Source organism: Metapseudomonas cellulosilytica (genome assembly GCF_049334135.1).
In the GTDB taxonomy this organism is placed as follows: Bacteria; Pseudomonadota; Gammaproteobacteria; order Pseudomonadales; family Pseudomonadaceae; genus Metapseudomonas.
The window spans coordinates 221,525-277,492 of sequence record NZ_JBHZGN010000001.1 but is presented as its reverse complement, the minus strand read 5'-3'; the positions used below and the strand labels follow the sequence as shown (position 1 = coordinate 277,492).

Annotated in this window: 53 protein-coding genes, 2 tRNA genes and 5 pseudogenes (2 of these 60 only partly in view); 36 read left to right on the top strand and 24 right to left on the bottom strand. The window is 61.1% G+C overall.

The window, feature by feature from the left end; genetic code table 11:
- Positions 1-146: the beginning of a SulP family inorganic anion transporter gene (locus tag ACFW0H_RS01385; protein WP_422912100.1), read on the bottom strand. It extends 1,510 nt beyond the left edge of the window; the window shows 146 of its 1,656 coding nt (coding positions 1-146); its start codon is at positions 144-146; its stop codon lies beyond the left edge, outside the window.
- Between the two features lie 176 nt (positions 147-322).
- On the opposite strand from ACFW0H_RS01385, the gene ACFW0H_RS01380 reads away from it, so the two are divergent.
- Positions 323-553: a hypothetical protein gene (locus ACFW0H_RS01380; RefSeq protein WP_422912099.1), complete on the top strand. Its 231-nt coding sequence runs from the start codon at positions 323-325 to the stop codon at positions 551-553.
- A 215-nt stretch (positions 554-768) separates the two neighbouring features.
- Positions 769-1,125 (top strand): YkgJ family cysteine cluster protein, encoded by a 357-nt coding sequence (locus ACFW0H_RS01375; protein WP_422912267.1) that lies wholly within the window; start codon positions 769-771, stop codon positions 1,123-1,125.
- Positions 1,126-1,283: 158 nt separating this feature from the next.
- Here ACFW0H_RS01375 and ACFW0H_RS01370 read toward each other — a convergent pair whose 3' ends face one another.
- Entirely contained in the window at positions 1,284-2,177 is an 894-nt protein-coding gene (locus ACFW0H_RS01370) for a LysR family transcriptional regulator (RefSeq protein ID WP_422912266.1), read from the bottom strand.
- A gap of 152 nt (positions 2,178-2,329) precedes the next feature.
- The gene (gene aceE / locus ACFW0H_RS01365) at positions 2,330-4,975 is read right to left on the bottom strand and encodes a pyruvate dehydrogenase (acetyl-transferring), homodimeric type (protein ID WP_422912098.1); all 2,646 of its coding nucleotides are present in this window, start codon (positions 4,973-4,975) and stop codon (positions 2,330-2,332) included.
- A gap of 224 nt (positions 4,976-5,199) precedes the next feature.
- Here aceE and ACFW0H_RS01360 point away from each other — a divergent pair, with 224 nt between their 5' ends.
- The 9 genes from ACFW0H_RS01360 to ACFW0H_RS01320 all read left to right on the top strand — a co-directional run bounded on the left by ACFW0H_RS01360 (position 5,200) and on the right by ACFW0H_RS01320 (position 13,643).
- Positions 5,200-6,066: a pirin family protein gene (locus ACFW0H_RS01360; protein WP_422912097.1), complete on the top strand. Its 867-nt coding sequence runs from the start codon at positions 5,200-5,202 to the stop codon at positions 6,064-6,066.
- Positions 6,067-6,184: 118 nt separating this feature from the next.
- Positions 6,185-6,331 (top strand): hypothetical protein, encoded by a 147-nt coding sequence (locus ACFW0H_RS01355; protein WP_422912096.1) that lies wholly within the window; start codon positions 6,185-6,187, stop codon positions 6,329-6,331.
- A gap of 54 nt (positions 6,332-6,385) precedes the next feature.
- On the top strand, positions 6,386-7,012 hold the full coding sequence (ycaC, locus tag ACFW0H_RS01350) for an isochorismate family cysteine hydrolase YcaC (RefSeq protein WP_422912095.1): 627 nt from the start codon (positions 6,386-6,388) through the stop codon (positions 7,010-7,012).
- A gap of 122 nt (positions 7,013-7,134) precedes the next feature.
- A complete protein-coding gene (locus ACFW0H_RS01345; protein ID WP_422912094.1) occupies positions 7,135-7,698 on the top strand; it encodes an NADPH-dependent FMN reductase in 564 nt (187 codons plus the stop codon).
- Positions 7,699-7,984: 286 nt separating this feature from the next.
- Positions 7,985-9,349, top strand: a complete 1,365-nt coding sequence (locus ACFW0H_RS01340; RefSeq protein WP_422912265.1) for an OprD family outer membrane porin — start codon at positions 7,985-7,987, stop codon at positions 9,347-9,349.
- 8 nt (positions 9,350-9,357) lie between these two features.
- Positions 9,358-11,514, top strand: a complete 2,157-nt coding sequence (locus tag ACFW0H_RS01335; protein WP_422912093.1) for an FUSC family protein — start codon at positions 9,358-9,360, stop codon at positions 11,512-11,514.
- Positions 11,504-11,710, top strand: coding sequence for a DUF1656 domain-containing protein (locus ACFW0H_RS01330; protein WP_190833871.1), 207 nt, complete (start codon positions 11,504-11,506; stop codon positions 11,708-11,710). Before ACFW0H_RS01335 ends, ACFW0H_RS01330 begins: the two co-directional genes overlap by 11 nt.
- Before the next feature lie 10 nt (positions 11,711-11,720).
- Positions 11,721-12,662, top strand: a complete 942-nt coding sequence (locus ACFW0H_RS01325) for an efflux RND transporter periplasmic adaptor subunit (protein WP_422912264.1) — start codon at positions 11,721-11,723, stop codon at positions 12,660-12,662.
- Positions 12,663-12,704: 42 nt separating this feature from the next.
- The gene (locus tag ACFW0H_RS01320) at positions 12,705-13,643 is read left to right on the top strand and encodes a LysR substrate-binding domain-containing protein (protein WP_422912092.1); all 939 of its coding nucleotides are present in this window, start codon (positions 12,705-12,707) and stop codon (positions 13,641-13,643) included.
- A gap of 321 nt (positions 13,644-13,964) precedes the next feature.
- On the opposite strand, the gene ACFW0H_RS01315 is transcribed toward ACFW0H_RS01320, so the two are convergent.
- Positions 13,965-14,591: a cysteine hydrolase family protein gene (locus tag ACFW0H_RS01315; protein ID WP_422912091.1), complete on the bottom strand. Its 627-nt coding sequence runs from the start codon at positions 14,589-14,591 to the stop codon at positions 13,965-13,967.
- 103 nt (positions 14,592-14,694) lie between these two features.
- Between ACFW0H_RS01315 and ACFW0H_RS01310 the strand changes: the two genes are divergently transcribed.
- The 4 genes and pseudogenes from ACFW0H_RS01310 (at position 14,695) to ACFW0H_RS01295 (ending at position 17,997) form a co-directional block, all read left to right on the top strand.
- Complete coding sequence (locus ACFW0H_RS01310; protein ID WP_422912090.1) at positions 14,695-15,216, top strand: winged helix-turn-helix transcriptional regulator; 522 nt, start codon at positions 14,695-14,697, stop codon at positions 15,214-15,216.
- Between the two features lie 280 nt (positions 15,217-15,496).
- Positions 15,497-15,684, top strand: a pseudogene (locus ACFW0H_RS01305) (IS66 family transposase); the annotation flags it as partial.
- Positions 15,685-15,923: 239 nt separating this feature from the next.
- Positions 15,924-17,165, top strand: coding sequence for an NADH:flavin oxidoreductase (locus tag ACFW0H_RS01300; protein WP_422912089.1), 1,242 nt, complete (start codon positions 15,924-15,926; stop codon positions 17,163-17,165).
- A gap of 58 nt (positions 17,166-17,223) precedes the next feature.
- Complete coding sequence (locus ACFW0H_RS01295; RefSeq protein ID WP_422912088.1) at positions 17,224-17,997, top strand: SDR family oxidoreductase; 774 nt, start codon at positions 17,224-17,226, stop codon at positions 17,995-17,997.
- Between the two features lie 346 nt (positions 17,998-18,343).
- Here ACFW0H_RS01295 and ACFW0H_RS01290 read toward each other — a convergent pair whose 3' ends face one another.
- The 4 genes from ACFW0H_RS01290 to ACFW0H_RS01275 all read right to left on the bottom strand — a co-directional run bounded on the left by ACFW0H_RS01290 (position 18,344) and on the right by ACFW0H_RS01275 (position 22,315).
- A complete protein-coding gene (locus ACFW0H_RS01290; RefSeq protein ID WP_422912263.1) occupies positions 18,344-19,180 on the bottom strand; it encodes an alpha/beta fold hydrolase in 837 nt (278 codons plus the stop codon).
- A gap of 235 nt (positions 19,181-19,415) precedes the next feature.
- The gene (locus ACFW0H_RS01285) at positions 19,416-20,204 is read right to left on the bottom strand and encodes a cysteine hydrolase family protein (RefSeq protein ID WP_422912087.1); all 789 of its coding nucleotides are present in this window, start codon (positions 20,202-20,204) and stop codon (positions 19,416-19,418) included.
- A gap of 36 nt (positions 20,205-20,240) precedes the next feature.
- Positions 20,241-21,443, bottom strand: coding sequence for an NAD(P)/FAD-dependent oxidoreductase (locus ACFW0H_RS01280; RefSeq protein ID WP_422912086.1), 1,203 nt, complete (start codon positions 21,441-21,443; stop codon positions 20,241-20,243).
- 239 nt (positions 21,444-21,682) lie between these two features.
- Positions 21,683-22,315, bottom strand: a complete 633-nt coding sequence (locus tag ACFW0H_RS01275; protein ID WP_422912085.1) for a response regulator transcription factor — start codon at positions 22,313-22,315, stop codon at positions 21,683-21,685.
- Between the two features lie 301 nt (positions 22,316-22,616).
- Between ACFW0H_RS01275 and ACFW0H_RS01270 the strand changes: the two genes are divergently transcribed.
- Entirely contained in the window at positions 22,617-23,543 is a 927-nt protein-coding gene (locus ACFW0H_RS01270; RefSeq protein WP_422912084.1) for a LysR family transcriptional regulator, read from the top strand.
- Between the two features lie 28 nt (positions 23,544-23,571).
- On the opposite strand, the gene ACFW0H_RS01265 is transcribed toward ACFW0H_RS01270, so the two are convergent.
- The 4 genes and pseudogenes from ACFW0H_RS01265 to ACFW0H_RS01250 all read right to left on the bottom strand — a co-directional run bounded on the left by ACFW0H_RS01265 (position 23,572) and on the right by ACFW0H_RS01250 (position 26,587).
- A complete protein-coding gene (locus ACFW0H_RS01265) occupies positions 23,572-24,591 on the bottom strand; it encodes a GlxA family transcriptional regulator (protein WP_422912083.1) in 1,020 nt (339 codons plus the stop codon).
- Between the two features lie 143 nt (positions 24,592-24,734).
- Positions 24,735-25,298 (bottom strand): hypothetical protein, encoded by a 564-nt coding sequence (locus tag ACFW0H_RS01260; protein ID WP_422912082.1) that lies wholly within the window; start codon positions 25,296-25,298, stop codon positions 24,735-24,737.
- A gap of 106 nt (positions 25,299-25,404) precedes the next feature.
- Positions 25,405-25,755: pseudogene (locus ACFW0H_RS01255) on the bottom strand (catalase); the annotation flags it as partial.
- Positions 25,756-26,194: 439 nt separating this feature from the next.
- Complete coding sequence (locus tag ACFW0H_RS01250) at positions 26,195-26,587, bottom strand: response regulator transcription factor (protein ID WP_422912262.1); 393 nt, start codon at positions 26,585-26,587, stop codon at positions 26,195-26,197.
- A 484-nt stretch (positions 26,588-27,071) separates the two neighbouring features.
- On the opposite strand from ACFW0H_RS01250, the gene ACFW0H_RS01245 reads away from it, so the two are divergent.
- From ACFW0H_RS01245 to ACFW0H_RS01220, 6 genes are all read left to right on the top strand, one after another.
- Positions 27,072-27,746 carry a response regulator transcription factor gene (locus tag ACFW0H_RS01245; RefSeq protein ID WP_422912081.1) on the top strand — a complete coding sequence of 225 codons (675 nt, stop codon included), beginning with the start codon at positions 27,072-27,074 and terminating at the stop codon, positions 27,744-27,746.
- 167 nt (positions 27,747-27,913) lie between these two features.
- Positions 27,914-33,394, top strand: coding sequence for an AAA family ATPase (locus ACFW0H_RS01240; RefSeq protein WP_422912261.1), 5,481 nt, complete (start codon positions 27,914-27,916; stop codon positions 33,392-33,394).
- 308 nt (positions 33,395-33,702) lie between these two features.
- Complete coding sequence (locus ACFW0H_RS01235) at positions 33,703-33,996, top strand: hypothetical protein (RefSeq protein WP_422912080.1); 294 nt, start codon at positions 33,703-33,705, stop codon at positions 33,994-33,996.
- A 94-nt stretch (positions 33,997-34,090) separates the two neighbouring features.
- On the top strand, positions 34,091-34,519 hold the full coding sequence (locus ACFW0H_RS01230) for a hypothetical protein (RefSeq protein ID WP_422912079.1): 429 nt from the start codon (positions 34,091-34,093) through the stop codon (positions 34,517-34,519).
- The gene (gene osmE, locus ACFW0H_RS01225; protein ID WP_422912078.1) at positions 34,516-34,869 is read left to right on the top strand and encodes an osmotically-inducible lipoprotein OsmE; all 354 of its coding nucleotides are present in this window, start codon (positions 34,516-34,518) and stop codon (positions 34,867-34,869) included. Before ACFW0H_RS01230 ends, osmE begins: the two co-directional genes overlap by 4 nt.
- 332 nt (positions 34,870-35,201) lie before the next feature.
- Entirely contained in the window at positions 35,202-35,417 is a 216-nt protein-coding gene (locus ACFW0H_RS01220) for a hypothetical protein (RefSeq protein ID WP_422912077.1), read from the top strand.
- 33 nt (positions 35,418-35,450) lie between these two features.
- Here ACFW0H_RS01220 and ACFW0H_RS01215 read toward each other — a convergent pair whose 3' ends face one another.
- Positions 35,451-35,738: a hypothetical protein gene (locus ACFW0H_RS01215; protein WP_422912076.1), complete on the bottom strand. Its 288-nt coding sequence runs from the start codon at positions 35,736-35,738 to the stop codon at positions 35,451-35,453.
- Between the two features lie 299 nt (positions 35,739-36,037).
- Here ACFW0H_RS01215 and ACFW0H_RS01210 point away from each other — a divergent pair, with 299 nt between their 5' ends.
- The gene (locus ACFW0H_RS01210) at positions 36,038-36,241 is read left to right on the top strand and encodes a BPSL0761 family protein (protein WP_422912075.1); all 204 of its coding nucleotides are present in this window, start codon (positions 36,038-36,040) and stop codon (positions 36,239-36,241) included.
- A 270-nt stretch (positions 36,242-36,511) separates the two neighbouring features.
- On the opposite strand, the gene ACFW0H_RS01205 is transcribed toward ACFW0H_RS01210, so the two are convergent.
- The 4 genes from ACFW0H_RS01205 to ACFW0H_RS01190 form a co-directional block, all read right to left on the bottom strand.
- Entirely contained in the window at positions 36,512-37,471 is a 960-nt protein-coding gene (locus ACFW0H_RS01205; RefSeq protein ID WP_422912260.1) for a threo-3-hydroxy-L-aspartate ammonia-lyase, read from the bottom strand.
- A 184-nt stretch (positions 37,472-37,655) separates the two neighbouring features.
- A complete protein-coding gene (locus ACFW0H_RS01200) occupies positions 37,656-37,901 on the bottom strand; it encodes a hypothetical protein (RefSeq protein ID WP_422912074.1) in 246 nt (81 codons plus the stop codon).
- Between the two features lie 396 nt (positions 37,902-38,297).
- Positions 38,298-38,495, bottom strand: coding sequence for a hypothetical protein (locus tag ACFW0H_RS01195; protein ID WP_422912073.1), 198 nt, complete (start codon positions 38,493-38,495; stop codon positions 38,298-38,300).
- Positions 38,496-38,582: 87 nt separating this feature from the next.
- Complete coding sequence (locus tag ACFW0H_RS01190) at positions 38,583-38,858, bottom strand: hypothetical protein (protein ID WP_422912072.1); 276 nt, start codon at positions 38,856-38,858, stop codon at positions 38,583-38,585.
- A 160-nt stretch (positions 38,859-39,018) separates the two neighbouring features.
- On the opposite strand from ACFW0H_RS01190, the gene ACFW0H_RS01185 reads away from it, so the two are divergent.
- From ACFW0H_RS01185 to ACFW0H_RS01140, 10 genes and pseudogenes are all read left to right on the top strand, one after another.
- The gene (locus tag ACFW0H_RS01185) at positions 39,019-40,050 is read left to right on the top strand and encodes a hypothetical protein (RefSeq protein WP_422912071.1); all 1,032 of its coding nucleotides are present in this window, start codon (positions 39,019-39,021) and stop codon (positions 40,048-40,050) included.
- Positions 40,051-40,591: 541 nt separating this feature from the next.
- Positions 40,592-41,359, top strand: a complete 768-nt coding sequence (locus ACFW0H_RS01180) for a tetratricopeptide repeat protein (RefSeq protein ID WP_422912070.1) — start codon at positions 40,592-40,594, stop codon at positions 41,357-41,359.
- A gap of 96 nt (positions 41,360-41,455) precedes the next feature.
- Entirely contained in the window at positions 41,456-41,866 is a 411-nt protein-coding gene (locus tag ACFW0H_RS01175; RefSeq protein ID WP_422912069.1) for a hypothetical protein, read from the top strand.
- Between the two features lie 108 nt (positions 41,867-41,974).
- On the top strand, positions 41,975-43,762 hold the full coding sequence (locus ACFW0H_RS01170) for a multicopper oxidase family protein (protein ID WP_422912068.1): 1,788 nt from the start codon (positions 41,975-41,977) through the stop codon (positions 43,760-43,762).
- 39 nt (positions 43,763-43,801) lie between these two features.
- Positions 43,802-44,425, top strand: a complete 624-nt coding sequence (locus tag ACFW0H_RS01165; protein WP_422912067.1) for an SCO family protein — start codon at positions 43,802-43,804, stop codon at positions 44,423-44,425.
- A gap of 289 nt (positions 44,426-44,714) precedes the next feature.
- Positions 44,715-45,346: pseudogene (gene gacA / locus ACFW0H_RS01160) on the top strand (response regulator transcription factor GacA).
- Position 45,347: 1 nt separating this feature from the next.
- Positions 45,348-47,171 carry an excinuclease ABC subunit UvrC gene (gene uvrC, locus ACFW0H_RS01155; protein ID WP_422912066.1) on the top strand — a complete coding sequence of 608 codons (1,824 nt, stop codon included), beginning with the start codon at positions 45,348-45,350 and terminating at the stop codon, positions 47,169-47,171.
- Positions 47,172-47,203: 32 nt separating this feature from the next.
- Positions 47,204-47,764, top strand: a complete 561-nt coding sequence (gene pgsA / locus ACFW0H_RS01150; RefSeq protein ID WP_422912065.1) for a CDP-diacylglycerol--glycerol-3-phosphate 3-phosphatidyltransferase — start codon at positions 47,204-47,206, stop codon at positions 47,762-47,764.
- Between the two features lie 70 nt (positions 47,765-47,834).
- Positions 47,835-47,910: transfer RNA gene (locus ACFW0H_RS01145), tRNA-Gly, on the top strand.
- A gap of 41 nt (positions 47,911-47,951) precedes the next feature.
- Positions 47,952-48,025, top strand: a tRNA-Cys gene (locus tag ACFW0H_RS01140).
- Between the two features lie 136 nt (positions 48,026-48,161).
- Here ACFW0H_RS01140 and ACFW0H_RS01135 read toward each other — a convergent pair.
- Positions 48,162-48,398 (bottom strand): annotated as a pseudogene (locus tag ACFW0H_RS01135) (integrase); the annotation flags it as partial.
- Between ACFW0H_RS01135 and ACFW0H_RS01130 the strand changes: the two are divergent.
- The 3 genes and pseudogenes from ACFW0H_RS01130 (at position 48,306) to ACFW0H_RS01120 (ending at position 50,145) form a co-directional block, all read left to right on the top strand.
- A complete protein-coding gene (locus tag ACFW0H_RS01130) occupies positions 48,306-48,689 on the top strand; it encodes a hypothetical protein (protein WP_422912064.1) in 384 nt (127 codons plus the stop codon). The pseudogene ACFW0H_RS01135 and the gene ACFW0H_RS01130 sit on opposite strands and share 93 nt — an antisense overlap.
- 143 nt (positions 48,690-48,832) lie before the next feature.
- Positions 48,833-49,419 (top strand): annotated as a pseudogene (gene fliP / locus ACFW0H_RS01125) (flagellar type III secretion system pore protein FliP).
- Between the two features lie 15 nt (positions 49,420-49,434).
- Positions 49,435-50,145: a sigma-70 family RNA polymerase sigma factor gene (locus ACFW0H_RS01120; protein WP_422912063.1), complete on the top strand. Its 711-nt coding sequence runs from the start codon at positions 49,435-49,437 to the stop codon at positions 50,143-50,145.
- Positions 50,146-50,471: 326 nt separating this feature from the next.
- Here the strand turns inward: ACFW0H_RS01120 and ACFW0H_RS01115 are convergent, their stop codons facing one another.
- From ACFW0H_RS01115 to ACFW0H_RS01090, 6 genes are all read right to left on the bottom strand, one after another.
- Positions 50,472-51,032, bottom strand: coding sequence for an RNA 2'-phosphotransferase (locus ACFW0H_RS01115; RefSeq protein WP_422912062.1), 561 nt, complete (start codon positions 51,030-51,032; stop codon positions 50,472-50,474).
- Complete coding sequence (locus ACFW0H_RS01110; protein ID WP_422912060.1) at positions 51,029-51,481, bottom strand: hypothetical protein; 453 nt, start codon at positions 51,479-51,481, stop codon at positions 51,029-51,031. The genes ACFW0H_RS01115 and ACFW0H_RS01110 overlap by 4 nt, the downstream gene beginning before the upstream one ends.
- A gap of 602 nt (positions 51,482-52,083) precedes the next feature.
- Entirely contained in the window at positions 52,084-52,671 is a 588-nt protein-coding gene (locus ACFW0H_RS01105; protein WP_422912061.1) for an RNA 2'-phosphotransferase, read from the bottom strand.
- Positions 52,668-53,120, bottom strand: a complete 453-nt coding sequence (locus ACFW0H_RS01100; RefSeq protein ID WP_422912060.1) for a hypothetical protein — start codon at positions 53,118-53,120, stop codon at positions 52,668-52,670. Before ACFW0H_RS01100 ends, ACFW0H_RS01105 begins: the two co-directional genes overlap by 4 nt.
- 811 nt (positions 53,121-53,931) lie before the next feature.
- The gene (locus tag ACFW0H_RS01095) at positions 53,932-54,288 is read right to left on the bottom strand and encodes a hypothetical protein (protein ID WP_422912059.1); all 357 of its coding nucleotides are present in this window, start codon (positions 54,286-54,288) and stop codon (positions 53,932-53,934) included.
- A protein-coding gene (locus tag ACFW0H_RS01090; protein WP_422912058.1) for a LysM peptidoglycan-binding domain-containing protein crosses the window boundary here: on the bottom strand, positions 54,285-55,968 show its 3' portion. The gene runs 377 nt beyond the window's last position; only the last 1,684 of its 2,061 coding nucleotides appear in the window; its start codon lies off the right edge, out of view; its stop codon occupies positions 54,285-54,287. Before ACFW0H_RS01090 ends, ACFW0H_RS01095 begins: the two co-directional genes overlap by 4 nt.

The following is a 55,968-nucleotide window of genomic DNA, read 5'->3' as shown; positions in this document are numbered from 1 at the left end:
TGCTCCGGCTTGACCCCGGAGGCGATGGCAAAGGCCATGGCCAGGGGCAGCGCCACGACACCGACGATCACGCCGGACACCAGGTTGCGCACCCAGTGTTCCCGTCCGAACAACCCGGCCTTCCACGCTTCGCGTACTGCAATCATCGCAGGCTCCTCAACTGGTTCATGTGCATAGTATTATCATGCGGTGATAATAGTGAATGCCCCGTGCTGGCGGGTTCGACAGGAAGACCAGCCTCTGCTGAATCAGTGCCAAGGCGCCGAATCAGCCGGGCCCTTGAGTAGAAACGTGCGAGCGCGGACGTAGCGTGGTGATTTGAATGAAGCGAACTGATGTGAAGGCCCGGCATGCCGAAGGCGTATTTTTTGACACCCATGTGATCGTGAACCCGACCAACACCAAAGAGTGGATCGTGTTCTTCAAGAAGAACGCCGGAAGAAGCTTTTTCCTGGTGGATGAGAACGAGGAGGTCGAGTCGTTTGCGCACCTGGACGACTTGATCCACGAACTGCGCGACCTCGGAATCAAGAGCGCAGAAATCCATTTCTAACCCGCCGGTCAATCTGGAGACACTGCCATGTCAGTGAAAGTCGAGCATCTAACCAGTCAGAGTGAAGAGCTATGGACGGTACGCTTCGGTGCCCGCCGGGTGCAGTTTCGCCACGAGTGTTGCGCCAGGACGTTCGCGGCCAAGCTCAAGGAGCGGATCGAGGCGCCTCACAGCTATCCTCTAAGGGTGAGCAACAGCACGGGTTGGCCAAGCCGGTGAGCTGTACGACCAGTCGAAAGATCGACCAATTACGCCGGCAGATCCCGACGTTCGCCTGTGTGCCCGGCTGCCACGATTGCTGCGGGCCGGTGACCGCGTCGTCCGAGGAAATGTCACGACTACCCGCAAAAAGCGACGCCGAGCATGACGCAGCTCTGGCGCACTGGAACTGCGTGCATCTCGGTCCGCAGGGCTGCGAAGTGTACGAGCAGCGCCCGTTGATCTGCCGCCTGTTCGGGACGACTCCGAGCTTGCCATGCCCGCGCGGTCGTGGACCGGAAACTTCGACGGAGGCGCATGTTGAACGCCAGGTGCATGAGCTGATTGCCAGCACCCGCCAAGTGCTCGTTTAGCTGGCCAGCGCGAGGGGCATCGCCAAAAGCAATTTCAAGTAAAAATCCACCTTCGTAGAACGTGGACTTGCCTTTGCCCCCTGGAAGGGGCGGCACCCACCCTACGCACCTTTGCGCCACATCCCAGCACTTGACGCAGACATGGCCAACACCGATGGCTATTGCGTGATGTGCTCTGCCAGAAAGTCGATCAGCGTTCTCACCGACGGTAGCAAGCCCCGGCGGGACGGGAACACGACGTGGACAATACCGCTGCGGGGCACCCACTGCGGAATGATGTCCACCAGCCTCCCCTGTTCCAGGTCCTGATCGACCACCATCAGCGGTAGCTGCACGATGCCCACGCCGCGCAATGCGGCCTGACGCAAACCAGTCATGTCGTCGGTGATGTAGCGGGGCGTGTGTCGTACTTCGGCATTCGCGCCATTCGGGCCTTCCAGGAGCCACACATGATCGCGTGGCGGTCCCCAGTCCAGGCTGGGCAGCTTGCTGAGATCAGCCGGCACCAGCGGCAGGTCAAGGTCTCTCAGGAAGTCCGGACTCGCCACCAGGCGCTGCGGGCTGTCCGCCAGGGTGCGCATCACCAGGCCACTGTCTTCCAAGGGCGGAAAGCGCACACGCAATGCCAGATCCAGTCCTTCGCCGATCACGTCGACCCGTCGGTTGGTCGCGTCCAGATGCACCTGGACCTTCGGGTTCTCGGCCATGAACTGGCTGACCAGGTCGCCGATCCGATAGTGGAGCAGGGTCGTGGGGCAACTCATCCTGACGACGCCCTGAGGCTCGGCACGGTTGCGTTCGATCACCTGACGTGCCGCCTCGGCCTCCACCAGCATAGCCACGCAGTGCCGGTAATATTCCTGGCCCGTTTCGGTCACGGAGAAATGCCGGGTGGAGCGCTGTAGCAGGCGTACGCCCAGATGCTCTTCCAGCGTGGAGATCCGCCGGCTGAGCTTGGACTTGGGGGTGTTCAAGGCACGACCGGCCGGTGCAAAGCCGCCGTGTTCGACTACTTGGGCGAAGTAGTAGAGGTCGTTGAGGTCGTCCACGATCGTTCACCAAATAGAACTGTGCGGGCAATTTAGCAGTTCCAGTGCCTCTAGCGTTGCGATTCCATGGTGTCCGGCTATCGCTCGGACGACGCCACCGACCACCGCGGCGGCGCCGTGTCCGAGCTGCACTCACGACGCTCTTGAACCGATTCTCAACAGTCCAGCGGATTGCGTTTTTCAGGATCGATACCGAACTTGGCGATGGCCTGGGCCACGACCTTGGGTTCGATCTCGCCGCGGTCGGCCAGGGCTTCCAGGGTTGCCAGGACCACCCAGTAACGGTCCACTTCGAAGAAGTGGCGCAGTTTCTTGCGGGTGTCGCTGCGGCCGAAGCCGTCGGTGCCGAGGACCTTGTATTCCTTGCTCGGTACCCACTGGCGGATCTGGTCGGCGAACAGCTTCATGTAGTCGGTGGAGGCCACGACCGGGCCCTTGCGGCCGGCCAGGCACTGCTCGACGTAGGTCTGCTGCGGCTTCTGCTCCGGGTGCAGGCGGTTGTGACGCTCGACGGCCAGACCTTCACGGCGCAGTTCGTTGAAGCTGGTGACGCTCCAGACGTCGGCCGCGACGTTGAACTCATCGCGCAGGATCTTCGCCGCCTCGCGGACTTCGCGCAGGATGGTGCCCGAGCCCAGCAGCTGCACGTGGTGCGCCGCGTCTTTCTTGTCTTCTTCGAGCAGGTACATGCCCTTGATGATGCCTTCCTCGGCGCCTGCCGGCAGCGCGGGTTGCTGGTAGGCCTCGTTCATCACGGTGATGTAGTAGAAGACGTGTTGCTGTTCTTCGATCATCTGGCGGATGCCTTCGCGGATGATCACTGCCAGCTCGTAGCCGTAGGTGGGGTCGTAACTGCGGCAGTTCGGGATCACTGAGGCGAGGATATGGCTGTGGCCATCCTCGTGCTGCAGGCCTTCACCGTTCAGCGTGGTCCGACCGGAGGTGCCGCCGACCAGGAAGCCGCGGGCGCGGCTGTCACCGGCCGCCCAGGCCAGATCGCCGACGCGTTGCAGGCCGAACATCGAATAGAAGATGTAGAACGGCAGCATCGGCTGGTTGTGGTTGCTGTAGGAGGTGCCGGCGGCGATGAAGGAGGACATGGCACCCGCTTCGTTGATGCCTTCCTCGAGGATCTGGCCCTTCTTGTCCTCGCGGTAGAACATCACCTGGTCCTTGTCGACGGGCTCGTAGAGCTGGCCGACCGAGGAGTAGATGCCCAACTGGCGGAACATGCCTTCCATACCAAAGGTGCGGGCTTCGTCCGGGATGATCGGGACGATGCGCTGGCCGAGTTCCTTGTCCTTGACCAGCTGCGCGAGGATGCGCACGAAAGCCATGGTGGTGGAAATCTCGCGATCACCGCTGCCATCGAGGATGGCTTTCAGGGTGTCCAGCGGCGGGGTGGGGATGCTGAAACTGTTGGCGCGGCGCTTCGGCATGAAACCGCCCAGGGCGGCGCGGCGTGCCTGTAGGTACTTGAACTCGGGGCTGTCCTCGGCGAAGCGCACGAAGGGCAGTTGTTCCAGGTCGGTGTCGTTGACCGGGATATCGAAGCGGTCGCGGAATAGCTTCAGGCTTTCGACGTCGACCTTCTTGACGTTATGGGCGATGTTCTTCGCTTCGCCGGCACCGGTGCCATAGCCTTTAACGGTCTTGGCCAGGATGACAGTGGGCTGGCCCTGGTGGTTGACCGCCTGGTGATAAGCGGCATAGAGCTTGTAAGGGTCGTGGCCACCACGGTTGAGTCTCCAGATCTCATCGTCGGACAGGTCCTTGACCATCTCCTTGAGTTCCGGGGTGTTGAAGAAGTTTTCGCGGACGTACGCGCCGTCTTTCGCCTTGTAGTTCTGGTACTCGCCGTCGACGACTTCGTCCATGCGGCGCTGCAGGGCGCCGTTGGTATCCTTGGCGAACAGCGGGTCCCAGAAGCGGCCCCAGACCACCTTGTTGACGTTCCACTGGGCACCGCGGAAGACGCCTTCCAGTTCCTGGATGATCTTGCCGTTGCCCCGCACCGGGCCGTCCAGGCGCTGCAGGTTGCAGTTGATGACGAAGATCAGGTTATCCAGCTTCTCGCGACCGGCCAGGGAGATGGCGCCCAGCGCCTCGGGCTCGTCGCACTCCCCATCACCGAGGAAACACCAGACCCGCTGCTTGCCGGCGGGGATGAAGCCGCGGCTTTCCAGGTACTTCATGAAGCGCGCCTGGTAGATCGCCTGGATCGGACCGAGGCCCATGGACACGGTGGGGAACTGCCAGAAGTCCGGCATCAGCCAGGGGTGCGGGTAGGAGGACAGGCCCTTGCCGTCCACCTCCTGGCGGAAGTCATTCAACTGCGCTTCGCTGATGCGGCCTTCGAGGAAGGCGCGGGCGTAGATGCCGGGGGCGATCGGCCCCTGGATGAAGATCAGGTCGCCGCCGTGTTCATCGGTGGGGGCCTGGAAGAAATAGTTGAAACCCACATCGTAAAGGGTGGCCGAGGAGGCGAAGGTCGAGATGTGGCCGCCCAGGTCCGGATCCAGCCGGTTGGCACGCATCACCATGGCCACCGCGTTCCAGCGGATCAGCGAGCGGATGCGGCGTTCCATGAACAGGTCGCCGGTCATGCGCGCTTCGTGGGTCACCGGAATGGTGTTGCGGTACGGCGTGGTGATGGCGTAGGGCAGTTCGGTGCCGCTGCGGGTAGCCAGCTCACCCAGCCGCGTCAGCAGGTAGTGCGCGCGGTCTTCGCCTTCCTGGTCGAGTACGGACTCCAGGGAGTCCAGCCATTCTTGGGTTTCGACGGGATCGAGGTCTTGCATGACGAGCTCCACATGTTTGGCCCCACTGACGCAGGGCTGATGCCATCGTCTGTGCCCGAATCTGATCGAGCACCTTTAAGCCGGCGACTGAGGGACTACGTTTTTACCACCGATGTGGGAGCGTTCAGTGTTCAGAAAATAGAACTCTGAGGGCGAATCAATGGGGCTACCGAGGCCATCGTTGCGGAGATAACGTTGCTGCCATTGGCTTCAGGAGGTCGGCGATGAAGAAGATCCTCGGCGTATACACCAGTCCTCGGCCCCATTGGGTGGGTGACGGCTTCCCGGTTCGCACGCTGTTTTCCTACGACAGTATGGGCAAGCATGTGAGTCCCTTCCTGCTGCTCGATTTTGCGGGCCCCCACGATTTCCCGGCTACCTCCCAGCGCCGGGGTGTAGGTCAACATCCGCACCGCGGCTTCGAGACGGTGACCATCGTCTACCAGGGCGAACTTGCGCACCGCGATTCCACCGGTGCCGGCGGGCTGATCGGCCCCGGCGACGTGCAGTGGATGACGGCAGCCTCGGGCATCCTCCACGAAGAATTCCATTCCGAGTCCTTCGCCCGCAGCGGCGGCACCCTGGAAATGGTCCAGCTCTGGGTGAACCTGCCGGCCCGAGACAAGATGTCGGCACCGCGCTATCAGACCATCCTTGACCAATCGATTCCGGCTATTTCCCTTGCCGGCGGCGCCGGGACACTGCGGGTGATCGCCGGGGAATTCGAGGGTCGCCGAGGGCCGGCACAGACCTTCACACCGATCGATGTCTGGGACCTGCGGCTCAAGCGCGAAAAGCCGGTACCGTTGCCGCTGATCGAGGGGCGCACTTCTGCCCTGGTGGTGCTGCGCGGCACGGTGCAGGTGAATGGTTCCCAGGCGGTCCGTGAGGCGCAGACCGTGCTTTTCGATCGGGCAGGCGACGAGGTTCTGCTGGAGGCCAACGATGAGGCCGTGGTGCTGGTGCTCTCCGGCGAGCCCATCGATGAACCCATCATTGGCTACGGCCCTTTCGTGATGAACAGCGAAGCCGAGATACGCCAGGCAGTCGAGGACTTCCAGGCCGGCCGTTTCGGCCAGATGAGCGACTGACGGTCAGATTTCAGGCCGGGTCATTGCCTAGTCTGAATATTCCCCACTGTGGATTTGTGGGCCCGCGGTTCGACCGCCATGGCCAGGATGGCGTGTTCCCGAAAAAGAGGAGAGGACTATGAGCAGATTTGCCCAAGTCGCCAATTTCAACGGCAAGACTCCCACTAGTGACCGCGATGATGCAGCGATGCTGTTGATCGAGAGCGACAGGAAGGCCCGGCAGGTCGCCAAGGACAACGAAGTGCCGGATTCGCAACGCCAGTGATCCCCTGACTCGACCCACAAGGGCGAGTTCTCAACCGAAGCAAGGAGACTCACCATGTCTTTCCAATACAAGCGCCTGGACAAGAACGATGCCGCCGTACTGCTGGTCGACCACCAGGCCGGCCTGCTTTCGCTGGTGCGGGATATCGAACCCGACAAGTTCAAGAACAACGTGCTGGCCCTGGGTGCCCTGGCCAAGTACTTCAAGCTGCCGACCATCCTCACCACCAGCTTCGAAACCGGCCCCAACGGCCCGCTGGTGCCGGAGCTGAAGGAGCAGTTTCCCAACGCCCCCTACATTGCCCGCCCCGGCAACATCAACGCCTGGGACAACGAAGACTTCGTCAAGGCCGTGAAGGCCACCGGCAAGAAGCAACTGATCATCGCCGGCGTGGTGACCGAGGTCTGCGTGGCCTTCCCGGCACTTTCCGCGCTAGCGGAAGGCTACGACGTTTTCGTTGTTGCCGACGCTTCCGGGACCTTCAACGAAGTCACCCGTGACGCCGCCTGGCGCCGCATGGAGGCCGCCGGCGCCCAGCTGATGACCTGGTTCGGCGTGGCCTGCGAGCTGCACCGCGACTGGCGCAACGACATCGAAGGCCTGGCTGCGCTGTTCTCCAACCACATCCCCGATTACCGCAACCTCATCACCGCCTTCAACACCCTGACCGCGGGCAAGTAACCCTCAACCCCGATAGCCATGCCTCAGGGCATGGCTACCGGGCCTGCCACTTTTCCCATCCACAATGTACTGATCGGTGAGATCGTCATCACCAGCCAACTCATCGAGTGAGGAGAGCGGATATGGCCGATGCACCCCAGATCAAGGTATTGGGTATCTCCGGCAGTTTGCGGCGCGGCTCCTTCAATACCGCGGCGCTACGAGAGGCCACGCGCCTGGCGCCAGCGGGCATGGTCATCGAGCTCGCCGACATCAGCGAGATCCCGCTCTATAACGAAGATATCTACGCCCAGGGCTTTCCCCCCTCGGTCGAGCGCTTGCGCGAACAGATTCGCGCAGCCGATGCACTGCTGATCGCCACGCCGGAATACAACTATTCGGTATCAGGGGTGCTGAAGAACACCATCGACTGGGTTTCGCGTCCGCCCGAGCAACCCTTCGCCGGCAAGCCTGTCGCCCTGATGGGGGCCAGTGCCGGCCGCTTCGGCACAGCGAGGGCCCAGTACCACTTGCGCCAAAGCATGGTCTTCCTGGACATGCGGCCGCTGAACCGGCCCGAGATGATGATCGCCACCGCCCAGAAGCTGTTCGATGAACAGGGGAACCTGACCGACGAGGCGACCCGCGAGTACCTCCGTGGCCTGCTCGTGGCGCTGCATGAGTGGACCCTGAGTCACCGGAACTGAGCGGCGCCGGAGGATGGAGACCAAGCGATGAGTACCCACGAAACCCGATGCGAGCTGTCCTCTTCCTATGCCCAGCGTGACTGGGAGGAGGGGAGCGCCAGGTTCGCTGAGGTGAGCGGATTCGATGGGCCGCGCCTGGTTGCACCTGCGCTGCCCTGGCGCGTGTCGTAGCGGGGTGGCAGGCATGGGCACGTTCGATCAGGCAACTACCGTCCGAGGTCGCAAGATGATGACAGTCGTGGGCGAGCGCTATTTCTTACTGTTCCCGTTAGGCTTGAGCCTGCTGATGCCGCTGCCGGCCGAAGCCGACAACGCTCTGGGGCAGCGGGACACTATCTTCACCGGCGTCAACGACCGGCAGGCCGTCGAGCTGGGCATTCCGGCTGGGTTGGTCGAGGGGGCCCGACTCGATGGCTTGCTGAGGAACTATTACTTTCATCGTGACAATCACTCCGACCTGGTTCGCCGGGACCCAGAAGAGTGGGCGCAGGGTTTTCTGCTCTCGTTCCGTTCCGGATTCACCGACACCCCTATTGGCGTTGGCGTCGATGCACATGCCTTCCTTGGCCTGAAGCTGGACGGCGGGGGCGGCAGCGGTGGGGCAGGGCTGTTGCCGCTGGACTCATCCGGCAAGCCCGCTGATGACTTCTCCAGTGCGGGCGCCGCGGTCAAGTTCAGGTATCTCGATACCCTGCTCAAGGCGGGTGACCAACTGGTGGAAAACCCTCTGGTGGCAAGCGGCACGAGCCGGCTGTTTCCGCAAAGCTACCGAGGCGTGACGCTGAAGAACCACGGCCTGCAGGACCTCTGGCTGGACGGGGGTTTCCTGGAATCGACCCGGCTGCGCAACCAGAGTGGGCACAGCCACCTGGTCACCGCATACGGCGCGGGTAACAAGGCCGGCGTAGCGGCGGATCGGGAGAGCCCCCACATCGGCTGGCTGGGGGGCACCTACAGCCACCCGGAAGGCTTGCAGCTATCGCTTTACGGTGGCCAGCTCACCGATATCTGGAATCAGTACTACCTGAGCGTATCGGATGCCTTTCAAGCGGGCACATGGCTGGTGCTCAAGCCTTATCTGCACTACTTCAAGACCCGTGATCAAGGAGAAAGCCAGCTGGGCCGGATCGATAATGACACCTACAGCGGTGGGATCGCCGCGACGGCCTACGGCCAGACCTTGACCCTGGGACTGCAAAAGGTCGACGGCAGAACCCCCTTCGACTACCTCACACAGGACGACCGGATCTACCTCTATCTCGGCAACTCCCAACAGTTCGCGGACTTCAATGGCCCCGGTGAGAAGTCCTGGCGCTTGCAATACGAAACCAGCCTGGCCTTCCTCGATGCACCCACTCTGCAACTCACCGCCGCCTATACGCGAGGCGAGGCGGATCTGACTCGTGTGGACCCCAACAGCGTTGGCTACGGCTACATTTTCAATTCAGATGGGAAAAACGCGAAGCACTGGGAGCGCGATATCGCCATCAAATACCTGGTGCCCGCCGGGCCGGCGAAGGACCTGTCGCTGACACTGCGCTGGGCTACCCATCGGGAGGGCGACGGTTACACCGCGCCGGGCAATACCCGCGGCAATACCAGCGCCGATGAATACCGCTTGATCGTGGACTACCCGATCAGTCTGCTCTAAGGCCCTGCATGAACCCGCTGATCGCCTACTTCAAGATTGCCCTGCGTCCCGGTCGTGAGGTCCTGCTGTTTGCGTTGCGTACTGTGGCAGCCGGCTTGCTGTGCCTGTACCTGGCCTTCATCTTCGATCTGGATCAACCGAAGTGGGCCCTGATGACGGTGGTCATCATCAGCCTGCCGTTGGCCGGCATGACGCTCAAGCGCAGCTTCGCCCAAGTGCTGGGGACCGGCGCGGGCGCCGCCGTGGCGGTGGCGATCATGGCGGCGTTCCCGCAGGCGCCGGAGCCGTTCCTGATCTGTCTGGCGTTGTGGCTGGCATTCTGTACGGCGGGCGGCACGCTGCTGCGTTACACGGATTCCCATGCCTTCGTACTGAGCGGATTCACCGCCGTGATTGTCGCCTCACTGGCCATTCCAGAGCCGGACGGGACGCTTCTGCTGGCCATCACGAGGCTGACGGAAACCCTCCTGGCCGTGGCCTGTGTCGGTTTCGTCAGCCTGCTCACCGCTCGCCCGCAGGCCGTAGCCAATGGTTACTTCGCCAAGGTCGACAGCCTGGTCAAGCTCATCGCCGTTCACGCCGCCGCGGTGGTCCGAACCGATGAGGATGAGGCCGCCTTTCGCCAGCGGCAGGCACAATTGGTCACCGAGATCAGCGCGCTGGAAAGCTTGCGCCGCCATCTCTACTTTGACGCGCCGCACCTGCGCAGCGCCGATGGCCTGGTGCAACTGTTCGCCAATCAACTGGTCCTGCTGACGTCACGCCTGCTGGTCCTGCGGCAGCAGCGCGAACTGATCCGGCTGCACTGGCAAGGGCCGCTGCCAGCCGACATCCAGCTGCTGCGCCAGCGCGAACTGGCCAGCCTGGACGAGTTGGGGCGTGATGGCATGGCCCTGCCGCCGGCCAGCCGGGCCGCGCTTCGGAGTATTCACCAGGGTTTCGATGAATCTGCCGATCGGGCCGAGTTCCTCACCGAACCGCTGCCCACCCACCTGCGCTCCCTGGCCTGGGCGTTGCGCTGGGAGCAGGCCCGCCTGCTGCAGCAACTGGATGAGCTGATAGAGCTCAACGAGGCCATCCAGCAGGGTAGAGCGGCCAGTTGCCCCTATGGACGGGGTGGCCTGAATGCGCTCCACCTGGACTTCCGCCTGGCTGGCATGAATGCCGTGCGTGCCTTCCTGGCGCTTTCCCTCGCGGGCTACCTCTGGATCGAGACGGCCTGGGACGGGGCGCGGGCCGGTCTGATCCTGGTGGCGGTCATGTGCTCGCTGATGGCCACTTTCCCGCGCCCGTTGCTGGCCAGCCAGAACTACAACAGAGGGCTGGTGGTGGCCATCGGTCTGTCGGCGATCTATCAGTTTGCCTTGCTGCCGATCTTTGGTGACTTCGAGATGCTCGCGCTCTGTCTGGCGCCCTTGCTCTATCTGGTGGCGGTTGGATTGGCCAGCCCCATGACCGCCGGCATCGGCATGGGCATCGGTCTGGTCACCCTGTTGATGGTCGGTCCGCAGAATGTCCTGATCTATCACAACACCGCGATGCAGTGGTTCGAGTTCGCCGGGGCCTATCTGGCAGGCGGGCTTCTCTCGATGGTGGTGTTCGCACTGGTGTTTCCCTTCAATCCAGAGCAACGGATCGCCTGGCTATTCCGCGCTACCCGCGAGGAGGTCAGCCGGCAGGTCACCGGGACGACAAGCCCGGCCGGGCAATTCGATTTCGAGAGCCGCATGCTGGATCGACTCGCGATCATGATCAGTCTGCTGCCAGCAACCACTGACCCACGCTCGCGAGAGGTTTTCGAATGCAACCTGATGTGCGTCGGCCTGGCGGTGGCCCTGGTGCAAGCGAATGCACAACTGGCAAGCAGCAAGGCGCTGCCAACGGAGCTGCGCGCTGCGTTGCAACAGGGACTGCGGGATATGGCCGATTACATAGGCGGATTCCGGGTCGTCGACCTGAACGGACTGCTGCAGGAAATGCAGCAGATAGGCCAGTCGATGGACGCGCTTCATGAGGCGCACCTGAGCCATGGCCGTGAAGAGTTGCGAAAGCTGTTCATCATGCGCGTCGCGTTGTCGATCGCAGTGGCGTTGTTGCAGCGCTACCACCCTCTGATGGATTTGCCGGGGCCGTTGCCGCGAGAGGAGGGCGCCTATGCCCGCTGATTTCGAACTGGGCGGCGTCTACCTGCCGCCGATTGCCCAGGTGCTGCTGCTGAGCCTGCCGCTGTTCCTGCTACTCGATGCCCTGTTGCGGCGTCTGGGCGTCCTCGCATTCGCCTGGCATCCGGCGTTGTTCCAGGGCGCCTTGTATGCGGCGATCTGCGCGGTTCTGGTGCTATTGATGGGAGTGAGTGTGTGAAATGCCTGCGATGAAACCCTTGCTGTCCAGGACGCTGACCCTGGTCACAGTGCTCGTTGCATTTGGCCTTGGCTGGTACGCCTGGGAACATTACACCCGGTCCCCATGGACCCGTGATGCCCGGGTGCGGGCCGATGTGGTGACGCTTGCCGCCGAGGTGAGCGGGCGCATTGTCGAGCTGCCATTGCGTGACAACCAGTTCGTCAAGAAGGGCGACCTGCTCCTGCAGATAGATCCCGCCCGCTACGAGCTGGCCGTGCTGCATGCGCAGCGGGCGGTGGAAGTGGCGCGCGCCGCACTGGGGCAATCGCAGGCGTCCATCGTCGCCAACCAGGCGCTGCTGAGGCAGCGGCGAAGCGAGGAGCAGCGCCGCCAGAAACTGAGGCTGAGCTCGGCGATATCCAACGAAGAGTGGGAAAAGGCCAGCACCGATGTTGACATCGCAGAGGCCGGCCTGCTCAGGGAGCAGTCCAACCTGGGCCTGGCACAGGCCAACGTTCAGCTTGCCGAGGCTTCGTTGCAACAGGCGCGCCTGGATCTGGAGCACACCCGATTGCTGGCGCCGGTGAGCGGCTATGTCACCAACCTGTTGACGCGCAAAGGCGATTTCGCCCAGCCGGGAGCGCCGCTGCTGGCCCTGGTGGACAGCGACTCCTTCCATGTCAGTGGGTACTTCGAGGAAACCAAGCTGCCGCGCATCCACGTCGGTAGCCGGGCGCGGATCGTGTTGATGAGCGGGGAGGAGTTGGAGGGCACGGTGGAAAGCATCGCCTTCGCCATCACCGATCGCGAGAATCTCCCGGGCAGCCGCCTGCTGGCGAACGTCAACCCGAGTTACACCTGGATAAAGCTCGCCCAACGGGTCCCGGTCCGCCTGCGCCTGGCCCCGCGCCCTGAAGGGGCCCAGCCGCTGCGGGCCGGAACCACCGCCACCGTCACCATTCTCGAATAGGTCCGCAATGATGCATGCAGCTATGCGATTGGACATGTCGCCATGTTCGATCTGAACGAGCTTTACCTGTACGCCAAGGTTGTCGAACACGGCGGGTTTGCCCCCGCTGGCCGTAAGCTGGGCCTGCCAAAGTCCCGATTGAGCCGCCGTGTTTCCATGTTGGAAGAGCGCCTGGGCGTACGCCTGATTCAGCGCTCGACCCGACATTTTTCCGTGACCGAAGTCGGCCTGGAGTATTACCACCATTGCGTGGCGATGCTGGCGCAGGCCCGTGCGGCCGAGGACGCGATAGAGCGGAACCGGGCCGAACCACGCGGCGTCGTTCGAATCGCTTGTACGACGCCTTTGCTGCACGCGAGACTCGCACCCATGCTGGCGGAATTCATGGCCCAGTGTCCGGTGGTGGAACTGCTGGTCAAGAGTCTGAATCGCCGCGTCGACGTCATCAGCGAAGGCTTCGATCTGGTGCTGAGCGTCCGCCACCAGCCGCTGGAAAGCAGTGACCTGGTCATGCGGACATTGGCGCAGAGCCGTCAGTGCCTGGTGGCGGCACCCTCCGTTCTTTCCGGGCATGTCGGTACCTTCGGGCCGGCTGACCTGTCCGGACTGCCGATCCTGTGCTGGGGCCCGAAAGTCCAGGACTACAGCTGGGAGTTCGACGGACCGGAGGGAGCCGTGGCTTCCATTCATTTTCGCCCGCGCATGGTCTCCGATGATGTGGCCGTGCTACGGGAAGGCGCATTGGTGGGCGTAGGGGTCGCGCTGCTGCCTGAGGAACTCGTGACGGCCGACCTGGCGAGCGGCCGGCTGGTGAATGTACTCGACGGCTGGGTCCCCCGGACGGGGGAGGTCGTCGCCATCTTCCCCTCGCGACGCGGCCTGATGCCGTCCGTGCGCAAGCTGATCGATTTTCTCGCCGAAGCGTTCAAGCATGAGTCGATGACGCTGCATCCGAGCACTGTGACACCCGTGCTGCAGTAGGCGGGCTGCGGCTTCCTGGCGCGGAAGATCCGGCAGCGGAGTCTTCTCCTGGGCGGAGGGCAGGGGAGGCAACTGCAGGTGCTGGCAATCGGCCAGAGGCACGATGAGCAGCAGTCCGATCGCATAGCCAAGCTGCGTCAGCATGGTGATCAGGCTGGCCTGCGTTGGCACCAGGCCGAATGACGAGGCCATCTGCGACAGCAGTGGCTGATGGTAGTAGATGGTCGAGACGGCAAGCGCGCAGCTCACCGCCATCATGACAATCAGGCGACCGGAAATTCCGGTCGCGATCGTGGACGGTTCGGACATGGCGCGCGCCCTTCAGTGTTGTTGCAGTGCCAGGAGGAGCTCGCGCGTGTCGACGATGCTGTGTGCAAACGTGGGGCCGTTCAACTCATGAGCGGCATGCATCATCTCGTGTCGGAAGGCTGCTGTGGCGTCGCGTACGAGTGTGACGTGGTAACCGAGTTCCGAGGCGTATCGCGCTGTCGATTCGATGCAGGTATTGGCCAGCAGACCGACGACAATGACGTGGGTGATGCCTTTCTGCTTGAGGCGGAAATCCAGGTCGGTGTTGGCGAACCCGCTCGACCCCCAATGCTCCGCGGCGATGATGTCTCCGTCCCTCGGTGCAAAGTCGGGGTGCCACTCACCGCCCCATTCGCCGCGGGCGAAGTGATGGCCCTGCATGATCTTGCGCTGGTTCGGGCTCGGGTGCGCCCAAGTCTCGTAATCGCCAGGCTCCCAGCGGCGATGCGGCACTATCACCACCTGAATGCCGCGTTCGCGCACTGCGCGATCCAGTGCCCGCAGGTTGTCGAGCAGACCGACCTGTGTGGCGATGGGCTCGATGAGGGGATAGACGCTGCCCCCTTCGGAGAGGAAGTCGTTGTAGGGATCGACCAGCAGATAAGCCGTTGTGCCGATAGGATAGGCGGTGTGCGACATGATGGATTCCTCGCCGTTTGAGGGTGATCAGTCGTCCCTGGTTTGACAGCGTCCGTCAAAGCTATGAAAATCATATCAGCAAAATCTGAAAATGGAAGTACCCATGCCTAGCCCGAACAAATCCGTTGAAACCCTATGCCCGGTCGCCCGTGCCGAGGACCTGGTCGGAGATCGCTGGACTGTGCTGATCCTGCGTGAGTTGTTCATGGGCGTCCGTCGCTTCGACGAGATCCAGGCGCAGACCGGTGCAACGCCGCAGATGGTCGCAACGCGTCTGAAACAGATGGAGGCCGACGGCCTGGTGGTGCGCATGCCGTACAGCAAAAGGCCGCTGCGCTACGAGTATCAGCTAAGTGCGAAGGGTGAAGCCTTCTACCCCGTGATCCTGGCACTGCGTGCCTGGGGTGAGCAGTGGTGCAAGTCGCCGACTGAGGGGCTGGCGGTCAGGTTGATGCACAGTTGCGGGCAACCGTCGGGCCTTGGCCCCTTGTGCGACGGATGTGGCCAGTTGCTGCGGCGGGAGGACTTGGTGGGAGAGCTGAGCCCCGCATACACCAACGAGCGCGACAGCCGGCTGGAAGCCTTCAGAATCGCCAGGAGCGGGGCTCAGGAAAAACAGGACTGACTGTGCGCCTGGTCTATGCGAGGGGATCAGCGATGCATGGCTGAGTCAGGTCGTGCAGAACGACGGCCTTTATATTCCTGCGTCAGGCGCCGATCAACCGCCTGACGGTAACGGGCCTGATGGTCAGATTGCTCGGCATACTGCTGCTTGCACGGCCCTTGAGTAGCGCTGCCAACGACAACAATGTCAGCGATGTCCTCTACAGGGTGGCAAGATCTTTGAGCCTGGGCTGTACCCCCTTATGGGCGCAGAGGGATGTACTGATGATGTGCAAGGATCATCCGACCACTTGCCGCTGTACCGGCAGGAGAAAATCCTTGGCCGTGCGGGCCTGGCTATCGCTCGCTCGACGCTCGCGCAGTGGGTGGGGCAAACCGGTGTTCAACTTCAACCACTGATTGATGCACTACGCGAAGCGGTACTGGTCCAGCGCGTTTCCACGCTAATGAAACGCCGGTGCAGAGGATTGGCTGTTGCCCTGCAAAGGCCTTGGTGACCAGATCGTCACCGTTCAGGTCAGACAGGTTGCGTATTCGCTAAGCGGTACCGCCACCGTACCGGCCCCTAGTCCTGTTGGACGATGTTGCTACCGGGAGGGAGGGAGAACAATCCTGCCAGTTCCTGGGCACGCCAGGCTGCTGGCGTTATTGGTTTTCGACCTGGGCAGTAACCGCTGCACTGACAATTAGAACAACAAAGGGTTAGCCATGCAGAACAACAACGTTCAGGCCATTGCGCCGTCCCCCTTCAGCCCGCTGACCATCGGCCCGCTGACACTGCGCAACCGTTTCATCAAGTCCGCCACCAACGAGGGCATGTCCCCCAGCGGCATTCCGAGCAAACAGCTGGCCAAGTTCCATGGCGACATCGCTGCCGGTGGCGTGGGCATGACCACGCTGGCCTACTGTGCCGTCAGCCCGGATGGCTGCACGCTGCCGAACCAGATCGTCCTCGACCAGGATAGACTTCCGCACCTGCGCGTGCTCACCGACGCCGTGCACCGCCATGGCGCCGCGGCTTCGGCACAGATCACCCACGGCGGCTGCTTCACCTTCCTGCCGCCGCACCAGACTGCGCGTCCGCTGTCCGCCAGCGGCGGCTTCAACAAGGTCGGCATGCTCAGCGGTATGTTCCGCAAGCAGGCGATGACCGAAGTCGACATGCTGCGGGTCGCTGACGAATTCGTGCGCGGCGCGCGGCTGGTTCGCGAGGCCGGCTTCGACGCAGTTGAACTGCACATGGGCCATGGTTATCTGCTCAGCCAGTTCATCTCGCCGTTGTACAACAAGCGCCGCGACCAGTATGGCGGCAGCCTGGACAATCGCCTGCGCTTCCCCAGCCTGGTGCTGCGCAAGGTGCTCGATGCGGTCGGCAAGGACCTGGCGGTGGTGTGCAAGTTCAGCATCACCGAGGGCGTGCGGGCCGGCAATACCGCCGAGGACGGCGCCGCCATCGCCCGTATCCTCGAACGTGAGGGTGCGCACCTGCTGGTGTTGAGCGCGGGGATGAACGTCGAGTCGACGACCACCATGTTCGGCTCCACCTTTCCCAAGGAAAACCGCGTCACCGTCAGCAACCCGATCGTCGCTGCCGGCATGTTCATCCAGAGCCTCATCGAACCCAAGGTGGAGTTCCGCGAGCTGTACCTGCTCGAGCATGCCCGCAAGGTCCGGGCGGCAGTGAAGATGCCGCTGGCCTATCTGGGTGGGGCCAAGAGCCTGGCCGGGATCGAGCGACTGATGGCCGAGGGCTTCGATGCCGTGACCATGGGGCGCGTGCTGATCGCCGAGCACGACTATGTCAACAAGCTGCAGTCGGGCATCAGTCGCGACTCGATCTGCACCGCCTGCAATCGCTGCGTGGCGATGATGTATACCCCGGGCGGCACCTCCTGCGTGCTGGGACAACCCGGTGATCCGCAGCTCAACAGCCAGGGCGCCGCGTCCTGATTCCGGGCGCGTCCGGCACTGGACAGGCGCGCATTTTCCCCTCGCCAGGAGTAAAGCAATGCCTACTACTGTGATAACCGGTTCCGCGTCGGGAATCGGCGCTGCTACCCGTCAGTTGCTCGAGTCCGCCGGCCATGAGGTCGTGGGTGTGGATTTGCGCAATGCCGACATCAATGGCGATCTGTCCAGTCCCGAGGGGCGCCAGCACGTGTTGGATGCGCTGCTTGAGCGCCTGGGCGGTCGCCTTGACAGCATGGTGCTGTGCGCCGGTCTGGGACCGCAGGTGAAACCGGAGAGCCTGATCAGTTCGGTCAATTATTTCGGCGCAGTGGAACTGCTCGACGGCCTGCTGCCGCTGTTGCGCGGCGGCCAGTCGCCGGCGGTGGTGGTGATCTCCTCCACCGCCTCGGTGGATATCGACTGGGAGACCAATCCCCTGGCAGCGGCCTTTGAGGCTGGAGATGAGGTGAAGGTCGGCGAGGGCGTGATGGCCGCTGGCGACCAGGCCGGCTACCTGGCCTATTCGGCCTCGAAGAATGCCCTCACCGTGGCGGTGCGCCGCCGCGTGCGGGAGTGGGGTCAGGTCGGCGTGCGCCTCAATAGCATCGCCCCGGGGGCCACCCAAACGCCGCTGCTGCAGGCTGGCATGCAGGATGCGCGCTTCGGCCAGGCGATCCGCGACTATGTCTCGCCGCTGGGGCGAAACGCCGAACCGAGTGAAATAGCGGCGGTGGTGGCGTTCCTGCTTAGCCCGCAAGCCAGCTTCATCCATGGCGCGCAGCTGTTTGTCGATGGTGGTATCGACGCCCAGATCCGGCCGACGCGGTTCTGAAAGCAGGGCATCCTTGCCGTCAGCGAAAACGTGCTGCTGGTCACCGCAGCACTTTGCATCGTGATCGCCATTATTTCGGTCAGCCAACGTGCGCTCCGCTGAATGGATCGTGCTTGAACGCAGGCCGCGCGGCCATCCGCGAACGGGTGCCCCGGTCATTTGCCAGCTCATTACCGTCAACAAGAGAGTTCATGATGTCGACGACCGACAATCAGACGCCGCCCTGTGAGCATCCGGCCAATCCGTACAGCAGGTGCCCCCAGAGGAGCACCTGACATTCCTCACCCGGCTTCCAAGTCCGCGGGCGCGTCCCCCCCAGAGCAGGGGGGGACACAGCCTGGCCCAGTCAGCCGCGAACGAACTTCAACAGTTCCTGATTGACCACTTCGGCATGTGTCGCGCACATCCCGTGCGGGTACTTCTCAAATACTTTCAGGGTTCCATTCTTCAGCAACTTGATCGACAGCAGCGCGGAGTCGGCAATAGGAACGACCTGGTCGTCGTCACCGTGCATGACCAGGGTCGGTACGGTGATCGCCCGCAGGTCATCGGTAAAATCGGTCTCGGAGAAGGCTTTGATGCAGTCATAGTGGGCGTTTGCCGCGCCGGCCATGCCTTGTCGCCACCAGTTCTGGATCAAACCTTGCGAAACGACGGCACCTGGGCGGTTGAAGCCGTAGAACGGGCCACTGGCGACATCCAGATAGAATTGCGACCTGTTGGCTGCCAGTTGCTTGCGGAAGTCGTCGAACACTTCGATGGGAAGACCGCCTGGATTTGCCGGGGTCTTCACCATGATGGGCGGCACCGCGCCGATCAGGACAAGTTTGGCCACGCGCTTCTCGACCTGCCCATACCGGGCTACATAGCGAGTCGCCTCGCCGCCACCGGTCGAATGACCGATATGCACAACGTTGCGCAGATCCAGATGCTGCACCAGTGCGGCGACGTCTGCCGCGTAGTGGTCCATGTCGTGGCCGTCGCTAGCCTGAGAAGACCGGCCGTGACCGCGCCGATCGTGTGCGATGACGCGATAGCCCAGGCCAACGAAGAACAGGGCCTGGCTATCCCATTCGTCACCGCTGAGCGGCCACCCATGGTGGAGCACGATTGGCTGGCCGCTCTTCGGACCCCAGTCCTTGTAGAAGATTTCAACGCCATCTCGGGTGGTCACTTTGCTCAAGGTCAGGGTTCCGTGGTTGATGGAGGAAGAAGGGTCGGATGAGAGTGCAGCAAAGGTCGCCGAGGGTAGGGCAGCCAGGGCCGCGGCGCTCAATCCGAGCAGTAGAAAATCTCGCCTATCCGGGCTGATGGGCCCAACGTTCGTGGTATCGCTCATGGGTGACTCCGCGTCAGTCAGCTGACACAGGAGCCCTGAAGACTCCCGTGTCTGGTCGGTAGGTTGATCGGCCCAACGGTCAGCGTCCTTCCAGCTTTTGCACGACCTCGTCGGTGGTCACCAGGCCGTTGGCGATGTAGCGGAAGTTGACCAGTGCGCTGCCGTATCCGTCGCCGTCGGGAAGCTTCGGGCCGGCGACGGCGTCACGCACGACGACCACCTCGAACCCGCGCTCCAGAAACTCGCGAAGGTGCGATTCGACGCACAGGTTCGAGGCCATGCCGGCAAGGACGATCTTGTCGATCCGCTGCTTGCGCAGCTGCAGCATCAGGTCGTTGCTTTGCGGGCCATACAACTTGTGCGGCGAGGCGACGATGGTCTTGCCGTCTTCGATGACGGGCTTGAACTCCGGCATGAAATCGGCGCCCGAGTTGCGAAAGCCATCCAGCGTCAGGGCGCCCTTGCGATCGAAGAGGCCAAGCTTGTGCTGAACGGTCTCGGCCGGCCCCTCGAACTCCCACTTATGATCGTGGGGGTAGTAGTAGTGCGGCGAGATGGCCACGGTCGCACCGGCCTTCTTGAAGGCCGTGAACAGCCGGCCCAGGTTCGGCACCAGATGCTGCTCGGTAACGCTCTCGCCAAAGACCGGCCAGCCTGCGCCCTTTGGACTCATGAAGTCGATCTGCGGGTCGATCACGACCAGGGCGGTTCGGCTCATGTCCCATTGAAAGGTCGACGCCGGGAGCGCGGGCTTGACCGGATCGGCGTAGGGCTTCTCGGCGGCGAAGCCGATGCCGGGCGCCGCCAGGACGGCCGCCAGCAAGCTGGCGTAGAGCATTTTTCTGGGGTGGGTGCTGTTGAAGGTCATTTTGCGTGTCCTCAAAGAAGGGGGCGCGGCCGGAAATCAGGCGACTGGGATGGCCGGATTTGCGGCAGCCAGGGCAGCGGCGCGGTCAGCGGCCGGTGGGTAGATCCAGATGGTGTTGATCTGGGTCTTGAGCTCCTTGGCTTCATGCTTGACCAGCTTGAGCTGGCGATCCCAGCCCTCGGTGAAGGCCGCCCCCCAGGCACCGAGGTCGAGGCAGGTCACGTACTTAGGCTGGCGGTAGGGTGTCGGTTCGATCCCCAGCAGGTCGGCGGCGGCGTTGTTGCCGGCATGGCGGCCCAGGCAGATGGCGTGCTGGCAGGACATCGCCGCGAAGTTGCCAACGTCATCGGTTGCGGCGTAGGCCACATCGCCGGCAGCGAACACGTTGTCCTGGCCGAACACCTTGAGGTTGTCGTCCACGTGCAGTCGGCCCTGCGGGTCGCGCACAGCTGTCAGATGCTCGGTGAGGGGGCTGGCGCGGAAGCCAACGGTCCAGATCACGGTACTGGCCTCGATCCGGGTACCGTCCGCCAGGGTCACACCGTCGGCATCCACAGAGGACACGCTTGCATTGACGACCCATTCGACGTTCAGGTGATTGGAGGCCTCGACGATGGGGCCGCGAATGTCATCGCCCAGGACGGCGGCGATTTGGGCGCCACGATCCACAATCACGACCCGCACATCGCTGTCCGCACCCAGTACGGCACGCAGCCGCTCGGGCATCTCCGTGGCCGTCTCGATGCCAGTGAAGCCACCGCCGGCGACCACTACGGTATTGCGCGCCGGAGTGTACGGGCGGTCCTTGAGGGACTTGAGGTGGTTTTCCAGGCGAACCGCGCCTTCGATCTGATCCACGTCGAAGGTGAACTGGTGGATGCCGGCCAGGCCAGGGCGATGCAACTGGCTGCCCGTCGCCAGCACCAGGCGATCGTAGCCCAGGGTGGCCGACATGCCGGATTCGTCGTCATAGCGGACGGTCCGGTGCTGTTCGTTGATGCCCTGGACGGTGCCCTTGATGAAACGGATGCCCACGGCGTCGAACAGGTCGCCCAGTGGAGCGAACATCTTGTGCACCTCGGGCTCATAGAAGCGCGGGCGCATCCGCAGTTCCGCCTGGGGGGCGAGCACGCTGATCTCCACATCGTTGCGATCGTGCATGTCCAACAGGCGGGCGGCGCTCAAGGCGCTCCAGACGCCACCAAACCCCGCACCAATGACCAGAATGTGCTGCTTCATGACTTGCTCCTCGAATAAGGATGATTGGCCTCGAAGAATCTTCTTCAAGTTGATCGCGACGACATGGGAGTTGTTTTTAAACGCGTGAAAAAGTTCAGTCGTTCAAGTCGTTCGCTGTTGGGCAATCTTATTCGCGGGTCTTTTTGCAGACACTTCTACGTGAGGATTGAACAAGTAAGCCTAGGTCTCTTGCATATATACGAAGGTATATGCAGGAGGGCTGCAGAAAAGCGCTGAAGTCAGTCGCTATTCAATCCAAGTGCCTCCGCCATGCGCACCAAGTCGGCAAACGTGCGCGCATTCATCTTGCGCATGGCCTGGCCACGATGGGTCTTCACGGTGATTTCACTCAGCCCGATCTCCCCGGCGATCTGTTTGTTCATCAGACCAGACACGGCCAGTGCCATGACCTTTCGCTCTCGGGCGCTGAGGGTTTCGTAGCGAATGCGCAGCACCTGCATGCCTTGTTCGGATTCGCGGCGCTGGTGGTCCCGTGCAAGGGCAAGCGAAACGGCGTCGATCAGGTCCTGGTCGCGGAAAGGCTTGGTGAGGAAGTCGACGGCGCCGGCCTTCATGGCGCGCACGGTCATGGCGATATCGCCGTAGCCGGTCATGAAGATGATGGGCAGGTGGATGTCGGACGAAGCCAGGTAACTCTGGAAGTCCAGCCCGCTGGCACCCTGGAGGCGTACATCCAGGACCATGCAACTAGGCACATCGGGGCGGGTGAAGGACATGAAGTCGCTGGCGGTGGCGAACAATCCGACCCGTAGGCCGATGGAGCGTAACAGGCTGCCCACGGACTCTCGGAGCATGCTGTCGTCATCCACGACATAGACGAAGGGCTCGGCGCCGGTGGTACTGCTGTTCATGGCTGAGCTGTGTTCCTTGTTGATAGAGGCTGATGACACCTCGGCGGGCAAATCCTAAGAGGAACGCAGTCGACCGCCTATGCCAAATATCCCTTGGTTTTTGCCATGCGCACCCATGCAGCGATACCCGCGTATAGAGGCACAGTCCGAAGAGATGGCGAAGGCGACCCGACGTACAAGTGACTGGGTGTGAGCCCCTGCATAAGCTGACCTGGCGCCGGCTGGTTCCTGCGGATGCGGACGCGGTGTGCGGCTGCCACAGGAATCCACTTGCCTGGAGTGCCTGGAGGCGCTGAATGCCATGAACAGAAATGACCTGCGGCGTACCGATATCAATCTTCTGGTTGTCTTCGAAACCATGATGCGCGAGCGCAACGTCACGCGGGTGGGGGAGAAGCTGTTCCTTGGCCAGCCCACCATCAGCTCCGCCCTTGGTCGTTTGCGATCGATGTTCAACGACCCTCTGTTCATTCGCACAGGGCGAGTGATGGAGCCCACGGCGCGGGCCGAGGAGATCCACGCCCGGCTGGCGCCGGCCCTGGACGGCATCGCTGCTGCCCTGAGCTGCTTCCAGGATTTCGATCCACTGACCTGCGATGCGGCTTTCCATATCGGGCTCTCGGATGATGTGGAGTACGCCCTGCTGCCGATGCTGATGCGGCATCTGCGGGACGAGGCGCCCAACATCACCCTGGTGGTGCGTCGGACGGACCAGTGGCAACTGCCGCAGCTGCTCATGGCTGGCGAAATTTCCCTTGGTGTCAGCCATACCCGCGATCTGCCAGCCAATGCCCGACGCAAGCAACTGCGGACGATACGGCCCATGCTGCTGCGGGCGGACGGGGCAGTCGGGACCCTTGGCCTGGACGACTTCTGCAGGCGTCCCCATGTGGTTGTGTCGTCCGTGGGCAATGTGATCGACGAAGTCGACCATGCCCTGAGCCGGTTGGGGCGGCAGCGCAAGGTGGTACTGGCGGTACCACAGTTCAGCGCGTTGCCAGCACTCCTTGCCGGCAGCGACATGCTGGCCGTGGTGCCGGATTACGTGGCCCTCGCTATGGTGCGTCGGGACCTGCGCGCGCAGTTCGCGCCCCTGGAGCTGCCGGAGCGCGACCTGTCGATAGCCTGGCACGGCACGAGTCATGATGACCCTCGGGAGCGTTGGCTGCGCTCGCGCTTCAGCTTCCATCTGGGCCAGCAATGGGAATGGCCCAGGGCGGTCGCTTGAGCCGGTCAGGGCATTGCAGCGACCGTGCTCAATCGGCCCGGGAGAAGCGGCTTCGGTAATCCCGCGGGGAGATGGAGAGGTTGCGCTGGAAGGTGTTGCGCATCCGATCTTCGTCGCCAAACCCGCAAAGCCGCGCGATCCGATCGATGTTCCGGGATGAGTTCTCCAGCATCCGCCGAGCCGCCTCCAGACGAAACAGTTCCAGGGCTTTGGCGGGGGAGCGGCCGGTTTTCTGCTTGTAGACCCGGGAGAAATTGCGCGGGCTCATCTGGGCCCGCTGCGCGAGGTCTTCCACCGTAAGCTTTTCATCGCCCAGATTTTCCGCCATCCACAGGTGCAATCCATCGAACACGGCCGCGTCGCGGGACTGCGATTGCAGCAGTGCGCTGTACTGGGCCTGTCCTCCGGGCCGCTTGAGGTACACCACCAGTTGACGGGCCACCTGCATGGATACCTCGCGGCCGCAGTCGGCCTCCACCAGGGCCAGGGCCAGGTCGATACCGGCGGTCACCCCTGCAGAGGTCCAGATCTGGTCCTGCTGGATGAAGATGGCATCGGCGTCCACCTCGACTTCGGGAAATCTCTCGCGCAGGGCGTCGCACATGGCCCAGTGAGTGGCAGCGCGGCGGCCGTCCAGCAGGCCGGCCTTGGCCAGAAGGAAAGCGCCGCTACAGACCGAGGCAATGCGCCGCGCCCGGCCTGCGGCGACGCGAAGCCAGTTCGCCAGTGGCTGGTAGTCGTCGAGGGTCTGACAGATGTCGGGAGCGCCGGGAACGATGAAGGTGTCCACGGGCTGGTCTGGCGATTGCTCCAGTCTCAGCGTGTCCACGGACATGCCTTCCACTGTCTCGATCAGTCCCCCCTCCAGGCTGGAAGTGCGCAATTGGTAGCCCGGTAGGCCCCGTTTCGTCATGGCCCTGGAGGCAGCCCAAAATACGGTTTGGGCACCGCTGAGGTCCAGTAGCGCCATTTGCGGGTAGACCACGAAGACCACCAGGCGAGGCTGGTCCATGGGCTGGAGCGAAGACTCGACGCTGGGCGTGTTCATAGGCCTGCCGTTGTCGGATTCGCGGGGGGGGACATCAGAATTTTATCATTGATCGTCCAAGGCGGCGGTCACGGTTGCAAACGATGACGGCGCCGGGTGGCTTGTTCGATACTCCGGCAGTTGCGGTGGGTTGGCGCTGTCGCTCAGGGAAAATCAGCTCCAGGTCGATGCGACTCCTCGGGGGCCAGCACATGACGCACCCTGGCCGCCAGCAGCCGGCCGGCCTGTCGTGTGTCCTCCAGCCGGAAGGTGTCGAGCGATTCGCTGCGGATCGAGGCGCCCTCCAGCAGTCGGCTGAGGCAGTCGGCCAGACGCTCCAATTCTTCGATGTCCCGCTGGACCCGTGCAATGCAATCCGGGAAGCCAAGGGATGCGGTGTTGTCGAAAAGCAGTTGGGTCTGCAGCGCTTTGGCGTCGGGCAGGTAGCCGCCCAGTCTCGTGATGGGATGAGCAAGCTGGCCCAGTTGGCTGGCTGCCATGAGGGCCATGCTGCGCAGCACATTGCGCAGGGCCCTGAAGCTGAGGCGGCGCAGGAGCCACTGGGCCAGCTGCAGGTCGGCGTGCAGCTCGGCAGTGAGCGCGTACTGTTGCTGCAGCAGCACCACCAGCTCTATCCGAGTGGCGGCCGACAGCTCCCTGACCTGCAGGGAAGCGTGACGACGTTGTCCGCAGGGGAGCCTGGAAAGGCTGTCCTTGGCGTGGTTCATGACGTTCAACCCTCTGCAGTAGTCGACCGTCGGCCCCGCCACAGACGGGGCCGAGCGTTGCTCAGTGGACGCGTTCCACCGCTTCCCGGACGCCAGCGCCATAGGCCTGGTCGGTGTAGAACTTGATGGCAAAGCCACGGATATCACGCTCGGCGTCGGCCGCGCCGCGCTCGCCCGCCACGTTGGAGAAACGCACGAAGACGTCGGTCTTCTTCCCTGCGGTGGCGAACAGAGTGGCTTTGGTGTAGCGGGTGATGTCATGGGTGACAGTGAATGTGCCGTAGGCGCCGGAACCCTTGGCGTGCATGCGCCGTTCCGGAATCACTTCGCGATCGAAATGGGCAAGCTTCTCAAGCAACCAGACATCCTGCAGCAGCGCCGGCCCTCGAGGTCCCGCGGTCTGGGTGCTGTCGTTGTCGACGACGGGAGCACCGGATGCCATGGTGAGTTTGTTCATTTTCTTTTCCTTCTGGTGAACGTTGGTTATCAGGAAGAAGTTGCACTTCGGTATTGATCGGAAGTTCATTCGCAGCAATTGCAAGGTCTTTTTCCCGTTGAACGGGTTGGCCGCGTATTTCCTGATTCAATTGCTGAGAGCAATTCACGATAAACCTTCGGATATGCAGGATCACTTCTACCTGAAGTCGGCGAGTTCATACCCTCGTGCGGAGCCTTGATACTTTCGTTCATCGCTCCCGCCATTGCGTCTCGCCAAAGCGCCCAGGTCCACAACGCAAAACCGTTCGTTCAACGTCGGCGGGATGATGGGAGAAGGGCAAGACAACGAGAGAACTTGTGTCCAAACACACTTCTACGGGAGGTCGGTAGAAATGTGCATGAGGTCAGGCCTGCTATGCGAAGTCAGCTGTTGGTCATCAGGAGACTGATGTGGAACTTCAACTACGCCGTCGGAGGGCGGATTCGACGCATGCAAGAAGCTTGTCGGCCTCGAAAGGCTTGCGTAGTAGGCAGGCGAGCAGGTCCGGAGAAACGTTACCCATGAGGGGCGAAGGCTCGGGGAACGCGGTGATGAAGACGGTTGGAAGGCGAAGCCCCATGGTCACGAGCCTGTCATGCAGTTCGAGGCCGCTCATGCCCGGCATCTGGATATCCGAGATCAGGCAGTGGGTTTCGGCGGGACCGTCGGAGTTCAGGAAGTCCAGGGCATCGCAATAGGTTCGCGCGTGGTATCCGCTGGATCTCAACAAGGCATCCAGTGCCGTACGAACAGATTCGTCGTCATCCACAATTGCAATGACAGCCGTATTGCGAGTTTTAGTTTCCGGCATTTTTGGGGGGGCGCTCACGACGGCGTCTTCGTTCGTTACAACGATACCCGCTCTTGTCACCTGGCAAATTACACCTAGGTATAGTCGGCGCTCTTCGTGAGGCGCTCAGCCACTCGCACCAGTCGGGAACACTTGTCATCAGTAGCTCACCAAGCCCGTGACAGCGGCGTGTCGCACCTGTCGGCACGGGTAGGGTGCCAAGCAATACTCAGGTATGGCTGCCTGAGTCCGGGGGATAGTCCGACCGACTCCAAGTACAAATGACGCCTCGGTTCTCGCCCGCATAAGCTGGTACGCAATTCGGGAACCCAGGGGCCGGGGGCGTATTTGTCGTGGCAGGAAATCCGCGAAGTTTGTCCTGGCTGCTGACTTCTCAGGCGCGATAGCCTCGCGCGTTCAGGGCGTTGGTCGGCCTGCCCTGGTGCCTTGGACTGAGTTTCTGCACCTGCCAGATGTACGACCGGTCGGTGAAAAGGAGGCGGAGATGAGTTCGCGGTCGCATTCAAAGCGTGCTCCTGGCCCTGGCGGCAGCAGGGAGCCGGTGGTCTATGTGGTCGATGACGATGAGTCCATGCGTATGGCCCTCCATGGGCTGCTGCGCTCCATCGGCCTGCGGGTGGAAACGTTCGAGTCGTTGCAGGCGTTTCTGGCCTTCCCGAAAGTCGACGCCCCCAACTGCCTGCTCCTCGAAGTGCGTCTGCGTGGTGAAAGCGGCCTGGCCTTCCTGGAGCAGATCAAGCAGAGCGACATACGCATGCCCATCGTGTTCATGACCGGGCATGGCGATATCTCAATGACCGTCAAGGCGATGAAGGCTGGAGCGGTCGATTTCCTGGCCAAACCCTTCCGTGACCAGGACATGCTGGACGCGGTTGCCGTCGCCCTGGCGCAGGATCGGGCGCGCCTCGCGGCCGAGCAGTCCATGGCCTCGTTGCGCGCAGCCTATGAGTCGCTCACCGCTCGGGAGCAGGAAGTGATGGGCTTCGTCGTGGCGGGCCTGATGAACAAGCAGATCGCCGCCGAACTTAACATCAGCCCAGTGACCGTGAAGGTGCATCGCGGACAGGTCATGAAAAAACTTGGGGTCCGCTCGGTTGCGGATCTCGTCAGGCGATCGGGGGTTTTGGGTATTTCGCCGCCATTGCAGAAGTCGGGCTGACTTGCGCCCAGCGCCAGCCAGCGGGCTGAACGCTTTACTGCCAACCCGGGGGAAAAGGGGCGGCCGACTATCGCACGCAGATACCAGGCCGAGGACGGACGGGGCGCCGATCGCGATAGGTTGCAGACAAGAAACGACATGGGGTACCTGCATCGATGGGTAGTAGGCTGCAGACACTGTGGGACGATGGCGAGCGTGTGTTGTTTCGAGAGAAGGGAATGGGGCAGGGTGACGCCGGGGTGCTGGTGGCGCGCCTGGCCGCAGAGCAGCCCGCGCCGGCCAGCCTCGATCGCATGGCTCATGAATTCGGCCTGAAGGACGAACTGGATGGCGCCTGGGCCGTCCGGCCGCTTGAGCTGGTTCGTGAAGGCAGACGGATGCAACTGGTGCTCGAGGACCCCGGCGGCGAGTCCCTGGCGGGGCTGCTCAGCGCGCCGATGGAGACAGAGACCTTCCTGCTTCTGGCGGTGAGCATTGCCGGCGCGCTGGGCAAGTTGCACCAGCGCGGGCTGGTCCACAAGGACCTCAAACCCGCCCACATCCTGGTCAACTGCGTCGACGGGCAGGCCCGCCTCACCGGCTTCGGCCTTGCCTCGCGTCTGCCCCGTGAGCGACAGACGCCCGCGCCACCCGAGACTATCGCCGGCACCCTGGCCTACATGGCACCGGAGCAGACCGGACGCATGAATCGCTCGATCGATTCCCGGAGCGACCTCTACGCCCTGGGCGTCACCCTGTACCAGATGCTGACGGGAGTGCTGCCCTTCACAGCCAACGACGCCATGGAATGGGTGCATTGCCATATCGCCAGGAAGCCCGTTGCACCCAGTGAGCGACTGGGGAGCATCCCGGTCGTGGTTTCCCACATCGTCATGAAACTGCTCGCCAAGACCGCCGAGGAGCGCTACCAGTCCGCCGCCAGCGTCGAACATGATCTGCGGCGTTGCCTGGCGGATTGGCAGCGGCAGCGCCACATCAATGACTTCCCATTGGACGGGCAGGGCGTGCCGGACCGACTCCTGATTCCCGAGAAACTGTACGGCCGGGACTACGAGGTGGGCGCACTGATCGCCTCGTTTGGCCGGATCATCGGCAGTAGTACGCCTGAGCTGGTGCTGGTCTCGGGGTACTCCGGCATCGGCAAGTCCTCTGTGGTCAATGAACTGCACAAGGTGCTGGTGCCGCCGCGAGGGCTCTTCGCTTCCGGCAAGTTCGACCAGTACAAGCGCGACATCCCCTATTCGACGCTGGTGCAGGCCTTTCAGAGCCTGGTGCGGATGCTGCTCTGCAAGAGGGACGCCGAACTGGCGACCTGGCGGGGCGCGTTGCTGGAGGCGCTGGAGCCCAACGCGCGACTGATGACCGACCTCATTCCCGACCTGAAGCTGATCATCGGCGAACAGCCACCGGTCCCGGAGCTTGAGCCGCAACAGGCGCAGTGTCGCTTCCTGCTGGTGTTCCGGCGTTTCATCGGGGTGTTCGCCCGGGCGGAACATCCCCTGGCGCTGTTCCTCGACGACCTGCAATGGCTCGACGCGGCGACCCTGGACCTGTTGGAGGACCTGCTGGTCCGTTCGGATATGCGGTATCTGATGCTGATCGGGGCCTACCGCGACAACGAGGTGGATGCTGCGCACCCGCTGGCGGACAAGCTCAGGGCCATCCGCAGTGCGGGTGTGCGAATCGACGAAATCACCCTGGCACCGCTGGCCAGGCTCCATATCGAACAACTGATCGCAGAGTCCCTGCATTGCGAGCCGGCGCATATCGAACCGCTAGCCCGGCTGGTGCTGGACAAGACTGCCGGCCACCCGTTCTTCGTGGTCCAGTTCCTCCAGACGCTGGCGGAGGAAAGCCTGCTGCGGTTCGACCACGACACCCGGCAGTGGAGCTGGAACCCGCAGAGTATCGATGCCAAGGGGTACACCGATAATGTGGTGGACCTGATGCTGGGGAAGCTGGCGCGCCTGCCGGTGGAGACGCAGCAGGCGCTGCAGCAGCTGGCCTGCCTTGGCAACGTCGCCGAAGTGAAAACCCTGGCCACTGCGCTGGGGACCTCGCAGGGGCAGGTCCGCGGCGTGCTCTGGGAGGCCGTGCGCCAGGAGCTGGTGGAGAAGCAGGAAGGTGCCTATGCCTTCGTCCATGACCGGATTCACGAGGCCGCCTACTCGCTGATTCCCGTCGGCGCCCGCGCTCAGGCCCATCTGCGAATCGGGCAATTGATGGACGCGCAGACGCCCACGGAAAAACTCGAGGAGGCGATCTTCGAGATCGTGGGGCAGCTCAACCGCGGCGCCGAACTGCTCAGCGATGTGGGTGAGCGGGAACGGCTGGCGGAGTTGAACCTGGTTGCTGGTCAGCGCGCCAAGGCATCGACTGCCTACGCCTCGGCGCTCGCCTACCTCGCCGCCGGTCTCGAGCTGCTGGGGGAGGGCTGTTGGGAGCGCCGGCACGACCTGTTCTTCGCCCTGGAACTGAATCGTGCCGAATGCGAATTTCTCACCGGGCAACTGGCGATTGCGGACCAGCGGCTGGAGCGGTTGTCCCTCCGCGCCGGGACCACCGTGGAGCAGGCCCAAGTGACCTGTTTGCGAATGGACGTCTACTTGCTGCTGGGCCGCAGCGACCGCGCGGTGGCGGTTTGCCTGGACTACCTCAGGCTTGTGGGCATCGAGTGGGTGCCGCATCCGAGCGACGACGAAGTCCGCCGTGAGTACGACCACATCTGGGCGCTGCTCGGCGACCGCACCATCGAGGACCTCGTTGACCTGCCGTTGATGGAGGATGCGGCCTCCCTGGCGACCGTCGACGCCCTCAGCAAACTCTTCGCACCGGCGCTGCAGACGGATGCGAACCTCACCTGCCTGACGATCTGCAAGGCGGTCAGCTTCAGCCTTGAACGGGGCAACTGCGACGCTTCCTGTGTGCTCTACGCCAATGTCGGAAGGGTTGCCGGGCGTCGCTTCGGCGACTACCAGGCCGGCTACCGCTTCGGCCGGCTCGGCTGCGAACTGGTGGAACGACGGGGACTGAAGCGCTTCGAGGCCAGCACCTACCTGTGCTTCTCGATCTTCATGGTGCGCTGGGTCCGTCCGGTGCGGGAGTGTCGCAGCCTGTTGCGCCATGCCTTCGAGGCGGCGAACCGGGTCGGCGACCTTCCCTATGCTGCCTACGCAGGTAACAGCCGCAACTCGGACCTGCTCTTCGCCGGCGAGCCGCTGCCTGAGGTGCAGGTCGAAGCGGAGCGGGGCCTGGCGTATGCCGAGAAGGTTCGGTTCGGCCTGGTCCATGACTTCATCAACACGCAGCTGGCGTTGATTCGCATGCTCCGTGGCCTGACGACTGAGTTCGGCTGCTTTGATGACGGACAGTACAGCGAGCAGCGCACCGAGGCCCACCTGTCCAGCGGTTCCGACCGGGCCCTGGCGGCCTGCTGGTACTGGATCCGCCAACTGCAGGCGCGCTACACCGCCGACGACTTCGGCGCCGCCATGGAGGCGGCCGAAAAGGCACAGCGACTGCTCTGGAGCACGTACTCGTTCTTCGAAGAGGCCGAGTACCACTTCTACGGTGCGCTGGCCCGCTCCGCCTGGAGCGAACAGGCGCCCCTCGATGAACGCGCCCATCACCTGGACGCCATGGAGGCACACTGCCGGCAACTGGAGGTGTGGGCGGAGCAGTGTCCGGAGAACTTCGCCAGCCGGGTCGCCCTGGTCGCCGCCGAAATCGCTCGTGCCTCCGGCCGGGTGCTGGCAGCTGAGCACCTCTATGAACAGGCCATCCGATTGGCCCAGGAAAGTGGCTTCGTTCACATCGAGGCGCTGGCTAACGAACTGGCGTCGCGCTTTTACGCGGCGCGCGGCTTCGAGAAGATCTCCCGCGTATACCTGCAGGGCGCCCGATACGCTTACCTGTGCTGGGGCGCCGATGGCAAGGTGCAGCAGCTGGAAGCGAAGTACCCCCACCTGAGGGCGGAGGGGGCGCCGCCGCGTCCGACCACGACGATCGCGGCACCGGTGGAGCACCTTGACCTGGCCACCGTGCTCAAGGTGTTGCAGGCCGTCTCGGGGGAGATCGTCCTGGAGAAATTGATCGACATGGTCATGCGTATCGCACTTGAGCAGGCCGGTGCGGAGCGAGGGCTGCTGATTCTGTCAGAGGGCGGCGAACATCGGATCGCAGCGGAGTTGACCGCCGGAGATGGCGGGACCCGGTTGGGTGATGTGCCGGCGGGCGAGGCGCGGCTGCCGGAGTCGGTGCTCTACCAGGTGCTGCGTACCCAGGAGATCCTGGTGCTCGACGATGCCCTGACCCAGTCGCCCTTCGCTGCGGACCCGTACGTGCGCAATCACCGAACACGCTCGATTCTCTGCTTGCCGCTGATGAATCAGACGAAGCTCATCGGCGCACTCTATCTGGAGAACAACCTGACCGGTCGGGCATTCAGCCCAGCCCGGACCGCCGTGTTGAAACTGGTGGCTTCCCAGGCGGCGATTTCCCTGGAAAACGCTCGCCTGTACCGCGACGTGGCGGAGCGCGGAACCAAGATCCGCCGCCTGATGGATGCCAACATCATTGGCATCGTTCTCTGGAGGAACGATGGCGAGATCACCGAGGCCAATGACGCGTTCCTGCGCATGGTGGGTTATCGGCGGGAAGATGTGGTTTTCGGCAGTATCGGTTGGCGGGACCTGACACCCGCGGAGCTGTTCGGGGATACCGAGCAGGCGATGATGGACGCCGTCAGGGTCGGCTGGGCGCAGCCCTTTGAGAAGGAGTACGTTCGCAAGGATGGCAGTCGACTGCCGGTGATCGTCGCTGTGGCCACCTTTGAGGCCAGCCGCCAGGAGGGCGTAGCCTTCGTCCTCGATCTCACCGAGCGCAAACAAGCCGAAGAGAAGGCGCGTGAAAGCGAACGGCGCTATCGCGAAGTGCAGACGGAGCTGGCTCACGCCAACCGCGTTGCCACCATGGGGCAGCTCGCCGCCTCTATCGCCCACGAAGTCAACCAGCCTATCGGCGCCACCGTCACGAACGCCCATGCTGCGCAGCGCTGGTTGGGCGCCCAGCCACCGAACCTGGACGAGGTGGGGCTGGTACTCAGCAACATCATCAGGGACGCCAACCGAGCGGCGGATGTGCTGGGTCGGATTCGCGGAATGATCCGCAAGGCGCCCCAGCAGAAAGAACCGGTGGACATCAACGAGGCCATCCGCGAGATGGTCGAGTTCACCCATTGCCCGGCCAGCAAGCATGGCGTGCAGGTGCATACGCAGCTGGCGGCTGCCTTGCCCTTGATCGAGGGAGACCGGGTCGAGCTGCAACAAGTGCTGCTCAACCTGATCATCAATGCGCTGGAGGCCATGGATAGCGTGGACGAAGGCGAGCGGCGGCTGCAGATCGGTACGGCGCTGAACAGCACTGGTTGTGTGCAGGTGACGGTGAGCGACTCGGGACCGGGGTTCGCCTCCGAGTCGGCCGAGCAGGTCTTCGCGCCGTTCTATACCACCAAACCCACCGGCCTGGGCATGGGACTATCCATCTGCCGCTCCATCATCGAGAGCCACAGCGGCCGGTTGTGGGCAAGCGCCAGCCAGCCCCGGGGTGCAGTGGTCCAATTCACCCTGCCGGCCCATCAGGATGCTTGAGAGGGTTTGCAAATAAGCTGTCGTGATTGAGCGCCCGCGCCGCGAGGACTTTCGCGTATTTCGACAGCCCGATCTTGGTGCCGACCAGCACAGGAGCGGCGGGGCACGCAGCATTGGCCAGAAGGCGTAGGTGCAGATTCCCAGGGCCTCGCGAGTCTGCGTCTTCGACCAACCGCGGGCAGCGGCGTCGACAATGAGCGCCTCGGTGCGATTTTCAGGCATGGCTGATCCTTCGTCGTAGTGGCGCTATGACATTAAGTGGGCTATGGGTTACTTGTCGGACACGGAGCCAGACAAGGAGAGGAAGGATGGATCGCAGCTACGTCTATCAGCAGTTCATCGTCAGGTACCCGGACGCAAAAGAACATTCCTTCGAGGCCGGCAGGGATCGGTCCTGCTCTGTCATGGTCGGCTTGTTCTATGGCGTGGTGGAGGTTGTGTTTGTGGGGGTGTATCTCCCTGACGGCCGGTTCAAATCGGAGCACCTGTATTTCGAGGGCGACCTGTGTAAAGCGCTAGGCGTCATTCGCGTAGATCCAGAAGATGCCCTGCACTTCGGCAAGCAGCGCGCCGCGACTACGTGCCTCACAGGCTATGTCTAACAGCAGGCATGGCTGACCCTTCGTCGTAGCGGTGCTATGGCATCGAGCGGGGTGGGTTCGGGGGCCCGCATGGCGCCGGATCAAGGCGCGATTTATGAAGCAGGGTGCAGACCGTCCGTGGGATGAACACGTCGAGCTGGAAAACGGCGAGCAGGATCTGATCTGTTGCTGGGCTGACCAGGCCGAGCACGTCGTGGTAGTCCTGGCCGAGGGTGCGGAGGATTTCGCCGAGGCTCTCCTTGTGCCGGCTGCGTTCGTGCTTTTTCGCGGGGCCATTGCGCATATCGGCGCTGCGGGCGCGGATGCTGAGGATATCGGTGCGCCGCTGTGTTCGGTTTCTGCCCTTGTCCACCAGGCCGGTGTCGCTCCAGCCGAGTCAGAGCTGCCATTGGCGAGCGATCCGAAGTTGCCGGAGCGGGTCTGCAGTGGGCCACTCGCCCATCGAAAAAACGACTCTAATTTAAGCAATACCCTCGAGATTGGAATTCTCCTCGACGTATTCGCATCAGGAGAGCGGCCATGAAAAAGCGGCATTTCATAACGATCGTAGCGATAGCCGCGGTCGGCGGCTGTATCGGCAACCCCTTGACCTATCGTGACCAACCACTGGTGGCGAAAGTCGAGAAGGGCATGAGCAAGCGGCAGGTCCTTGAAATCGCGGGTGAGCCTGCCATGACCATGACGCGCAAGGCTCAGCCAGGCACTTGCTTTGAATATCTATTCACCCACAAAGGTGAGCGTCAGCCGTATATGGTCAGCTTCGATACTCACGACATCGTTGACCACAAGGACTTCCGAACCTGCGCTTTTTGGGATGAAGAGCAAGAAGATGCCAAAGTGCCGTTTTATATGGACCCCGGTTATGGCAAGTGATCGTCGTGTTGATGAGACGAGCAAGCGCGGCGGTGGCTCTCCGTGTGCAGCATCGCCTGCCTGCCCTGGTTGGCGCCTGACGGCAGGCCGCGGACAACCGTCGCTGCCGGTGCTGCTGGGGGCGCTTTCATTTTCGACGGCACAATCCCGGACTTTGCTTCCTCGGAATGATTGAAGTCGTCGCGGTGGAACCTGGATCTACCCTTCATGTGTATCCGTCAATCGCCCAGTCTTGGCCGTCCAGCAGGGACCGCCAGGCGTCCTGTAGCGTGGCGGCGGCGCCTGCTTTAGCTTCCTCATTGGTGGCATGGCGTTGTATCAAGAGGATTTCGATGAACCGCGACAAAGAGATCGCCTTGAAGCAGGCGCTGGTGGCGGTCCTGGCTGCCGCGAGGGATCTCGGTGTAGGTGACCAGGTGGTCCAGAAGGCGACCGCTGGCCTGGTCAGTGACGACCCCAGATACCGTTGGCTGGAGCACTCACGCGGCAACAACCCGATCTCAGAGATCGAGCAGGCGGCTGGTTGGATCGAACGCCAAAGCGGTTAGTCCACCCCCGGCCTGCGAGGGCGGGGAGGGTGGTCACTGCAGCGTCTTGATTCGCGCCAGGACCATGGTCAAGGCGAACCCAATGCCTCTTTCGAAGTCCGTCTGGTGCAACTCCTGGGAGGTGCTGGCGCCGGACTTCCTCAGTTCGCTGGCCAAGTCGAAAAGCTCGTCCAGTGCCGGGCGCCCATAGGGTGAGCTGATTGCTTCGTTCATCAGCGAGTCGAGCATGGCTGACAGATCGCCGGCGCACATGCCCACGGTGGTTGCGACTTCTTTGGCCATTGCCAGGCCGGCTGCGTGCTGCTGAGTGGGCCTTTGCATGATGCTCTCCGATGGGGGCCTGTTCGGTAGACACCGTGGCTTCGGCGGTGATCAGACCATTTCGAGCTAGGTCGCTCGATCTGCTGCTGATTTCTCTGCCCGATCCGGCATACCAGCAGCATCGCCTTGCTGTTGTCGAGCGAGCGGTGTAGTCGATTCACTACAAGTACTTGGCCGTAATCGCCACGCCAGGTTCCTGCGAACGGCGATATTTGGCCTTGACCAGATTCAATACATTGACCTCGCCGTGGAACGCATCCATAGGCGCGAACCATTCAATCGAACGTAGAGGGCACTGTATGAATCTTTCGAATCAGCGCATTCAATCGGTCTATCAAACTTGGGACCTCCTGGTTGGGCTAGCCCGTAACACTGATCTGCCAAATGAGATCCGGCGAGAGGCGGATCGGTTGCTGAGGGACTATCTGTACTCCCAGAAGGACCACCCAATCGCTCCCGACACGCCTGATACGGAGACGCGGGTGGGAGGTAAAGCGCTATGACCAGTCAGGCGATGCGGTCCCGCTGGGATACACTCTGCGGACGGTTGATCGGCATAGGGATGGTGGTGATGCAACGGAATGCTCAGCAGCGGCAGAAAGGCCTCCGCATGGCAGCATGGTGCTTCGTGGTGGCGAGCGCCTTCCAGACACTGGCGCTGCTCATGGAGCAAAGCGATTTCGTGAGTCTTGTTTACTTGGAGCTTGGCGCTGCAGCGTTGCTCTTCTACCGTTCACGGCGCCTCCCATCCGAGTCGACATAGCTGGGATGCTCTAGGACTGGAGGAGCCTTGCAAACTTTTCGATGTCGATATTTCCGCCGGTAATGATCACGCCAACCCGCTTGCCGTTGAGTTGATCCTTCAGTTTCCGAACTGCCGCAATACCCAGGCAGCCAGTAGGCTCGACGACGATTTTCATTCGTTGGGCAAAGAATTTCATACCCTCGATCAGTTCAGCATCCGAAACGGTGAGGATCTCGTTCACGCCATTGAGAATGATGGGAAAGGTGTATTGGCCCAAATGCTGGGTCTGGGCACCGTCGGCGATGGTGTCCGGCGTGTCGATATGGACAATCGCGCCACAGCGGAAAGACTGCTGACCATCATTCCCTGCTTCCGGCTCCACGCCGTACAACAGGCAGTCCGGCGCCAATGCACGGGTCGACAGGGTCGTTCCCGAGAGCATCCCGCCACCACCCAGGCCCACAAAGAGCGCGTCGAGCTTGCCGGCGGCCTCAAACAGCTCCTTCGCAGCGGTGCCCTGGCCCGCGAGCACATCTGGATGATCGTAGGAGGGGATCAGGGTCATACCGCGTTCCTGGGCCAAAGAGCGGCCGATCGCCTCGCGATCCTCGGTATATCGGTCGTAGAAGACGACCGTTGCGCCGTACCCCTTGGTGGCGGCCACCTTCGCCGCAGGTGCATCGGTCGGCATGACGATCGTGGCTGGCATCTGCAGCAGCGCAGCGGCCAATGCAATGCCTTGCGCGTGGTTTCCAGACGAGAACGCCACCACACCGGCCTTGCGCTGCTGCTCACTGAACTTCGCGAGCGAGTTGAAAGCCCCGCGGAACTTGAAGGAGCCCGTGCGCTGCAGGTTTTCGCATTTGAAGTACAGCTGCGCCCCGATTTCCTCATTGATGGTGCGAGAGGTGAGCACAGGGGTTTGATGAGCAAAACCCGCTATTCGCCGGGCGGCCGCGACGACATCGCTGTACGTTGGGAGGGTGATGGCTTGCACAGGATGTTTCCTCTCAAGGCAAAGGGAACAGATCCATTCTAGGTAAATAAATCTGTTCTCTTCTTTCTCGAAAGGTCTTGCTCGATGCTGCCGTTGGCCCGGTTACCCTGCGTCAGGTTTCAGCTCCGACACGCAGTAGTGGAGGGGGAACTTGGAGGGGCCAGGATGAAAGCGCTCAGCATTCTGCCGAACTGAACCACGGTCTTCCGCACTCATCGATCTGTTTCAATTTTCCCAGAGCATCCTCGGCCGCCTTGATGGCATCGGAGCGACGTAGGAAATAGGAGCGATCGTAGACCTGGTGAAGGTGTGGCTCATCCTCGCTGTTGTGGGGCTGGATGGCTACGAAGGCCAGCACATGGTCTCCATTGATGCGCGTTTCGGTCCAGGCGGCATGCCCTGGGAAGTCTCGTCTGTTCATGGCGGCCTCCGGCAGGTGCGTTTCAGGTGGGCGGACAATCACTATGGACCCTGGAAGAGCGAAGGGCGTAGAAACCTGACGAAGCGCCAGAAACGAAAAGCCCCGCGCGAGCGGGGCGGGGCTTTACGTACTTCGGATGGGGCTGGTCCTTCAGCTGATTTGACTGTGCGCCTGGGCTTGTGAAAATTGTGTGAAAGGTTCGAGCGTCGATGACCGGCGGCCGGGGAGGCTGCGGGGCGGTCGAAAGTCTCCCGGTCGCTTGGGCCCGGATAAGGCCAAATGGGAGCATTGGGGGACGATTTCGAGAGCAAAGAACACTGGGGCCGCCTAGAAAGAGGGGGCCCCAGTGTTCTTTAGCGGGTCAGCGCTCTGAACGGCGCTGAGAGTTCGCGCATATCAGGTCCTGGTGTTCAGTTTCTGGCATTCACCTATCGCCATGGTCTCTTCTTCATGCTTGCCGCCAACGAAGTCGCCGGTCGCCCTGTCGATAATCCGGTACCAGTAGGGATCAAGCGCCGTTCCTCCGCTAATTTCACCATTTCTTATCCCTTTGACCTGCCGTGGGACCCTTTTCACCGAGAAGCGTGCACTCATGGTGGAACTCCTTGTGTAGGTAGAAGTGGAACATTGTTGATAGCTGCACCTTCCCGACCTCGCAACCTGGAGTCGATACGGATCGTTTCAGCGGTCCGGAATGTTGTTCGGCTTGCCTACGATGTCGGGGCCGTCCTTGATGATGAGTTTGACGTAGTGCTTGAAGGCGATGGCCGTCGAGCTATGGCCCAACTGCTGGACGATCCTCTCCGGCGATGCACTGCTGCCGAGCGTCTGGCTGGCGAATATGCGGCACCATTTGAGCCGCTGTCGCGCATGTCGGCTTTCTTCAGGTACGGGGGGCGATAGAGGCGGGAGACCGGCATGATGCTCAGGATCATGCGTACCGTCCTGTTGTGGCACGTGGGCACAACCGTGCCCAAGTGGACAGGCATGATCCAAGCAGCGGCGGATGACGAAAAAAGCGAGGAGGAGTCGCAAGCCCCGCGACTTTTCAGGGCTTGCGACTCGCTGCTGGATACGTCCCTCACGCTCCCGGGACGTTTTCTACGGGTTTGCCTGCGTGTTCACTGTGGAACTCGCGGGCTTACTGCTGCACCTCAACGACGTCGACATCCGGTGCATCGGGGGCGTTATTGGGTTCAGCCTCAACCTCGACTGCATCGACATCCGGTGCGTCAGGGGCATCCTCCGCAGCCTCTCTCGCCGCATCTGCGGCCTCTTCGGCAGCTTCCCGAGCCGCATCTGCGGCCTCTTCGGCAGCTTCTCGGGCCGCATCATCGGCATCTTCGGCAGCCTCTCGAGCCGCATCTGCGGCGTCTTCGGCAGCCTCTCGGGCAGCATCTGCGGCGTCTTCGTCAGCCTCTCGGGCTGCCTCTGCGGCACCTTTGGCAGCGTTTCGGGCTGCATCTGCAGCAGCTCGGGCAGCGTCCCTGGCTGCATCTGCCTGGGCTCGGGCAGCATCCCTGGCCGCATCCGCGCCCGCTACGCCAGCTGCTTTGGCAGCGTCTCTGGCCGCATCTGCAGCAGCCCTGGCAGCGTCTCTTTCCGCATCTGCAGCAGCTCTAGCCGCATCTCTGGCGGCATCTGCATCGGCTTTGGCCGCATCTCTTGCGGCATCTGCATCATCATCTGCATCGTTGTCACGGGCATTTCCAGGACCGCGGTTGCCAGCGACCCCATGATCGGCGTCACCGTGCCCCGGGCCGCCATGACCATCGCCTGCATGTCCACCTGCACCGTGGCCGCCGCCTTCGCCGGCATGTCCGCCACCACCGTGGCCGCCTCCATCGCCGCCGTGGCCACCGCCACCGCCACCGCCACCGGAACCGCCGCCGCCACCGCCAGAGCCTCCTCCACCGGAGCCGCCACCGCCGCCGGAACCACCGCCACCAGAGCCGCCGCCACCGTGACCGCCTCCGCCATGACCACCTCCACCGCCCCCGCCGTCGCCTCCATCCTTGGCATACACGCTGGAGAAGCTACTGACGTAATCAGGCACCAGGACCGTCGACGCCGAAAGGACTCCGCCAATGGCCAGAGCCAACAAACATTTCTTGAGCAGCATGATGCACCTCCGCTTGGAGTTGCGTAGTCATCTCCGTATCGAACGCAATGACCGGTAAGTTTCCAGCTGCCCATCGGAGCGGCCCGCCACCCGGCGCGGCCATCCATTTGCAACATGAATGAGCAACTGCGCTTTTTGCACGATTCCTCTGAGTAAGTGAGATTTACTGCGTGGGAAATTTTCCCACATCTTTAAGTTAGTCCTATCAGCCCGAGTGTCAACGACCGAACATCAGGACCCGCCACATGCGCAGGTATCTGGATTCCAAGCCGCGCGCGCAGCCTCGGCATAGGGCACGACGCCGGGACCATGGCCCACCACTGGATGCGGTCGGTGCCGATTCGTAAACGGCCTCGCGGACCTGGCGGCAGAATGGGCAGGGGCACTCACAGGTGGCTGGCAGGGCCGGGTGGGAACTTCAGGGCAACTGCCGGGTCGGAGATCGCCGCCATCCCGGCCATACGTTCCGGTGTGTGGTGCCGGCCTGCAGCCGATGGCTGATAACGGAAAAAGACCCACTGCCCGCCGTACCGAGAGGTCGGTCCTGGATCAGGTGAGAACGCCCTCGATGCAACCCAAGAGCTTTATTTCGATCCTGATGCTGACCATCTGTACGGTCGCGTCGCTGCCTGCGTTAGCTGCCGATCGCAGGACAGTCCTGCAGAACAATGGTGCGTCGACTGCACTGCTGGAGGCTGCGTCGCTGCAATTGGAGTTTGGCGAGGTGGAGCAGGCTGGCGACACGCTGGAGCGTGCCTTGCGGATCGAGCCGGATAACCCCGCCACCTTGCATTATCTGGGGCAGGTGCGGTTCCAGCAGGGGCATTACGAGCAGGCCGTGGCCCTGGCCACGAGATCCAATGCGCGCACTGGCGAAAACGCCGAATTGCGCAACCGCAATCTCCAACTGATCCAGGCGGCCCGGCAAGCCATGGGGCCGGGCGTGTCAACCGGTGCCGAGGCTGAGGTGGAGGTGGACGAACTGGCCGAAATCCAGGTGGGCCTGGATCAGGAGGTAGACAGGCAGCCTGCGGCCGGTATAGCCGCCATCGAACAGTTTGACCCTGCGGAAGGGGGCGTGACGTCCTCTGCCACTATGGCACCGGAAAGTCAGGCGGGTGATTGGCAGGCTGGCGGCGAGGGTGACCTGCAAGCGGCTTCCTTTGAGACGCAGCCGGCCTCTGAAGGCGTGCCTATTCCCCGTGGTTACATGCCGCCGCGTGGCAAGTGCCGAATATGGTTCCCTGATCGGCCGGCTGGCCAGCAACCAGCCCCTGGCAAGTGCAAGAAACTGCAGCACCGCGTTCCGCACGGCGCCTACCTGGTGCGTGGCTGAGTCCTGAGGCACAGGGTGGTGATACCCCGCCTGGATTTGACTGTGGAGCGAAGAAATCAGGCTCATGTCAGGGGGCGGAATGATCGAGGCCCGGCGGTGCTTGCTGCGCCCTGGGATGCTTCTCTTCTGCGCAGCCTTGTTACCCGCCTGGTCGAAGCACGCTGCGCCAATCCACGGATGGAGCTGGCGGCACATCTCGAAGGCATCATGAACGGCATGCTCCTCCTGGCTGTTGGGGCTGCCTGGTCGCATCCCCCGTCGTCAAACAATCGCCATCCGGCAAGTTTTTCCCTTCCGCTCCGCCTGCGCTTCGGGCGCTTTACCTGGATCTTTCGGCCGCTGACACCCCTGCGATCGCCGTCGTTGTGTAAGCACTCCCCCCCGTTGCAGCTGTATTTCCTGGTCCATTCAGCCAACCCGATGGAAGCGTCAATTTGGTGGCTATATGGCGTTTACATTTTGAAACACCTGCTCTTTAGTCATGTTATTGACGTTCTGCGGCGCTAAACAAAACGAGCGAATGCTCAACAAGCCCATACCTGCACTGGTGCAATTCTCATTAGAGATGCCTCAAGGCGTCCTGCCGGTGTTGCGGGCTGGTAACTGGAGAGAGTCATGAAACGCCCTGACTGCGAGCACGCGACAGGTCGGCCGGAGGACTCGGCCGACGGCGAGGGAAGAAGGACATTTCTGAAATTGACGGCAGCGACGATGGCGGCGCCGCTGCTCATGACCGGTACAAAGGCCCGGGCTGAAATTGCGCCGCCTGTGTTTCCTCCCAGCCCGGCCACTGTGCCTTGGGCCCATGAATTGCCCAAGCAGGTGAATCCGGTGGCGGCGCTGGCGTCCCTGAGCCCAGCGCCTACGGAAGTTGCCAACATCGGCGCAGGCGAGGCTGGACGCAATCCCCATCAGCGCTGGGCGCAGTTTTCACCAGGGGCGCTGCTCTACGAGATCAGCGCAACCGAGCGAAACGACTGGGTGTACAGCCCCTCCTATCCGCCGCAGCGGCTATGGGGGTTTCAGGCCAACAACAACCCGGACCTGACCATGCCCAGCGCCACATTCTTTGCGCGCTACGGTCGCTCGCAAATCTGCCGCATCCACAACAAGTTGCCACAAGACCATGTGGGGTTCGGTACGCCGGAAATCTCCACTCACTTGCACAACCTGCATTGCGGGTCGGAGAGCGATGGCTTCCCGGGCGATTACTACAGCCCCAACAAGCATGGCCCGACGCTGACGGCCAACGGTCGTTTCAAGGACCACCTCTATTCCAACGTGAAGGCCGGATTCGAAGCCCGCCAGGATCTGGTTGGCGACCCTACCGAAGCGTTGGGTACGCTCTTCTACCACGACCACACGCTCGACTTCACCGCACCCAACCTCTATCTCGGGCTGGCAGGCTTCTATTTCCTGTTCGACGAACTGGACTCAGGCAACGAAGCCGATTCGAACCCCAATGCCCTTCGACTGCCGAGCCATCCCTACGACTACCCGCTGAACTTCAATGACCGGCGCTTCGATGCCAGCGGCAAGTTGTTCTATGACCAGGTCAATCCGGAAGGGGTACTGGGCGACAAGGTGCTGGTGAACGGGCGTATTGAACCGGTGCTGCGGGTGGCGGCGCGCAAATACCGTTTCCGTCTGTTGAACACAGGGCCGAGTCGTTTCTACAACTTTGCTCTCGTATCGCCGAATGACGTGATGCAGAAGTTCACCTACATCGCCAATGACGGCAACTTGTTCCCGGCGCCACTGCTGAACCAGACCAGCGTGAGCATCGGCGTAGCCGAGCGCGCCGACATAGTGGTCGACTTTTCCAAGTACGTGATCGGAACCCAGCTTTACCTGGTCAACCGGGTACGCCAGGAACTGACTCGCGGACCCAAGGACATCAAGGACCCCGGTGTCCGGGTGCTGAAGATCCTCGTCGACCGTTATCCGCCGACGCAGGACCTGAGCCGCGTGCCGGCCACCCTGCGGCCATTGCCGGTGATCACCCAGGCCGAGATCGATTCGGCGCCGGTGCGGCGGTGGATCTTCGAGCGCGACAAGGGCATGTGGGCGATCAACGGCAAGTTCGTCGATGTGAACAGTCCGAGGGCGCAGATTCCCAAGGGTGGCTATGAGATCTGGGAACTGTCCAACGTCGATGACGGCTGGACCCACCCCATCCACATCCACTTCGAGGAAGGCAGGATCATCCAGAAGCTCGTCAAGGGCGTCAGTGTTCCCATCCCCGCCCATGAACAAGGGCGCAAGGATGTCTATGTGGTCGAGCCGTTCACAACGTTGCGGATATTCCTGCGTTTCCGCGACTACAAGGGCAAGTACCCCATGCACTGCCACAACCTGATCCACGAAGACCACGCCATGATGCTGCGTTGGGACATCGTCTGAGGTCGACTGCGCAGCATCTCCGAGCTGGGAGGATTGATCATGAATACGCGAAGAATGATGCTGGCTGGAATCGGTGGCGCGACCGCGCTGCTGGCCGGCTGGGCGGCCACTCGTAGCGGTGGCTTGCTGGAGGCCTCGCCCGCACAGGAGGGCGGGGCCACCCCGTTCCCGAATGTCACGCTTTACACCCATGAAGGTCGCAAGGTGAGGTTCTATGACGACCTCATCCGCGACAAGGTCGTCACCTTCAACATGATGTACACCCAGTGCACTGGGAAATGCCCGACCATGACGGCCAATCTGCGCCAGCTTCAGCAACTGTTGGGTGACAGGGTAGGGCGGAGTGTCTTCATGTACTCGATAACCCTGCAACCACTCCTGGACTCTCCAGAGGTGCTCAGGGCGTATGCAGAAAAGCACCACATTGGCCCCGGTTGGCAGTTCCTGACCGGCGAGCCCGAGGATATCGAGGCAATCCGCTTCAGCCTGGGGTTCTATGACATCAATCCTGACATCGATCGCGATCTGACCAGTCACACCGGGCTGGTGCGCATGGGGAACGACAGGTACCAACGCTGGACCATGGCGCCGGCACTGACCGGCACGCAGCACATCCTTTCAACGCTGAACCACGTCGATCGAGAGGGGGGCGCCGTGTCCTGAAAGGTGCGAGGGTGTCGCTGGGTTTACAGGGGCACCCTCGATCCTGTTTACCGAACTTGTCAGCCAACACTTCAACCGAACGGCGCAAGTGGTTGTAAACTACGCGCTTTGGTTTTTTGCTCGCGCCTGATTTTCATCCCAGTACTATAATCCGGGATTGGAAATTGACGCTTTTCATTTGACGCTCCCTGCATCTGGCTCTAGGTCATTCTGCGGTCATTTGCTAATGTGAGCCTCATTCGAACAAGCTTGCTGCTGCCGCGGCGCGCGATGCACTGTGAGGTGTCGCTTGATTAGGGTGCTGGTGGTCGATGACCACGATCTGGTAAGAACGGGAATTACCCGCATGCTGGCCGACGTTGATGGCCTGCAAGTGGTTGGGCAGGCCGATAGCGGTGAAGAGGCGCTGAAAAAAGCACGCGAACTCAAGCCCGACGTGGTCCTGATGGACGTCAAGATGCCCGGCATCGGCGGCCTGGAGGCGACTCGCAAGCTGCTGCGCAGCCATGACGACCTCAAGGTCGTGGCAGTGACTGCCTGCGAGGAAGATCCGTTCCCGACGCGACTGCTTCAGGCCGGCGCTGCCGGTTACCTGACCAAGGGGGCTGCCCTGGAGGAAATGATCCAGGCCATCCGCCAGGTCTTCGCCGGCCAGCGATTCATCAGCCCGCAGATCGCTCAGCAGTTGGCTCTCAAGTCCTTCCAGCCGCAGGCCAGTGGTTCGCCGCCGAGCGTGAGATCCAGATCGCGCTGATGATCGCCAACTGTCAGAAGGTGCAGAGCATTTCCGACAAGCTCTGCCTGTCGCCGAAGACGGTGAACACCTACCGTTATAGAATCTTCGACAAGCTTTCTATTTCCAGCGACGTGGAACTGGCGCTGCTGGCCGTTCGGCACGGCATGGTGGACGCCGTCAGCTAAGATGTCCGACACCTTCGACGCGAGTGCTTTTCTTGCTGCCTGCAGCGGTCGTCCGGGCGTGTACCGGATGCTCGGTGCAGACGGCAAGCTGCTTTACGTCGGCAAGGCAAAGAACCTGAAGAAGCGCCTTGCCAGTTACTTCCGCAAGACCGGCCTGGCGCCGAAGACCGCTGCTCTGGTGGCGAAGATTGCCCAGGTCGAGACCACCATCACCGCCAACGAGACCGAGGCGCTGCTGCTCGAGCAGACGCTGATCAAGGAATGGCGGCCGCCGTACAACATCCTGCTGCGGGACGACAAGTCCTACCCGTATGTGCACCTCAGCGATGGCGAGTTCCCGCGTCTGAGCATCCACCGCGGGGCCAAGAAGCAGAAAGGGCGATACTTCGGGCCTTACCCCAGCGCAGGGGCCATACGGGAAAGCCTGAACCTGCTGCAGAAGGCCTTCCTGGTTCGCCAATGCGAGGACAGCTACTACAAGAACCGCACGCGGCCCTGCTTGCAGTATCAGATCAAACGCTGCAAGGCGCCCTGCGTGGGCCTCGTGGAGCCGGGCGAATACGCCGAGGATGTGCGTCATTCGGTGATGTTCCTCGAGGGGCGCAGCAATGCGCTGACGCAGGAGCTTTCCACCGGCATGGAAGAGGCCGCGCAGCGCCTGGACTTCGAGCGCGCCGCCGAATTGCGTGACCAGATCGCGATCCTGCGCCGGGTCCAGGACCAGCAGAGCATGGAGGGTGGTACTGGCGATATCGACGTGGTCGCCGCCATCGCCACCCCGGGCGGGGCCTGTGTTCATCTGATCAGTGTCCGTGGCGGACGCGTGCTGGGCAGCAAGAACTTTTTCCCGCAAGTGGCTATCGAGGAAGAGGCGGGTGAGGTGCTGGTGGCGTTCATCGGGCAGTATTACCTGGGCAACCATGAGCGCGATCTGCCCGCCGAGCTGATCGTCAACACGATCCACGAAGACTTTCCCACGCTGATTTCGGCCTTGGCGGAGTTGCGCGGGCGGGAGCTGGACATAAGCCACCGGGTGCGAGGTACTCGCGCGCGCTGGCAGCAGCTCGCCGTTACCAATGCCGAGCAGGCCCTGGCCGCGCGCCTGGCCAATCGTCAACACACGGCCGCGCGCTTCGAGTCCCTGGCCGAAGCCCTCGGCCTGGACGAAGCGCCGCAGCGGCTGGAGTGCTACGACATCAGCCATTCCAGCGGGGAGGCCACAGTCGCTTCATGCGTGGTGTTCGGCCCGGAGGGGCCATTGAAGTCCGACTACCGCCGTTACAACATCGAGGGCATCACCGCTGGCGACGACTATGCGGCGATGCACCAGGCATTGTCCCGTCGCTTCAGCAAGCTGAAGGACGGGGAGGGCAAGCTGCCTGACGTGCTCCTGGTCGACGGCGGCAAGGGGCAACTGGCCATGGCCCAGGAAGTGCTGCAGGAACTCGCGGTGCCCGAGCTGATCCTGCTCGGCGTGGCCAAGGGCGTTACCCGCAAACCCGGCTTCGAAACCCTCTACCTGAATGACGCGTCCCATGAGTTCACGTTGCCGGCGGACTCCCCCGCGCTGCACCTGATCCAGCAGATCCGCGACGAAGCGCACCGCTTCGCCATTACCGGGCACCGGGCGCGGCGGGGCAAGGCTCGGCGAACCTCGAGCCTGGAGGATGTCGCCGGTGTAGGGCCCAAGCGTCGTCGCGAGTTGCTCAAGCATTTCGGTGGGCTGCAGGAACTCAATCGCGCGAGCATCGAAGAAATCGCCAAGGCCCCTGGCATCAGCAAAAAGCTTGCTGAGTCGATTTATGCCGCCCTGCACAGCGAGTAGAATGCGGCCTTCCTTTGGAACCAGCCGTAACGATGAATATTCCTAATCTGCTCACCGTTCTGCGCGTACTGCTCATCCCTGTCTTCATCCTGCTGTTCTATCTGCCGTTCTCCTGGAGTTATCTGGCAGCCAGTGCAGTCTTTGCCATTGCAGCGGTCACCGACTGGTTCGATGGCTACCTGGCCCGGCGCTGGCAGCAGAGCACGCCGTTTGGCGCCTTCCTCGACCCGGTGGCGGACAAGCTGATGGTCGCGGTGGCGCTGGTGCTGCTGGTGGAAGAGCACCACAACCTGTGGCTGACGTTGCCTGCGGCCACCATCATCGGTCGCGAGATCGTGGTTTCGGCATTGCGTGAATGGATGGCGGAGCTGGGTGCTCGCGCCCACGTGGCGGTCTCCAACCTCGGCAAGTGGAAGACTGCGGCGCAGATGGTTGCGCTGGTGATTCTGCTGGCCAACCCACCGTTGTTCACCTTCTGGGTGGCCGTCGGCTATTTCCTCCTGATCCTGGCGGCGGCGCTGACGCTCTGGTCGATGCTGCATTACCTGCTGGCAGCCTGGCCGCACCTCAGCGCGGACCCGAAGGAAAAATAAAAGTTTTTTTGAATCAAGGGGTTGACGGCTGTTCTTGTTCCTATAGAATGGCGCCCGTCAACACGACAAAGCGGGAATAGCTCAGTTGGTAGAGCACGACCTTGCCAAGGTCGGGGTCGCGAGTTCGAGTCTCGTTTCCCGCTCCAGTTTCACGCGATGACGCCGCCGCTAGCGGCGTCATCGTTTAGGCCGGATGGCAGAGTGGTCATGCAGCGGATTGCAAATCCGTGTACGCCGGTTCGATTCCGACTTCGGCCTCCATCTAAAAAGCCCCGTAGATCAACAGTCTACGGGGCTTTTTTCATGCTCTGCGGAAAATGCGGTTTCCGCAACTTTTCGGATCGTTTCCGCAACCATGGGTTACTTGGTGGGCTCGACGATCTCGCCGACGCGCCGGTAGTTCCTGCACCGCTTCCGCGTACACCGCCTGCCAGACGTCCTCCCCGGCGTAGTCGTCGCGGGGTTTCTCCTTGTTTCGCCGCACCCTGGCGCAGGGGTTCTCCTTCTCGGTCAGCCCCCATTCCCGGGCGATGTTGAACACATGGGAGAGCAGGGCGATCTCGCGATTGCCCCGCGTCTTGGCTATCCTGGCGTCCCGGTACTGCGCCACCACCTGTGGGGTGATAGCATCGATGACCCGGCCTCCCTGGCACTGGTCATCAAGGTGATGCTGATCACCGTGATCCTCCTGGCGGTTGCCTATGTGGTGCTGCGCTGGTTCGCCAGGCGCGCCGGTGTCGAGGCTGCAAAAAGCAGCCAGGCCGAGTTGCAATGCTCCGTTGCACTGCGTCTTTCGGCAAAGACCAAGGTTTATTTGCTCACGGCTGGCACGACCCAGGTGCTGGTGACCGAGTCGACCAATGGCGCAACCCTCACCACGTTGTCCAGTGAAGTGGACGCCACAAACTGGGGCGCTCACCCGTGAAGGCTCGCCTGATTCCGCTCGCTCCCGTCCTTGTGGCAAGCGTGTTCCCCGAAATCGGTGTTGCCGAGGAGGGCATTTCGGCGCTGGGAGATTTCACCGTAGCGCAGGCCCAATCGCCGGTGAGCATCGTGGTGCTGCTGACGATGCTGTCGTTCGTGCCGTTCATGATGATCGCGCTGACGACCTTCACCCGGAACATCGTGGTGCTATCCCTTGTCCGGCAGGCGCTAGGGCTGCAGCAGACTCCGCCGAACATCGTGCTGATCGTCCTGTCGCTGTTCCTGACCTTGTTCGTGATGGCGCCAACCCTGGAGAAAGCCTACGACGCCGGAGCGAAGCCCTTCCTCGCCAATAGCGTCAACCTTGAACAGGCCGCTCAGTTGGGCTGGGTGCCGATTCGCGAATTATGGTTCGACAAACCCATGAGTCAGACCTGCGATTGATCTACCAACTCTCCCAGCAACCCCTGCCGAAGACGGTCGAAGACGTTTCTCCGGTCAGGCTGATTCCGGCGTTCATGCTCAGCGAGCTGAAGATCGCCTTCCAGATTGGTTTCATGATCTTCCTTCCGTTCCTGATCATCGACCTGATCGTGGCGTCAATCCTCATGTCGCTGGGCATGATCATGGTCCCGCCGATCACCATCTCCTTACCGCTGAAGATCATGCTGTTCCTGCTGATCGACGGCTGGGGCCTGATCGCACAGACGCTCATTCGCAGTGTGGGGTAAGGACGCACATCGTTCATGGATGATCTTCAAATCGCATCCGACGCTGACAGCGAGCAGAGCCTGTGGCGGGACTGGCTGGCCTCAAAGGCTGCAAAGGTTCGTACTCGGCTGTTCTTTTTCTACAGCCACTGGGTGCGGGTTGTCGTCGCCCACCTCTATTCCCGCTATCCCCACCCCTTGGCCGAGTGGAATGACTATGTCAACCTGGCCTCCATCGGCTTGCTCCAGGCCATCGACCGGTTCGATCCCCAGCTAGGCAACAGCTTCAAGGCCTATGCGGAGCCCTATATCAAGGGCAGCGTGCTCAAGGGGCTGGCGTGTTATGTGAAGGATCGCAGGACGCCAGAGTCCGAACGGCTTGCCAGCCTTGCCCAGGAGAGTGGGGGAGGGGAAGACCTCTCCGATCTGGAGCGCATCGCCAACGTGGCCATCGACTTGGCGTTCGGCTACTTCCTGGAGATGGGCGTGATCGAGCAGGAGCCCGTGGATAACAATCCGCTGAGCCTCTATGAGGCGGAGCGAGGCTCCCTCGACCTCGCCGAACTGGTAAAGCATCTACCCGCTAATGAGCGCCAGGTCATTGAGGGGCATTATTTCCAGCACCTGAGCTTTTCCCAGGTCAGCGAGTTGATGGGCGTTTCAAAGTCCCGGGTTTCGCAATTGCATGGGAGCGCGTTGAAGCGATTGCGTGGCGCACATAGAGGAATTGATGACGATCAATTTTGAAATCCGGAAAGCTAAGTTCATTTTTTGTTTTGCCCACGGCCTCTGCTCTGCATTACCGACTTCAGGACAAGCGAACCAAATCGTCCAGGCTCCTGCGGATAAATGAGCCTCGCATCAGCGTAGGAAGAGCGGTGAAAATAGGGAAGACTGAAATTAGAGTAGGGAAGATGAATCTTTTTCCTTTTCAGTCTCTCCAGTCATAGAGTCAAAGGATGGACCTAGGACAGAGATAGAATGCGCCCAGATCGGATATAGAACAGCACGGACAGCAGAATTCCGGTGACGGAAGAGCCGGTACCGGCTTTCATCAACAAATTGGTTTCCAATCAGTCTGGGAACATAATGAACTGTGCCGGCACTTGGTCCGCCAACCAGACCAAGTCATTGCCACGATAGAAGGGCACACCGCTTTCAGCCGCTAGCTTTGCCCGCACTTCCAGCAGCACTGGAGCGCGGGCCTTGCGGCGACCGACCTGCTCTGCCGTCGCGGTATCCACTGACAAGTGAACATATTGCCGGCTCATCGGTTGCAAACCGCTTGCCTTGATCAGCACCGCCATTTCCGGCGAGGTGCCGTGGTACAGTACTGCCGGCGGCTCGGCGGGCTGTTTGAGCAGCTTATCAGGCACCGAATGGCCATACAGGGCGCGGATTTTACCGTCGCGCAGTTCATGCCGTTTTTTGTCAGAAGCAGCAATCATTTCGTTGAGGTCGGCCTCGCTCAAGGACGACCATTCCGGCTTTTCTGCACGAAGGGCGGACAGCAATTCCTCAACCGGCACCCAGCCTTCGTCGTCGAGTTCCAGCTCGTAAAGCCAGGGCTCATGGCGAAGAGCGTGGGATGCAATTCGACTCAGTGAGACATAGTTGATATTTAACTTATTCATGCGTTAGGGAACCAGAACTTCCGCTGTTTCATTTGAGGCTTTTCTTCCAGCACTTCGCTAGAGATTTTCTTTGCAAAGCTGAGCCACTCATTGAAGCTTCCAAATCTCTCATACACCCTATTCTGCGGCAAAACCTCCCAGGGGTTGGCAACTAAGACGTTTAATTCCCCAGCGCCGGAAGCTTCGAAGTACGCGACCATGTCCATATTCTCTGCCTGCGCAAATGGTACAAGCAGAGTCCCAAACTCAACCGCTGACTCGTTTTTGGCCCATACCAAGTCACCTGCAAAAATCCACGGTGGCATCCCAATCATTGCTACCGGATATGGCTTATTGCTCTCCACAAAATCAATGTAATCCTTTGGATAAAAAAATCCTGGCGGAACCTCTCCTTCAGGAAGGAAGTATCTTGGGCTCATAGCGGCGGAATCTTTTACATTACCCATCATTGACGCATCCATGGAAATTGAGAATATTTAGTCCAATAAGAACCTGCGGGCGCACCAGTTACCTTGGGCGCGATCGGACTTCCATATGGATAAGCCGCAGAGAAAGGGAAATGGGGACAAGGAAATGGGGACAGATTTATTTTTCATACTCTAGAGCTGTCTGGATGGGCAGGATTAGGAAAGCGTAAAGGGGACAGATATATTTTTTGTACTCTAATCTCACCCCGCCAGTCAGGATTAGAGTAGGGAAAATAAATCCGTCCCCTTTTCACTGGCCGAAGGCGGCGGCGACCACCTCCTCCAGTATCAGGAAATGCAGGCGCAACGCTGGCAGACAACGGATACCAGTGAGCGTTTTACTCAGTTGATCGAGGAGCAACCCACGGCGGCCGGCGCGAAACAAGAAAGTGACGAACTCAAGGCGGTAGCCAAACCGGCCCCCGAGAACAAACGATCGTGTCCCGGAAAGTGGTGTGCGGATTCCACGGTCAACTGGCCACCGATTCCACGGTGATCCGGCCACCCAACAAACCCCTCGTAAAGGGGACCGTAAAGGGGACAGATATATTTTTTGTACTCTAATCTCACCCCGCCAGTCAGGATTAGAGTAGGGAAAATAAATCCGTCCCCTTTTTAGGGAACATAATGAACTGTGCCGGCACTTGGTCCGCCAACCAGACCAAGTCATTGCCACGATAGAAGGGCACACCGCTTTCAGCCGCTAGCTTTGCCCGCACTTCCAGCAGCACTGGAGCGCGGGCCTTGCGGCGACCGACCTGCTCTGCCGTCGCGGTATCCACTGACAAGTGAACATATTGCCGGCTCATCGGTTGCAAACCGCTTGCCTTGATCAGCACCGCCATTTCCGGCGAGGTGCCGTGGTACAGTACTGCCGGCGGCTCGGCGGGCTGTTTGAGCAGCTTATCAGGCACCGAATGGCCATACAGGGCGCGGATTTTACCGTCGCGCAGTTCATGCCGTTTTTTGTCAGAAGCAGCAATCATTTCGTTGAGGTCGGCCTCGCTCAAGGACGACCATTCCGGCTTTTCTGCACGAAGGGCGGACAGCAATTCCTCAACCGGCACCCAGCCTTCGTCGTCGAGTTCCAGCTCGTAAAGCCAGGGCTCATGGCGAAGAGCGTGGGATGCAATTCGACTCAGTGAGACATAGTTGATATTTAACTTATTCATGCGTTAGGGAACCAGAACTTCCGCTGTTTCATTTGAGGCTTTTCTTCCAGCACTTCGCTAGAGATTTTCTTTGCAAAGCTGAGCCACTCATTGAAGCTTCCAAATCTCTCATACACCCTATTCTGCGGCAAAACCTCCCAGGGGTTGGCAACTAAGACGTTTAATTCCCCAGCGCCGGAAGCTTCGAAGTACGCGACCATGTCCATATTCTCTGCCTGCGCAAATGGTACAAGCAGAGTCCCAAACTCAACCGCTGACTCGTTTTTGGCCCATACCAAGTCACCTGCAAAAATCCACGGTGGCATCCCAATCATTGCTACCGGATATGGCTTATTGCTCTCCACAAAATCAATGTAATCCTTTGGATAAAAAAATCCTGGCGGAACCTCTCCTTCAGGAAGGAAGTATCTTGGGCTCATAGCGGCGGAATCTTTTACATTACCCATCATTGACGCATCCATGGAAATTGAGAATATTTAGTCCAATAAGAACCTGCGGGCGCACCAGTTACCTTGGGCGCGATCGGACTTCCATATGGATAAGCCGCAGAGAAAGGGAAATGGGGACAAGGAAATGGGGACAGATTTATTTTTCATACTCTAGAGCTGTCTGGATGGGCAGGATTAGGAAAGCGTAAAGGGGACAGATATATTTTTTGTACTCTAATCTCACCCCGCCAGTCAGGATTAGAGTAGGGAAAATAAATCCGTCCCCTTTTCACTGGCCGAAGGCGGCGGCGACCACCTCCTCCAGTATCAGGAAATGCAGGCGCAACGCTGGCAGACAACGGATACCAGTGAGCGTTTTACTCAGTTGATCGAGGAGCAACCCACGGCGGCCGGCGCGAAACAAGAAAGTGACGAACTCAAGGCGGTAGCCAAACCGGCCCCCGAGAACAAACGATCGTGTCCCGGAAAGTGGTGTGCGGATTCCACGGTCAACTGGCCACCGATTCCACGGTGATCCGGCCACCCAACAAACCCCTCGTAAAGGGGACCGTAAAGGGGACAGATATATTTTTTGTACTCTAATCTCACCCCGCCAGTCAGGATTAGAGTAGGGAAAATAAATCCGTCCCCTTTTTACTAGAACCAAAGTCCCCTTATTCTGCTTTGCCCCAAGGACCCTGCTGTGCATCCCGACTTCAGGGCAAGCGAACCGAATCACGCCGAAATACAAAGGAGCGGTCATCCCAAAAGAGCTAAGTAAGTGCCATTCAAAGCTGACCCATTTTACGTTCGTCCAATTTTTCGTTGATAACTACCGCAAAACCCAGCAGTCAATTCTTCCATCAAGACTAATAATTGAGACAAGCTCATCTGATTTGTCCGCCTTTTGTGATGTTAATGTCTGGTCGCGTGGTTCTATTACTAGTTCAAAATCTTCAGTTGGATCATCTCTCAAGTCTTCTTCGGGATCAGGATTACCAAGCAGCGCATAACGAATGTGAGTTGCCTCAGCGATAAACGCGGGAAATTCATCGAACCTTCCGCTTTTGTCCTCGAAAAATGATACGGCAAGAATTTCACCCAGCACCTTTGCCGTTTCTGATAATGTGCCGACCGGTTTTATGCCGACATGTGCGTAAACTCTTAACGAGCCATTGCTGAAGTTCATTGTCCACTCCCTTTGATGAAGAAATATTGCGCATCAGGTTTGGTCTGAAGGTTTTGAATTTCCTTGTGTGTGAATATGCGGAATGTAAATGACTCATCCCTTAATCCGCTAAATACAGGATTTTGTCTAAGGGAGGCATCAATAGCCCCTTGGACTTTCGCCAAGCCATCAATAACGGAGCCACTTCTAAATTTGACCTTGCTACCAAACTGAGAAGCAATCTTATCGCTCACGATGAAGGCATCAACGTCAAAATTCTGTGGGTCAAAAGGTGCATTCTCCTTATGTGGTCCTTTAAAACCACGCGCTAAACTTCCCCGGAAACCCACAAGTGCATCGGCATCAAAATCGGAAATAGCCTTAAGATGCGGCTGAACAGTTTCACCCAAACCGCTGACAATATTTTCTCGCGTGGCTGTTATTTTGTTTGAAACTGTAGTGCTGGCTTCCACCTCAGTAGGGGAACCAGACGGGGTGTCCCTCTCAATCCGATCTGTGGCAACCTTACGATTAGAATTGAAATCCTTCGCAAACTCAACACCCTTCCCAATCGAACCAAAGGCCATGGCGCCAACAAACAGCGTACCGCCAGCTACTAGATCTGCTTGAGGCTTCAATACCCCGTTCTCTTGATAGTAGCGGCTCACCTCACTTTGAGCATAATCAAAGGCCTGATCTATGATTGGTCCAATAGTGTGGTCAATTACTTGGTCCTTGATAAAGGCCGCAGGACCGGCCACGACATAGTAGGCACCTTGAGCTGCAATCTCATAGAGTTCGGCCTTTTCAGGGTATCTCTCCGCAAACTCTCCGACAGCGGAGACTGCGCGCACCAATGGATCGCCGTATTGATTGACCACCCTGGCTACAGGGTTGAGGGCCGTGGGAGCTGCGCTGGTTACGATGCCATCGATGCTTGCCTCGATTGGAGCAGGCTCTGGTGCGGCGAAGACACTTGCCCCCCATTCATTGTGATAAGCGAGCCTGCCGTCTTTCAGCACCTCGACCTGAGTCAGCAAAACCTCCCTCATTTCTCTATCTTTGAGAACTTGGACTATTTTTTCTACGCTATGCCCTTTTCGAACCAGGTTTTCGATAGCTTCCTCGTTCCGGTCGTTCCGATTGGTGATACCGGCCTGGTCCATGACCTCACGGACCTTGGTCTGTACTCCCTGATCCACGACAAAATCCGCCAACGCATTGCCAAAAGCATCCGCAGCGACCTGTGCATAGTCCGGCTTGTCTCCGACAAACCACTTGTCACGCATTGCGGCGGAGGCATGTGCGCTAATCAGTCCGCGAGTTGTGCTGCTTACAAGTCCGCTGCCGCCGTTGACCTTTCCGGCCACTGCGGCACCAATTGCAGAGGCGGCCATATTCCGCCAGCTGAATGAGGTCTCTAGCCCGGCAATCCGATTGCCAATTTGGCTGCCTACATAATTGGCGGCACCTTGCGCCGCGTAGCTGTAGGCTTTTCCTTCCTTGAGGATATTGCTGGCTGTCGTCCCAGTACGGCCGAGCTGGCCGGCGGTGGCCAGGGCATCGAGTCCCGATGTAAGTCCCGCGGTTATGCCCGTGGCAGCTACTTGCCGCAACGAGAAGCTATCGACGACTCCCAAGGCTTTGCCGGTTAGCTGAGATGCTGCGGAACCGGCCATGGCTCCAACGATTGTGCCGCCA

What these genes read in the sequence shown, in the direction of transcription:
- ACFW0H_RS01380 (WP_422912099.1), top strand. Translation starts at nt 323, where the DNA reads ATGAAGCGAACTGATGTGAAGGCCCGGCATGCCGAAGGCGTATTTTTT.
- aceE (WP_422912098.1), bottom strand. Translation starts at nt 4,975, where the DNA reads ATGCAAGACCTCGATCCCGTCGAAACCCAAGAATGGCTGGACTCCCTG.
- ACFW0H_RS01360 (WP_422912097.1), top strand. Translation starts at nt 5,200, where the DNA reads ATGAAGAAGATCCTCGGCGTATACACCAGTCCTCGGCCCCATTGGGTG.
- ACFW0H_RS01355 (WP_422912096.1), top strand. Translation starts at nt 6,185, where the DNA reads ATGAGCAGATTTGCCCAAGTCGCCAATTTCAACGGCAAGACTCCCACT.
- ycaC (WP_422912095.1), top strand. Translation starts at nt 6,386, where the DNA reads ATGTCTTTCCAATACAAGCGCCTGGACAAGAACGATGCCGCCGTACTG.
- ACFW0H_RS01345 (WP_422912094.1), top strand. Translation starts at nt 7,135, where the DNA reads ATGGCCGATGCACCCCAGATCAAGGTATTGGGTATCTCCGGCAGTTTG.
- ACFW0H_RS01340 (WP_422912265.1), top strand. Translation starts at nt 7,985, where the DNA reads ATGCCGCTGCCGGCCGAAGCCGACAACGCTCTGGGGCAGCGGGACACT.
- ACFW0H_RS01335 (WP_422912093.1), top strand. Translation starts at nt 9,358, where the DNA reads ATGAACCCGCTGATCGCCTACTTCAAGATTGCCCTGCGTCCCGGTCGT.
- ACFW0H_RS01330 (WP_190833871.1), top strand. Translation starts at nt 11,504, where the DNA reads ATGCCCGCTGATTTCGAACTGGGCGGCGTCTACCTGCCGCCGATTGCC.
- ACFW0H_RS01325 (WP_422912264.1), top strand. Translation starts at nt 11,721, where the DNA reads ATGAAACCCTTGCTGTCCAGGACGCTGACCCTGGTCACAGTGCTCGTT.
- ACFW0H_RS01320 (WP_422912092.1), top strand. Translation starts at nt 12,705, where the DNA reads ATGTTCGATCTGAACGAGCTTTACCTGTACGCCAAGGTTGTCGAACAC.
- ACFW0H_RS01315 (WP_422912091.1), bottom strand. Translation starts at nt 14,591, where the DNA reads ATGTCGCACACCGCCTATCCTATCGGCACAACGGCTTATCTGCTGGTC.
- ACFW0H_RS01310 (WP_422912090.1), top strand. Translation starts at nt 14,695, where the DNA reads ATGCCTAGCCCGAACAAATCCGTTGAAACCCTATGCCCGGTCGCCCGT.
- ACFW0H_RS01300 (WP_422912089.1), top strand. Translation starts at nt 15,924, where the DNA reads ATGCAGAACAACAACGTTCAGGCCATTGCGCCGTCCCCCTTCAGCCCG.
- ACFW0H_RS01295 (WP_422912088.1), top strand. Translation starts at nt 17,224, where the DNA reads ATGCCTACTACTGTGATAACCGGTTCCGCGTCGGGAATCGGCGCTGCT.
- ACFW0H_RS01285 (WP_422912087.1), bottom strand. Translation starts at nt 20,204, where the DNA reads ATGACCTTCAACAGCACCCACCCCAGAAAAATGCTCTACGCCAGCTTG.
- ACFW0H_RS01280 (WP_422912086.1), bottom strand. Translation starts at nt 21,443, where the DNA reads ATGAAGCAGCACATTCTGGTCATTGGTGCGGGGTTTGGTGGCGTCTGG.
- ACFW0H_RS01275 (WP_422912085.1), bottom strand. Translation starts at nt 22,315, where the DNA reads ATGAACAGCAGTACCACCGGCGCCGAGCCCTTCGTCTATGTCGTGGAT.
- ACFW0H_RS01270 (WP_422912084.1), top strand. Translation starts at nt 22,617, where the DNA reads ATGAACAGAAATGACCTGCGGCGTACCGATATCAATCTTCTGGTTGTC.
- ACFW0H_RS01265 (WP_422912083.1), bottom strand. Translation starts at nt 24,591, where the DNA reads ATGAACACGCCCAGCGTCGAGTCTTCGCTCCAGCCCATGGACCAGCCT.
- ACFW0H_RS01260 (WP_422912082.1), bottom strand. Translation starts at nt 25,298, where the DNA reads ATGAACCACGCCAAGGACAGCCTTTCCAGGCTCCCCTGCGGACAACGT.
- ACFW0H_RS01250 (WP_422912262.1), bottom strand. Translation starts at nt 26,587, where the DNA reads ATGCCGGAAACTAAAACTCGCAATACGGCTGTCATTGCAATTGTGGAT.
- ACFW0H_RS01245 (WP_422912081.1), top strand. Translation starts at nt 27,072, where the DNA reads ATGAGTTCGCGGTCGCATTCAAAGCGTGCTCCTGGCCCTGGCGGCAGC.
- ACFW0H_RS01235 (WP_422912080.1), top strand. Translation starts at nt 33,703, where the DNA reads ATGGATCGCAGCTACGTCTATCAGCAGTTCATCGTCAGGTACCCGGAC.
- ACFW0H_RS01230 (WP_422912079.1), top strand. Translation starts at nt 34,091, where the DNA reads ATGAAGCAGGGTGCAGACCGTCCGTGGGATGAACACGTCGAGCTGGAA.
- osmE (WP_422912078.1), top strand. Translation starts at nt 34,516, where the DNA reads ATGAAAAAGCGGCATTTCATAACGATCGTAGCGATAGCCGCGGTCGGC.
- ACFW0H_RS01220 (WP_422912077.1), top strand. Translation starts at nt 35,202, where the DNA reads ATGAACCGCGACAAAGAGATCGCCTTGAAGCAGGCGCTGGTGGCGGTC.
- ACFW0H_RS01215 (WP_422912076.1), bottom strand. Translation starts at nt 35,738, where the DNA reads ATGCAAAGGCCCACTCAGCAGCACGCAGCCGGCCTGGCAATGGCCAAA.
- ACFW0H_RS01210 (WP_422912075.1), top strand. Translation starts at nt 36,038, where the DNA reads ATGAATCTTTCGAATCAGCGCATTCAATCGGTCTATCAAACTTGGGAC.
- ACFW0H_RS01200 (WP_422912074.1), bottom strand. Translation starts at nt 37,901, where the DNA reads ATGAACAGACGAGACTTCCCAGGGCATGCCGCCTGGACCGAAACGCGC.
- ACFW0H_RS01195 (WP_422912073.1), bottom strand. Translation starts at nt 38,495, where the DNA reads ATGAGTGCACGCTTCTCGGTGAAAAGGGTCCCACGGCAGGTCAAAGGG.
- ACFW0H_RS01180 (WP_422912070.1), top strand. Translation starts at nt 40,592, where the DNA reads ATGCAACCCAAGAGCTTTATTTCGATCCTGATGCTGACCATCTGTACG.
- ACFW0H_RS01170 (WP_422912068.1), top strand. Translation starts at nt 41,975, where the DNA reads ATGAAACGCCCTGACTGCGAGCACGCGACAGGTCGGCCGGAGGACTCG.
- ACFW0H_RS01165 (WP_422912067.1), top strand. Translation starts at nt 43,802, where the DNA reads ATGAATACGCGAAGAATGATGCTGGCTGGAATCGGTGGCGCGACCGCG.
- uvrC (WP_422912066.1), top strand. Translation starts at nt 45,348, where the DNA reads ATGTCCGACACCTTCGACGCGAGTGCTTTTCTTGCTGCCTGCAGCGGT.
- pgsA (WP_422912065.1), top strand. Translation starts at nt 47,204, where the DNA reads ATGAATATTCCTAATCTGCTCACCGTTCTGCGCGTACTGCTCATCCCT.
- ACFW0H_RS01130 (WP_422912064.1), top strand. Translation starts at nt 48,306, where the DNA reads ATGGGAGAGCAGGGCGATCTCGCGATTGCCCCGCGTCTTGGCTATCCT.
- ACFW0H_RS01120 (WP_422912063.1), top strand. Translation starts at nt 49,435, where the DNA reads ATGGATGATCTTCAAATCGCATCCGACGCTGACAGCGAGCAGAGCCTG.
- ACFW0H_RS01115 (WP_422912062.1), bottom strand. Translation starts at nt 51,032, where the DNA reads ATGAATAAGTTAAATATCAACTATGTCTCACTGAGTCGAATTGCATCC.
- ACFW0H_RS01110 (WP_422912060.1), bottom strand. Translation starts at nt 51,481, where the DNA reads ATGATGGGTAATGTAAAAGATTCCGCCGCTATGAGCCCAAGATACTTC.
- ACFW0H_RS01105 (WP_422912061.1), bottom strand. Translation starts at nt 52,671, where the DNA reads ATGAATAAGTTAAATATCAACTATGTCTCACTGAGTCGAATTGCATCC.
- ACFW0H_RS01100 (WP_422912060.1), bottom strand. Translation starts at nt 53,120, where the DNA reads ATGATGGGTAATGTAAAAGATTCCGCCGCTATGAGCCCAAGATACTTC.
- ACFW0H_RS01095 (WP_422912059.1), bottom strand. Translation starts at nt 54,288, where the DNA reads ATGAACTTCAGCAATGGCTCGTTAAGAGTTTACGCACATGTCGGCATA.